This is a genomic window from Flavobacterium sp. J372, from assembly GCF_024699965.1.
Taxonomy (GTDB): Bacteria; Bacteroidota; Bacteroidia; order Flavobacteriales; family Flavobacteriaceae; genus Flavobacterium.
Map to the genome: position 1 here is coordinate 1,738,482 of NZ_JAJOMZ010000004.1, position 57,671 is coordinate 1,796,152.

Annotated in this window: 55 protein-coding genes and 5 pseudogenes (2 of these 60 cut by a window edge); 38 read left to right on the top strand and 22 right to left on the bottom strand. The window is 41.7% G+C overall.

Translation table 11 applies throughout. The features are described from left to right. Window positions 1-360, bottom strand: the start of a protein-coding gene (locus LRS05_RS08565) for a chloride channel protein (protein ID WP_257867939.1). Its footprint begins 906 nt before the window's first position; 360 of the gene's 1,266 nt are visible here — the first part of the coding sequence; it begins with the start codon at window positions 358-360; its stop codon lies off the left edge, out of view. A gap of 67 nt (window positions 361-427) precedes the next feature. Then, window positions 428-1,588: a PorT family protein gene (locus tag LRS05_RS08570; RefSeq protein ID WP_257867940.1), complete on the bottom strand. Its 1,161-nt coding sequence runs from the start codon at window positions 1,586-1,588 to the stop codon at window positions 428-430. 245 nt (window positions 1,589-1,833) lie between these two features. Between LRS05_RS08570 and LRS05_RS08575 the strand changes: the two genes are divergently transcribed. Then, window positions 1,834-3,903, top strand: a complete 2,070-nt coding sequence (locus tag LRS05_RS08575) for a carboxypeptidase-like regulatory domain-containing protein (protein WP_308224865.1) — start codon at window positions 1,834-1,836, stop codon at window positions 3,901-3,903. Window positions 3,904-4,071: 168 nt separating this feature from the next. After that, window positions 4,072-4,200 (top strand): hypothetical protein, encoded by a 129-nt coding sequence (locus LRS05_RS08580; protein ID WP_257867941.1) that lies wholly within the window; start codon window positions 4,072-4,074, stop codon window positions 4,198-4,200. Between the two features lie 138 nt (window positions 4,201-4,338). On the opposite strand, the gene LRS05_RS08585 is transcribed toward LRS05_RS08580, so the two are convergent. Beyond that, a complete protein-coding gene (locus LRS05_RS08585; RefSeq protein ID WP_257867942.1) occupies window positions 4,339-5,121 on the bottom strand; it encodes a DUF1828 domain-containing protein in 783 nt (260 codons plus the stop codon). Then, window positions 5,118-5,618, bottom strand: a complete 501-nt coding sequence (locus LRS05_RS08590; protein ID WP_257867943.1) for a hypothetical protein — start codon at window positions 5,616-5,618, stop codon at window positions 5,118-5,120. The genes LRS05_RS08585 and LRS05_RS08590 overlap by 4 nt, the downstream gene beginning before the upstream one ends. Window positions 5,619-5,751: 133 nt before the next feature. Here LRS05_RS08590 and nadC point away from each other — a divergent pair, with 133 nt between their 5' ends. The 3 genes from nadC to LRS05_RS08605 are packed head-to-tail and all read left to right on the top strand — an operon-like array spanning window position 5,752 to window position 7,984. Next, a complete protein-coding gene (gene nadC, locus LRS05_RS08595; protein ID WP_257867944.1) occupies window positions 5,752-6,609 on the top strand; it encodes a carboxylating nicotinate-nucleotide diphosphorylase in 858 nt (285 codons plus the stop codon). Further along, window positions 6,610-7,533, top strand: coding sequence for a YihY/virulence factor BrkB family protein (locus LRS05_RS08600; protein WP_257867945.1), 924 nt, complete (start codon window positions 6,610-6,612; stop codon window positions 7,531-7,533). It begins immediately after the preceding gene. 22 nt (window positions 7,534-7,555) lie between these two features. Continuing rightward, window positions 7,556-7,984 carry a DUF2147 domain-containing protein gene (locus LRS05_RS08605; RefSeq protein WP_257867946.1) on the top strand — a complete coding sequence of 143 codons (429 nt, stop codon included), beginning with the start codon at window positions 7,556-7,558 and terminating at the stop codon, window positions 7,982-7,984. A gap of 208 nt (window positions 7,985-8,192) precedes the next feature. Here the strand turns inward: LRS05_RS08605 and LRS05_RS08610 are convergent, their stop codons facing one another. Then, window positions 8,193-8,696 (bottom strand): hypothetical protein, encoded by a 504-nt coding sequence (locus LRS05_RS08610; protein WP_257867947.1) that lies wholly within the window; start codon window positions 8,694-8,696, stop codon window positions 8,193-8,195. Window positions 8,697-8,802: 106 nt separating this feature from the next. Here LRS05_RS08610 and priA point away from each other — a divergent pair. Beyond that, window positions 8,803-11,254: pseudogene (gene priA / locus LRS05_RS08615) on the top strand (primosomal protein N'). Window positions 11,255-11,279: 25 nt separating this feature from the next. On the opposite strand, the gene LRS05_RS08620 reads toward priA, so the two are convergent. Continuing rightward, complete coding sequence (locus LRS05_RS08620) at window positions 11,280-11,963, bottom strand: LytTR family DNA-binding domain-containing protein (protein WP_257867948.1); 684 nt, start codon at window positions 11,961-11,963, stop codon at window positions 11,280-11,282. Between the two features lie 164 nt (window positions 11,964-12,127). On the opposite strand from LRS05_RS08620, the gene rpsF reads away from it, so the two are divergent. The 4 genes and pseudogenes from rpsF to LRS05_RS08640 all read left to right on the top strand — a co-directional run bounded on the left by rpsF (window position 12,128) and on the right by LRS05_RS08640 (window position 13,931). Further along, window positions 12,128-12,469 carry a 30S ribosomal protein S6 gene (gene rpsF, locus LRS05_RS08625; protein ID WP_257867949.1) on the top strand — a complete coding sequence of 114 codons (342 nt, stop codon included), beginning with the start codon at window positions 12,128-12,130 and terminating at the stop codon, window positions 12,467-12,469. 2 nt (window positions 12,470-12,471) lie between these two features. Beyond that, window positions 12,472-12,768 carry a 30S ribosomal protein S18 gene (rpsR, locus tag LRS05_RS08630; protein WP_257867950.1) on the top strand — a complete coding sequence of 99 codons (297 nt, stop codon included), beginning with the start codon at window positions 12,472-12,474 and terminating at the stop codon, window positions 12,766-12,768. A gap of 16 nt (window positions 12,769-12,784) precedes the next feature. After that, window positions 12,785-13,219 (top strand): annotated as a pseudogene (rplI, locus tag LRS05_RS08635) (50S ribosomal protein L9); the annotation flags it as partial. Window positions 13,220-13,463: 244 nt separating this feature from the next. Then, window positions 13,464-13,931, top strand: a complete 468-nt coding sequence (locus LRS05_RS08640; RefSeq protein WP_257867952.1) for a DUF6495 family protein — start codon at window positions 13,464-13,466, stop codon at window positions 13,929-13,931. Window positions 13,932-13,982: 51 nt separating this feature from the next. Here the strand turns inward: LRS05_RS08640 and LRS05_RS08645 are convergent, their stop codons facing one another. Continuing rightward, window positions 13,983-14,966 carry an endo alpha-1,4 polygalactosaminidase gene (locus LRS05_RS08645; RefSeq protein ID WP_257867953.1) on the bottom strand — a complete coding sequence of 328 codons (984 nt, stop codon included), beginning with the start codon at window positions 14,964-14,966 and terminating at the stop codon, window positions 13,983-13,985. Between the two features lie 108 nt (window positions 14,967-15,074). Between LRS05_RS08645 and ligA the strand changes: the two genes are divergently transcribed. Then, window positions 15,075-17,081: an NAD-dependent DNA ligase LigA gene (gene ligA / locus LRS05_RS08650; protein ID WP_257867954.1), complete on the top strand. Its 2,007-nt coding sequence runs from the start codon at window positions 15,075-15,077 to the stop codon at window positions 17,079-17,081. Further along, complete coding sequence (locus LRS05_RS08655; protein WP_257867955.1) at window positions 17,068-17,448, top strand: hypothetical protein; 381 nt, start codon at window positions 17,068-17,070, stop codon at window positions 17,446-17,448. The genes ligA and LRS05_RS08655 overlap by 14 nt, the downstream gene beginning before the upstream one ends. A gap of 24 nt (window positions 17,449-17,472) precedes the next feature. Here the strand turns inward: LRS05_RS08655 and LRS05_RS08660 are convergent, their stop codons facing one another. Both LRS05_RS08660 and LRS05_RS08665 read right to left on the bottom strand, forming a co-directional pair. Further along, window positions 17,473-18,387, bottom strand: coding sequence for a bifunctional UDP-sugar hydrolase/5'-nucleotidase (locus LRS05_RS08660; RefSeq protein WP_257867956.1), 915 nt, complete (start codon window positions 18,385-18,387; stop codon window positions 17,473-17,475). A 2-nt stretch (window positions 18,388-18,389) separates the two neighbouring features. Next, window positions 18,390-19,172: a 5'-nucleotidase C-terminal domain-containing protein gene (locus LRS05_RS08665; RefSeq protein WP_257867957.1), complete on the bottom strand. Its 783-nt coding sequence runs from the start codon at window positions 19,170-19,172 to the stop codon at window positions 18,390-18,392. A 51-nt stretch (window positions 19,173-19,223) separates the two neighbouring features. Between LRS05_RS08665 and LRS05_RS08670 the strand changes: the two genes are divergently transcribed. The 15 genes and pseudogenes from LRS05_RS08670 (at window position 19,224) to LRS05_RS08740 (ending at window position 36,070) form a co-directional block, all read left to right on the top strand. After that, the gene (locus LRS05_RS08670) at window positions 19,224-19,742 is read left to right on the top strand and encodes a hypothetical protein (protein ID WP_257867958.1); all 519 of its coding nucleotides are present in this window, start codon (window positions 19,224-19,226) and stop codon (window positions 19,740-19,742) included. A gap of 2 nt (window positions 19,743-19,744) precedes the next feature. Beyond that, window positions 19,745-20,626, top strand: coding sequence for a 4-hydroxy-tetrahydrodipicolinate synthase (gene dapA, locus LRS05_RS08675; RefSeq protein ID WP_257867959.1), 882 nt, complete (start codon window positions 19,745-19,747; stop codon window positions 20,624-20,626). A gap of 167 nt (window positions 20,627-20,793) precedes the next feature. Then, complete coding sequence (locus LRS05_RS08680; RefSeq protein ID WP_257867960.1) at window positions 20,794-21,588, top strand: outer membrane protein assembly factor BamD; 795 nt, start codon at window positions 20,794-20,796, stop codon at window positions 21,586-21,588. 6 nt (window positions 21,589-21,594) lie between these two features. Next, window positions 21,595-21,909, top strand: coding sequence for a DNA-directed RNA polymerase subunit omega (locus LRS05_RS08685; protein WP_257867961.1), 315 nt, complete (start codon window positions 21,595-21,597; stop codon window positions 21,907-21,909). 9 nt (window positions 21,910-21,918) lie between these two features. Then, entirely contained in the window at window positions 21,919-23,130 is a 1,212-nt protein-coding gene (coaBC, locus tag LRS05_RS08690) for a bifunctional phosphopantothenoylcysteine decarboxylase/phosphopantothenate--cysteine ligase CoaBC (protein ID WP_257867962.1), read from the top strand. Continuing rightward, a complete protein-coding gene (locus LRS05_RS08695) occupies window positions 23,123-24,010 on the top strand; it encodes a DUF4835 family protein (RefSeq protein WP_257867963.1) in 888 nt (295 codons plus the stop codon). The genes coaBC and LRS05_RS08695 overlap by 8 nt, the downstream gene beginning before the upstream one ends. Window positions 24,011-24,034: 24 nt before the next feature. Next, entirely contained in the window at window positions 24,035-25,687 is a 1,653-nt protein-coding gene (gene recN / locus LRS05_RS08700) for a DNA repair protein RecN (RefSeq protein ID WP_257867964.1), read from the top strand. A gap of 55 nt (window positions 25,688-25,742) precedes the next feature. Beyond that, complete coding sequence (locus LRS05_RS08705; protein WP_257867965.1) at window positions 25,743-26,555, top strand: enoyl-ACP reductase; 813 nt, start codon at window positions 25,743-25,745, stop codon at window positions 26,553-26,555. Between the two features lie 270 nt (window positions 26,556-26,825). Beyond that, the gene (locus tag LRS05_RS08710; protein WP_257867966.1) at window positions 26,826-28,058 is read left to right on the top strand and encodes a hypothetical protein; all 1,233 of its coding nucleotides are present in this window, start codon (window positions 26,826-26,828) and stop codon (window positions 28,056-28,058) included. Beyond that, complete coding sequence (locus tag LRS05_RS08715) at window positions 27,988-29,988, top strand: hypothetical protein (protein ID WP_257867967.1); 2,001 nt, start codon at window positions 27,988-27,990, stop codon at window positions 29,986-29,988. The genes LRS05_RS08710 and LRS05_RS08715 overlap by 71 nt, the downstream gene beginning before the upstream one ends. Next, window positions 29,927-32,092 carry a T9SS type A sorting domain-containing protein gene (locus tag LRS05_RS08720; protein ID WP_257867968.1) on the top strand — a complete coding sequence of 722 codons (2,166 nt, stop codon included), beginning with the start codon at window positions 29,927-29,929 and terminating at the stop codon, window positions 32,090-32,092. The genes LRS05_RS08715 and LRS05_RS08720 overlap by 62 nt, the downstream gene beginning before the upstream one ends. 85 nt (window positions 32,093-32,177) lie before the next feature. Then, window positions 32,178-33,175: pseudogene (locus LRS05_RS08725) on the top strand (glycosyltransferase family 2 protein). Further along, entirely contained in the window at window positions 33,172-33,771 is a 600-nt protein-coding gene (gene coaE, locus LRS05_RS08730) for a dephospho-CoA kinase (RefSeq protein ID WP_257867969.1), read from the top strand. The pseudogene LRS05_RS08725 and the gene coaE overlap by 4 nt, the downstream one beginning before the upstream one ends. Window positions 33,772-33,823: 52 nt before the next feature. After that, entirely contained in the window at window positions 33,824-35,338 is a 1,515-nt protein-coding gene (locus tag LRS05_RS08735) for a sensor histidine kinase KdpD (protein WP_257867970.1), read from the top strand. 6 nt (window positions 35,339-35,344) lie between these two features. Next, window positions 35,345-36,070, top strand: coding sequence for a response regulator transcription factor (locus LRS05_RS08740; RefSeq protein WP_257867971.1), 726 nt, complete (start codon window positions 35,345-35,347; stop codon window positions 36,068-36,070). 65 nt (window positions 36,071-36,135) lie between these two features. Here the strand turns inward: LRS05_RS08740 and LRS05_RS08745 are convergent, their stop codons facing one another. From LRS05_RS08745 to LRS05_RS08785, 9 genes and pseudogenes are all read right to left on the bottom strand, one after another. Continuing rightward, a complete protein-coding gene (locus tag LRS05_RS08745) occupies window positions 36,136-36,876 on the bottom strand; it encodes an acyl-[acyl-carrier-protein] thioesterase (RefSeq protein ID WP_257867972.1) in 741 nt (246 codons plus the stop codon). After that, on the bottom strand, window positions 36,876-37,784 hold the full coding sequence (miaA, locus tag LRS05_RS08750; protein ID WP_257867973.1) for a tRNA (adenosine(37)-N6)-dimethylallyltransferase MiaA: 909 nt from the start codon (window positions 37,782-37,784) through the stop codon (window positions 36,876-36,878). The genes LRS05_RS08745 and miaA overlap by 1 nt, the downstream gene beginning before the upstream one ends. Continuing rightward, complete coding sequence (locus LRS05_RS08755) at window positions 37,784-38,614, bottom strand: ion transporter (RefSeq protein ID WP_257867974.1); 831 nt, start codon at window positions 38,612-38,614, stop codon at window positions 37,784-37,786. The genes miaA and LRS05_RS08755 overlap by 1 nt, the downstream gene beginning before the upstream one ends. 21 nt (window positions 38,615-38,635) lie before the next feature. Further along, a complete protein-coding gene (locus tag LRS05_RS08760) occupies window positions 38,636-40,000 on the bottom strand; it encodes an exonuclease domain-containing protein (RefSeq protein WP_257867975.1) in 1,365 nt (454 codons plus the stop codon). An 81-nt stretch (window positions 40,001-40,081) separates the two neighbouring features. After that, window positions 40,082-40,744, bottom strand: coding sequence for a YggS family pyridoxal phosphate-dependent enzyme (locus LRS05_RS08765; RefSeq protein WP_257867976.1), 663 nt, complete (start codon window positions 40,742-40,744; stop codon window positions 40,082-40,084). Between the two features lie 77 nt (window positions 40,745-40,821). Continuing rightward, window positions 40,822-42,008: pseudogene (locus LRS05_RS17630) on the bottom strand (DUF1015 domain-containing protein). Window positions 42,009-42,110: 102 nt separating this feature from the next. Next, a complete protein-coding gene (locus tag LRS05_RS08775) occupies window positions 42,111-43,001 on the bottom strand; it encodes a 3-hydroxyacyl-CoA dehydrogenase family protein (RefSeq protein ID WP_257867977.1) in 891 nt (296 codons plus the stop codon). A gap of 48 nt (window positions 43,002-43,049) precedes the next feature. After that, complete coding sequence (locus LRS05_RS08780; RefSeq protein WP_257867978.1) at window positions 43,050-44,213, bottom strand: carboxypeptidase-like regulatory domain-containing protein; 1,164 nt, start codon at window positions 44,211-44,213, stop codon at window positions 43,050-43,052. After that, entirely contained in the window at window positions 44,210-45,190 is a 981-nt protein-coding gene (locus LRS05_RS08785) for a Gfo/Idh/MocA family protein (protein WP_257867979.1), read from the bottom strand. The genes LRS05_RS08780 and LRS05_RS08785 overlap by 4 nt, the downstream gene beginning before the upstream one ends. A 161-nt stretch (window positions 45,191-45,351) precedes the next feature. Between LRS05_RS08785 and LRS05_RS08790 the strand changes: the two genes are divergently transcribed. After that, a complete protein-coding gene (locus LRS05_RS08790) occupies window positions 45,352-45,993 on the top strand; it encodes a protein-L-isoaspartate(D-aspartate) O-methyltransferase (RefSeq protein WP_257869255.1) in 642 nt (213 codons plus the stop codon). Window positions 45,994-46,123: 130 nt separating this feature from the next. Here the strand turns inward: LRS05_RS08790 and ytxJ are convergent, their stop codons facing one another. Next, a complete protein-coding gene (gene ytxJ, locus LRS05_RS08795; protein ID WP_257867980.1) occupies window positions 46,124-46,522 on the bottom strand; it encodes a bacillithiol system redox-active protein YtxJ in 399 nt (132 codons plus the stop codon). Between the two features lie 108 nt (window positions 46,523-46,630). On the opposite strand from ytxJ, the gene clpB reads away from it, so the two are divergent. Continuing rightward, window positions 46,631-49,237, top strand: coding sequence for an ATP-dependent chaperone ClpB (gene clpB, locus LRS05_RS08800; protein ID WP_257867981.1), 2,607 nt, complete (start codon window positions 46,631-46,633; stop codon window positions 49,235-49,237). Window positions 49,238-49,304: 67 nt separating this feature from the next. Here the strand turns inward: clpB and LRS05_RS08805 are convergent, their stop codons facing one another. Further along, window positions 49,305-49,547 (bottom strand): hypothetical protein, encoded by a 243-nt coding sequence (locus LRS05_RS08805; RefSeq protein ID WP_257867982.1) that lies wholly within the window; start codon window positions 49,545-49,547, stop codon window positions 49,305-49,307. Between the two features lie 298 nt (window positions 49,548-49,845). Between LRS05_RS08805 and LRS05_RS08810 the strand changes: the two genes are divergently transcribed. From LRS05_RS08810 to smpB, 7 genes are all read left to right on the top strand, one after another. Then, window positions 49,846-50,037, top strand: a complete 192-nt coding sequence (locus LRS05_RS08810) for a hypothetical protein (RefSeq protein WP_257867983.1) — start codon at window positions 49,846-49,848, stop codon at window positions 50,035-50,037. Then, a complete protein-coding gene (locus tag LRS05_RS08815; RefSeq protein WP_257867984.1) occupies window positions 50,027-50,983 on the top strand; it encodes an alpha/beta fold hydrolase in 957 nt (318 codons plus the stop codon). Before LRS05_RS08810 ends, LRS05_RS08815 begins: the two co-directional genes overlap by 11 nt. A gap of 9 nt (window positions 50,984-50,992) precedes the next feature. Beyond that, on the top strand, window positions 50,993-51,448 hold the full coding sequence (locus LRS05_RS08820; protein ID WP_257867985.1) for an SRPBCC domain-containing protein: 456 nt from the start codon (window positions 50,993-50,995) through the stop codon (window positions 51,446-51,448). 11 nt (window positions 51,449-51,459) lie between these two features. Next, window positions 51,460-52,311, top strand: coding sequence for an aldose 1-epimerase family protein (locus LRS05_RS08825; protein ID WP_257867986.1), 852 nt, complete (start codon window positions 51,460-51,462; stop codon window positions 52,309-52,311). Window positions 52,312-52,375: 64 nt separating this feature from the next. Continuing rightward, the gene (locus LRS05_RS08830) at window positions 52,376-52,780 is read left to right on the top strand and encodes a hypothetical protein (protein ID WP_257867987.1); all 405 of its coding nucleotides are present in this window, start codon (window positions 52,376-52,378) and stop codon (window positions 52,778-52,780) included. A 143-nt stretch (window positions 52,781-52,923) separates the two neighbouring features. Continuing rightward, window positions 52,924-53,424 carry a histidine phosphatase family protein gene (locus tag LRS05_RS08835; protein ID WP_257867988.1) on the top strand — a complete coding sequence of 167 codons (501 nt, stop codon included), beginning with the start codon at window positions 52,924-52,926 and terminating at the stop codon, window positions 53,422-53,424. 70 nt (window positions 53,425-53,494) lie between these two features. After that, window positions 53,495-53,950 carry an SsrA-binding protein SmpB gene (gene smpB / locus LRS05_RS08840; RefSeq protein WP_257867989.1) on the top strand — a complete coding sequence of 152 codons (456 nt, stop codon included), beginning with the start codon at window positions 53,495-53,497 and terminating at the stop codon, window positions 53,948-53,950. A gap of 265 nt (window positions 53,951-54,215) precedes the next feature. On the opposite strand, the pseudogene fahA reads toward smpB, so the two are convergent. Next, window positions 54,216-55,495 (bottom strand): annotated as a pseudogene (fahA, locus tag LRS05_RS08845) (fumarylacetoacetase). Between the two features lie 111 nt (window positions 55,496-55,606). On the opposite strand from fahA, the gene glyA reads away from it, so the two are divergent. Both glyA and LRS05_RS08855 read left to right on the top strand, forming a co-directional pair. Beyond that, a complete protein-coding gene (glyA, locus tag LRS05_RS08850) occupies window positions 55,607-56,881 on the top strand; it encodes a serine hydroxymethyltransferase (protein WP_257867990.1) in 1,275 nt (424 codons plus the stop codon). A 206-nt stretch (window positions 56,882-57,087) separates the two neighbouring features. Next, window positions 57,088-57,456 (top strand): hypothetical protein, encoded by a 369-nt coding sequence (locus tag LRS05_RS08855; RefSeq protein WP_257867991.1) that lies wholly within the window; start codon window positions 57,088-57,090, stop codon window positions 57,454-57,456. Here LRS05_RS08855 and LRS05_RS08860 read toward each other — a convergent pair whose 3' ends face one another. Next, window positions 57,457-57,671: the final stretch of a 2'-5' RNA ligase family protein gene (locus LRS05_RS08860; RefSeq protein ID WP_257867992.1), read on the bottom strand. Its footprint extends 331 nt past the window's final position; the window shows 215 of its 546 coding nt (coding positions 332-546); its start codon lies beyond the right edge, outside the window — the gene reads right to left on this strand; it ends in the stop codon at window positions 57,457-57,459.

Genomic DNA, 57,671 nt, shown 5'->3' on the forward strand with positions numbered 1-57,671 from the left:
ACCCGTGCTGCCGCCGAAAATAACGGTGAGTAACCCGTTCACAAAATGGGATGGTATTTTGTATGATGGCAGATTTTTGCCTGTTTCGGTGCTATCAAAAACCTCAGTAATTCCCTTATTTGCTTTATTTTTAAAAATGTATTGCCGAAGTACGTAGATCATTGACAATCCAATAATTGGAAAAATAACTAGGTATAGCTTGTTAATTTTCGAGCGGATATAAAATAGTTCTTCATATTTTTCGGTAACGTGCTTCAGCGATACAGCCAGCAAAGCAGCAAACAGGGCAACTACAATGCTTGCTATCAGTAATTTACCGGTTTTGGTAAACGTATATTTCCTGCGTGAAGTAATTTTCAATGTAGCTAATTTTCGGTGGATGTTGCAAAGCTAAGCATAACAATCGCCTGACCGAAAATCCGTGGTGTTAAAATAACCTGTAAGCGAGAATTAACTGCAGCGAGCTGAAATCTGTAAGCCAGAAACTTTCACTTGTAATGCCGTGCTTGAAAGTATATCGCGCTTCGAGATTGAATTTATTATAGCTGTATCCCGCTCCCAAAGCCCATGAACTGTTATTTCCGATTTCAACAGGAACTGAACTATTCTGCTGAATGTTTGAGTCGCCCAATGCAAGACTCATGGCGTATGAACCATTGATAAAAAGCCTCGATTTTTCTGAAATGAAAAAATAATGCCTCACTAACACAGGCAGTTCAATGCGTTGGTAATCAGTTTTAAAGGTGTTGGTGCCTTTTGTACTTTCAGCACTGTAGCTTTGATAGTTGGGGTCAAGCAAAAGTGCCCATTTGTTTCTGTTGAAAGGAAAAATATATTCAAGCTGTATCCCGGCCCGAAGTCCTGTCTTACTATTAAAATCATGCGTATAGCTTGAGTTTAATGCTGATAATGATAATGATGAAAACGTGGCGCCTGCAGCAACATTTAACTGAAAACTTCCGCTCCCTTTGCTTTTTGTATCTGCCTGAGCCGTACCATTGTAATCTTCAAAAAGCTTTATTAAAGCGCTTTTTGTGTACTTGGTGTCTTTAAACTTTTGTGGGTCAGCGTATTTGTCTTTCATCAGGCTGCAAAGCTGCTGGCGGAAACCATTGTTGGGTATAATGCGGCCATCCTGCTTATATTCCCTGAAAATCAACTGTGTAGCATTAGTATGCTCTCCCTCGCTGTAAAAATACCTGATGAGGTTATTGTCTTCATATTGGTATAGCCTCAACTTTCCGTCGGCCAGCATATTTAGGAGCAATGTCTCTGTTTTCCAATCAATTACAGGCGATTCGCTCATCCTGTCAGTGTTATTGCCTGAGCGGTCTATTTTTACTTCAAAACGTTTATAAGTATCGCTGCCAACGCTGAATTCCTTCGTGTTTGCAATAGTATTATTCTGTGAATCAGATGTTTCGGTTATTTTGTAGTCGAATGCAGTGGGATTATTCTTCCAGCCAACATTGCGGATAAGCACATCATGTCTGGTTCCTGAGTTATCTATGTAATAGCCCGGTTCAAAACGTATTTGGGCAAAAGATGAAAATGCGATAAAAAACAGCAGTGCATGTAATGATTTCATGAGGAAAGTATAAGCGGCTAAATTAACGTTTTTTTAATAGGTATTTCGCTTCATTAAAAATTTCACAATTTCAGTTCATCCATAAGAAATGACAGTTCAGTATTTATATTTTTGTTAACAGTTTTGCATAAGGCAACTTTGCGGCATAAAACCAACCGACATGAAACCAATTTTTACGTTACTGTTTTTCATTTTTACAATTTCAATTTCGGCCCAGACAAAAATTTCCGGAAAAGTGCTTGACAATGCCGGACAGCCGCTGCCTGCCGCCAATGTTTTTATTGAAGGGGACCTATGACGGCACAACAACCGATGCTGATGGCAACTTTACTTTCGAAACTTCTGAAAAAGGGGTACAGGTACTGGTAATAACATTTTTGGCTTACGATGACCTTCGCCAAAACATAGTTGTCGAAAACTACAAGCCGCAAAATTTCACGATGCGTGAAAATGTAAACACGCTCGACGCCGTGGTAATTTCTGCCGGAACCTTCAGCGCCGGCGATAATACTAAGGTCAGCGCACTGAAACCTCTCGACATCGTAACAACTGCCGGTTCAGCCGGGGATATCGTGGCGGCGCTCAATACTTTGCCGGGAACTCAAACCGTAGGGGAGAGTGGCAGGCTTTTCGTCCGTGGTGGTGAAAGTGATGAAACACAAACCTATGTCGATGGCATCCGTGTGGCGCAACCGTACGGTGCTACGGCCAACAACCTGCCAACCCGTGGGCGTTTTTCACCATTTCTTTTCAGCGGGATGACGTTTTCAACAGGTGGTTACTCGGCTGAATTTGGTGAGGCGCTTTCCAGCGTGCTGCTGCTAAATACCATTGACGAACCCGTGCAGGAGCAAACCGACATTGCATTCATGACCGTAGGCCTCGGCCTGGGTAATACCCAAAAATGGGAAAAAAGCTCCCTAAGCTTTAATTCGGCGTATATTAATTTACAGCCGTACCAATGGCTTGTCCCGCAAAATGTGGAATGGAATAAGCCCTACCAGTCATTTTCGGGCGAAACGGTATATCGCTACAAAACTGAAAACGGCCTATTCAAAGCGTATGCTGCGTTTGACCACAGCGATTTCGACCTGTACCAGGATGATATAAACAGGCCAACGCCAACGCGGGTTGACATCGCCAATGATAACCTGTACGTCAACGCATCATACAGCGGAGTTATAGGCACCGGCCTCAGCATGACCGCGGGCGCCAGCTACGGCTACAGCAAAAATGACATTAACCTTAATGCCGACACGGTTGACAACGGCGAGCACAGCTCTCACCTCAAGCTGAAGTTCAGGAAAAGCATTACAAGCCGCATAAAACTGGCCGTGGGCGGCGACTATTTCATAACCGATTTTAATGAAGATTACCGTGAGCAGGCAGGTTTTGCGTTCAGCAGCGGCTACACTAACCGTATTGCAGCGGGCTATGCCGAGGGCGATGTTTTCTTCTCGAAGAATTTTGCTGCAAAAGCAGGATTGCGCGTGTCAAATTCATCGGTAATAAGCGAAACTACGGTTGAGCCTCGCGTGTCGCTGGCCTACAAATTTAGCAACAACAGCCAGTTTTCGTTTGCTTATGGCGATTTCTACCAGACGCCGCGCCAGGATTACCTGAAGTACTACCAGAATTTTGAGCACGAAAAAACCGCGCACTACATTTTAAATTACATGTACAATGTTGAAGGTAAAATGTTCAGGGCAGAGGCATATTACAAAGATTATGACAAACTGGTGAAGTTTGATGCTAACGGCCCGTTTCCGTATAACAATTTTACCAATGGCGGAACCGGCTTTGCCAAGGGTATCGACCTTTTCTGGCGCGACAACAAAACCATCAAGAATTTAGAGTACTGGATTTCGTATTCGTTCATTGACACCCAGCGAAATTACAGGGATTACCCTACAACGGTAACGCCCTCGTTTGCTGCAAAGCACAACTTTTCGATTGTGGGCAAATATTGGGTTGAAGACTGGAAATCGCAGATAAGCCTCACGCATACCTTTAATTCGGGAAGGCCGTACAACAATCCCAACAGCAGCGAGTTTATGGCGGGGCACACGCGCAACTTCAATAACTTGAGCTTTAGCTGGGCGTATCTGCTTACGCAGCAAAAGATTCTGTTTCTGTCGGTTACAAACGTGTTAGGTACAGAAAATGTTTTTGGCTACAACTATGCCAACAACGCAGGCCCGGACGGTACATTTGCCCGCCAGCCAATCACCCAGCCCGCCGACAGGTTCTTTTTCATCGGCTTCTTCTGGACGATAAGCGATAATAAATCAACTAACCAGTTGAACAATTTATAGTAAAATAATTTTATAATTAAGAAAATAGTCGTATATTTGCAACGTGGTTTCAGCAGCGCACCTGCCCGAATGTTACAGGCGGGGATTCAACTAGAGTAAGCAGATTTAAACAGATTTCTAAAGGTTCAGTGAAGCTGTCACACTGAGCTTGTCGAAGTGCTTTTTTCCATGTCGAACGCAGCCTGCAGAGTTGAGACATCTTTTATGGAACGCGCCTGCCCGAATGGTACAGGCGGGGATAACGCGGATTTAGCTGATGAACGCGGATTTTCAGCAGGAGTGAAGCTGTCACACTGAGCTTGTCGAAGTGCCAACGATGAGTGAACAGGTTCTCTGTCATTGCGAGGCACGAAGCAATCTTAGAGGCGCTAGGAGTGTGTTATTTAAGTGCCACGCGAAGGGATTCGCGCGGGAGCGGGGGGAATGTCGGAAAAATTATGCTACTAATAGTTTTCTGTTTCTGTCACTGTCACGTTCCGACCACAAAATATAGTCAGCTTCTTTAGCATTTAACGCGTCTAAAAATTCGGTTTTTATCTCTCTTCCAATATCATTAATTACGGCAATTGCCGTTACATTTTTCTTTGTAATTTTTTCTCGGACTGGTTTAATATCTTCCCAAGAAAATAAAAACGATGAAAGATTTGATTTATTTACTGTATTGAATGACTTTAGAACTATCTCTTCATTTCTTTTAGCGATTTGGAAATCAAAATTGAATTCTAAACCCGTCACACCTTTAGAAATAAAATCAGGTGTATATATGAGGCCGATTTCATCTAGGTAGTTCCTCACATCTTCCTTAAAAATTGAAGAAACATTGCTTTTAGATAAAATATACATGTCATTAATTTCAATAATTGCAGACAAAAGATTGTGTTTTGATTGTGCAAAATTTTCAAAATTAGTCTCAACAATTAATTCGTCATTGATTTCTCTAATGCCGTAATTAAGTAAGATGGCATCAACTAAATATCGTCTTTTTTTTGAACCTTGTATATGCACACCTTGCAATTCTAAATTTGAAATTGTTTCGCCATTATCACTTAATGTGAGATGTGAACCATTTTTCTTTGCGTATATTTCTATTGTGTCATTAAATGCACCTAAAAAAGGCGTACTTATCAGGGTCCATTCTGTGGAATGGTCCTCTTGAATAACCGTTTTTTCTCTTAACCAGTTATAATAGTAATCGACATGTGTGTTTATCCAACTCAAAATATCGCGTGTTGTATATTTAATTTTGATGTGACGTTTATGTGTTTTGCAAAAGTATCTATTAATGTAAATAAATCACCTACATCTTTTATGTCTTTTATTGGAAAGGTGGTTTCTTCAAGGGGTATTGCCCATGCAAGAGGTCTGTAGTCTTCTACAAATATATGCATGTGGGGTTGATCGAAATTAATCCATTGGCCAACATAATTGCGCAGGAACTCAGGAACCGACGGTTTAATTTCTTCTGGATTTTTATGGGAGCCTTTGAAGTCTATGCGAATTAAGCCGATATGATTATTAGTTTCATGATGGTGTAGGCTTGTTTTTAATATTATTTTTTTATTTGAAGTAATTTCTATTAAAAACTCAACCTCTGTATCTTCATGACTTATCAATTCTACCTTATTTTTCTTTTGGCCTAAATCTATAATAAATTCAGGATCTTTTAATACCTTATTCAAACTTAATAGATATGATACTTCTTCGTTGGTGAGCATTTAATAAGTTTTTATACAAATGAATGAAAATATATTGTTCCGGCAAACCTTTCATATATAATATTATCTTTAGGATTTGCTCTCATATTTCTTCCTCAAATTTTTTCCCTACTTTTACCTAAACAAACATTACATGATCTCTGACATCCAGTTTCAAAAAGAACTCGACATCATCATAGCCAATGCCATTCGTGAAGACGTAGGCGACGGCGACCACTCATCCCTGGCCTGCATCCCTGACGATGCTACCGGCCGAGCCAAGCTCCTGGTAAAAGACAACGGTGTTTTAGCCGGAGTGGAGTTTGCCAAACAGGTGTTCAACTATGTAGACCCGGGCCTTCAGGTAGAGGTGTTCCTGCAGGATGGTACTCCCGTAAAATACGGCGATGTAGCCTTTCATGTTTCGGGTTCGTCACAAAGCATCCTCAAGAGCGAGCGCCTGGTGCTCAACGCCATGCAGCGTATGAGCGCCATTGCCACCAAGACCAAAAAATATGTTGATATACTGGCCGGCACCGGTACCGGCGTGCTTGATACCCGCAAGACAACCCCCGGCGTGCGTGCCCTCGAGAAGTGGGCGGTGCGCATAGGCGGCGGCGAAAACCACCGTTTTGCCCTGTATGACATGGTGATGCTGAAAGACAACCACATCGACTTTGCCGGCGGAATCACGCAGGCTATCACCAAAACACATGAATACCTCAGGGCCAACCACCTCGACCTGAAAATAATCGTTGAGGCTCGTAACCTTGACGAGGTTCGCGAGATAATCTCAAATCCCGGTGTGCACCGCATATTGCTTGATAATTTCGACTATGCCGAGACCCGGGAGGCCGTGGCTATCATCGGCGATTACTGCCAGACAGAATCTTCCGGCGGGATTAACGAAGACACCATGCGCCACTATGCCGAGTGCGGCGTGAATTACATATCAAGCGGGGCGCTCACGCACAGCATTTACAACATGGACCTGAGCCTAAAAGCCTTCTAGATGTCGGCAGAGCTGGAACATAAGCTGGAACGCATACCCGTAATAAAGCACCTGGTGCGCCTGGGCAAAAGCATACGCCTGCCGTATAGCGAGGGCCTCACGCTGTACCACCTGATTGAGCTGTATTTTACGGGCATCATCAACGGCGACCTCAGTTACCGCGCGGGTGCCATTGCATTCAGTTTCTTTATGTCGCTGTTCCCGTTCACGCTGTTTTTACTGAACCTTGTGCCGTATGTACCCGTGCCGGGCTTCCGTGAAGACTTACTGAGTTTCATACAAGACAATGTTCCGCCAAACACCTATGATGCCATCTATAAAATCATAGACGACATTACCAAAACCAGTTACAGCAGCCTCCTGTCGTTCGGTATATTCCTGGCCATATTGCTTATGAGCAACGGCATGAACGCCATACTCAGCGGTTTCCAGAGTAGCCTGCACATTACTATAAAGCGTCCGTTTTTCAGGCAATATGCGCTGGCCATTGTATTATCGCTTATGCTTACGGTGCTGCTTATAGTTACGGTTTCAGCGATTGTAACCCTTGAGGTAATTATACAAAGCCTGAACAAAAGGGGCTTTTTTGAAAACGTCGATTTGCTAAGGGTGGGCAGGTATGCATTCCTTGTAATGATGATTTTAATGACGACATCAATACTGTTTAAATTTGCTGCAAAAGAGACGAAGGGCGCGGCTTTCTTCAGCTATGGCTCGGTTTTCAGTACAATACTGTTTGGTATAACGTCATATATTTTTGGTATCTGGGTAGTGCGTTTTGCGCAGTATAATGAGCTGTACGGATCAATTGGCACGCTACTTGTATTAATGCTTTATATATGGATAAACTGCTTTATTCTGCTATTAGGTTTCGAATTAAATGCGCTTATTCATAAATTAAAAAGAAAAAATTTATATATTTAACAAAACTAAACAGGTATCTATTATGAAGAATTACTTTTTAACTATCCTTTTTGTAGCCGTTGCAGGAGTGTTTTCGGCTCAGGCCCAGGTAACGGGTAAGTGGAAAACTATTGATGATGAAACAGGTAAGGCAAAATCTATCGTAGAGATTTATGAAAGCAACGGCAAGCTTTACGGCAAGGTGGTAGAAATACTTAACCCTGCGAAAAAGAATGCTAAATGTGATAAATGTGAAGGCGCAGACAAAGGCAAACCTGTTGAGGGCCTTGTTATTATAAAAGGGCTTACTAAAGATGGTAACGAGTGGACAGACGGTGATATTCTTGACCCGACTAAAGGCAAGTTGTACAGCTGCACTCTGAAGCTTGACGGTAAAGACAAACTGAAAGTACGCGGCTACCTTGGCGTATCGCTACTTGGCCGGACCCAAACCTGGACAAGGGTTAACTAAAAGGTTTACAGTCGCAGCCACGGCTTACAGTGGCTTAAGAAGTATGGAGCATCCGTGAGGGTGCTTTTTTATTCCCCTCTTTCAGAGGGGTGCCCGCAGGGTGGGGTGTTTTAGTAGAAAATAAGACACCCCGGCTTTCAGCCACCCCTCCGTAAGAGGGGAATAGCTTCACTCTAACTTTGAACCTAAATTAAACTTCAGCAATAGTTTAATTTATGATTATACGACTGGGAGGTGGAGGAGGTGTTGGCAAGAGGATATGATTTAAATTTCCAAAATCAACTTCTTTGGTGATTGTGTTGAAATTTCGCTGCATCAATATTTGTTCAAATTGTCTCGCAATAGTATCGAGGTCTTTTGGTGGGGTAGTGGTGTAAACATATATTGACTTTGCTTTGGCATCTCTATAATTGTAAAATTTATATCCCCAGCCATCACGTAAAGTTGAATCTTCATAAACTGAATCGTGCTTATCAAAATTAATTTCCTTTATAAGATTTTTAATTCGGCTATGATCTTCTTTCTTTAAAAGTGCATAAAAGGTTGCCTTTTCAGGAAATCGTGTGCTCATATAGAGTGTGTCTTGGAAATTATATTTAACGGAGAAATCATGGTTCATGCCGGTTGAGGAGTACACGAAAAAGTCTTTATCTGTTTTTCCGGCACAAGCCGACAGAATTATTAGGATAAATGATAAAAGCATTAGTCTCATCAGGTATATTTTGTGACTAACTTACAAAATAAACTAACCCCATCAAAGCTCTAACTCGCACCAAATAACCAACTAACCAAATCCACAAATTCCCTATCTTTGCTCTATGCCGTTTTTCATTGAAGTTATCCTGCCGCTGGCGTTGCCGAAATCGTTCACCTATGCGGTGAATGAGGCGGAATATAACTTCATAAAAACAGGGATGCGGGTTGCAGTACCATTCGGGAAGAACAAGATTTACACAGGGCTGGTTACTTCATTACACCAAATGCCGCCACAACTTTACCAGGCGAAAGACATTCACCAAATACTTGACGAAACGCCCCAAGTAACAGAAATACAACTCAAGCACTGGGAATGGATAGCAGCGTACTACATGTGTACCATTGGCGAAGTCTACAAAACCGCAATGCCGAGCGGTTACCTGTTGGAAAGCGAGACAATAATTTCGGCACTGACCGACTTCAGGCAAAGTGATGACCAGCAGCTTTCAGATGAAGAGTATCTGGTGTACGAAGCCTTGCAGCAGCAATCATCACTTAAGGTTCAGGATGTGGTTTCTATTCTCAATAAGAAAACTGTGCTGCCGGTAATCAACAGGCTGATGGCAAAAAATGCCATTTCACTTCAGGAAGAGATAAAGGAAACCTATAAGCCAAAACTGGTAAAATACATACGCCTGCAGGAGGAGTTTCGCAACCAGGAACAGTTAGAAGAGTTGATGGAAATACTTTCCCGGGCGCAAAAGCAACGTGAAACCGTGTTGTTGTACTTTCAATTGCAGGCTCAGGAAAAAAAGCCTGTTACCGTTAAAAAACTTATTGAATCCGGTGCAACTGCTGCCGTAATAAAATCGCTTGCTGATAAAGGCATTTTTGAGGAATATCATATTGAAGAAGATCGTGTAAGCTTTTCTGAATCGGATGACGCAGGTTTTGCATTGAGTAAAAAACAACATGAAGCGTTCATTTCTGTAAAAGGAAATCTTGAGAAACATCCTGTTACGCTATTGCACGGCATTACATCAAGCGGCAAGACAGAGATTTACATCAAACTTATTGAAGAATACCTGGCGTCAGACAAACAGGTTTTATATCTCCTTCCTGAAATTGCCCTGACTACCCAGCTCGTGGTACGCCTTACTGCCTACTTCGGAAATAAAGTTGCGGTATTTCATTCTAAGTATTCCAATAATGAACGTATTGAGGTCTGGCAACAGGTGTTGTCGGGTTCAGGTAAAGCCCAGGTGGTGATAGGGGCGAGGTCGGCTTTATTCTTACCTTTCCAAAATCTCGGACTGATTGTGATAGACGAAGAACACGAGCAAACTTTTAAGCAGCAGGACCCTGCACCGCGTTATCATGCCCGTGATGCAGCTATTGTGCTGGCAAATTTCCATCAGGCAAAAGTACTGCTCGGTTCGGCCACGCCATCAATAGAAACATACTTTAATGTTAATAGCGGAAAGTATGGCTATACGGAACTTAAGCAGCGCTTTGGTAATGTTGTCCCGCCCGAGATCGTGCTTATCGACCTGAAAGAGAAGTACAAGCGCAGGCAGATGAACGGCCACTTTAGTGATACCATGATTGAGGCTATCGGCGAAACACTGTCTGCAGGCAAGCAGGTAATCTTATTCCAGAACCGGCGGGGCTATTCGCCGTGGGTAGAGTGCATGACGTGCGGACACGTGCCGCAATGCCCGCAGTGCGATGTGAGCCTTACGTATTATAAATATAAAAACCAGCTGCGGTGCCATTACTGCGGCTATAACATTGCCAACCCAACCCATTGTCATAAATGCCATTCGGCCGACCTGAGCACCAAAGGTTTCGGCACCGAGCAGATTGAAATGGAACTGAAAGCGCTGTTCCCGGAGAAGAACTCATGGCGGATGGACCCAGGATACTACCCGCGGGAAGTTCGGGTATGAAAAGATAATTGATTCTTTCAAAAACCATGAGATAGACATACTGGTAGGCACACAGATGCTCGCCAAAGGACTGCATTTTGACAATGTGAACTTAGTAGGGATTCTCAATGCCGATAATATGCTATACCAGCCCGATTTCCGTGCGTTTGAGCGCGCTTACCAAATGATGGTACAGGTAGCGGGCAGGGCGGGGCGGAAAGATGTTCGTGGGCGTGTGCTCATCCAGACATACAATCCGCTGCATAATATTATCCGTCAGGTTACTGAAAATGACTATGATGGTATGTTCCGCGAGCAATTATACGAAAGGCATAATTTTAAATATCCGCCTTACTACCGTTTGGTGCGCATAACATTAAAACATAAAGATTATGAGAAGCTGCGCGATGGCGCCATGTGGCTTTACAACGTGCTCTCACAAAATCTGGGTGTGCCGGTTTTGGGTCCTGAAGAGCCTGCCATAAGCCGCATTCGCAATGAATTCATTCGTACCATAATGGTGAAGATTCCGCAGGGCGGCCAGTTAGGTCAGGTAAAAAATTCAATTGTAAAAATACTAAGCAGTTTTGATGCTGTTCCTCAGTATAAATCAGTAAAAGTTTCTGTAAATGCCGACCCTTATTAGTCTTCAACCTCCATACCGGGTTTGTTCAGCATTTTAGCCAGTTCTTCTTTTTAGTGCGGCTCAGCGGTATTTTAGTCGTGCCAATTTCGGCAACTTTACTGTTGTAGCGCTGCACTTTATCAAGGTTTACTATGTAAGATTTGTGTACTCGAAGGAATTTTTCTTTAGGAAGCTGTGTCTCAAAATCTTTCATGGTTGAAAGTACAAGATGGCTGCTGCTGTCGGTAATAATCTTTATATAATCGCCAAATGCTTCTACCCATCGTATCTTATTAATGTAAACTTTCAGGTTTTTCAGGTTGCTTTTCACAAAGATGAAATCACCTTCTTCTTCAGTGCCGTCTTTTTTAAGCGTATAAAAGTCTATTGCTTTTTGTACGGCTTTATTAAAGCGGTCGCGAGTTAGCGGTTTCTGCAGATAATCGATTGCATCATAGTCAAATGCTCTTAAGGCATAGTTAGCCTTAGCCGATACAAAAACGATCTGTGGGCGGGTCTTAAGCCCGTCAAGAAGGTCAAAACCTGTCTGTACCGGCATTTCTATATCAAGAAAAAGCAGGTGTACGGTTTTGTTGAGTATGCAGTTGCGTGTTTCAGATGCATTCGAAAAATCACCTATAAGGTTCAGTTCCGGATGATCATTCACAAGTTTAGACAAAGTTATTCTTTGTATAGTGCTATCGTCAACAACAACACAGTTCAGTTTCATTATAGTAAAGGTTTGTAATATTTGGCTCGGTTTGATACGGACGTTTACAAATATAAAAAAATGTTTCACTTTTGCGGTGAGTAAAAATGTAATTATTAGGGGTTGCATAATAAATATAAATCACTATTTTTGCACCCACTTTTATAACAATAAATTTTTTTATTATGAATCACTATGAAACTGTTTTCATCTTGAATCCCGTTTTATCTGAAGCCCAGGTAAAGGAAACAGTAAGTAAGTTTGAAGATTATCTTACTTCAAAGGGTGCAAAGATGGTAGCTAAAGAAGACTGGGGCCTTAAGAAAATGGCTTACGAAATCCAGAACAAGAAGAGCGGCTTTTACACGCTTTTCCAGTTTGAAGCACCGGGCGATGTACTTATCGGTTTTGAAACTGAATTCCGCCGCGATGAGCGCGTAATGCGTTTCCTTACTGTAGCCCTTGACAAGCACGCTGTGGCTTGGGCAGAAAGAAGAAGAGAAAAACTAAAAACTAAAGCAAACTAATTATGTCAACTATAGAGCAGTCAGCTAAAGGAAAAAAAGACGGGGATATCAGGTATCTTACGCCTTTGAACATAGAGACAAACAAGCAGAAGAAATATTGCCGTTTCAAGAAGTCAGGCATCAAGTATGTAGATTACAAAGACCCTGATTTCCTTTTGAAATTTGTTAACGAGCAAGGTAAGATCCTTCCTCGTCGCCTTACCGGTACATCTTTGAAATACCAAAGGAAAGTATCTGTAGCAGTTAAAAGGGCTCGTCACTTAGCGTTAATGCCATATGTGGCGGATTTACTAAAATAATAAGGAGGCAATAATTATGGAACTTATACTAAAACAAGACGTACAGGATTTAGGGTTTAAAGACGATATCGTAACGGTGAAAGCCGGATATGGCCGTAACTACCTAATACCACAAGGTTTTGCAATGATTGCAACTCCTTCAGCTAAAAAAGTTTTGGCTGAAAACCTTAAGCAAAGGGCTTTTAAAGAGCAGAAGATTGTTGACGATGCTAAGAAAATTGCTGAAGCGCTTAAGGCACTAGACATTAAAATCACTTCAAAAGCAGGTGGCGACAAACTTTTCGGTTCTGTTACCAATGCTGATATTGCTGAAGCTCTTGAAAAAGCAGGCCAGCCGATTGAGAAGAAGTTCATCAACAGCGGTATCGTTAAGCGTACAGGTAAATATACTGCAAACGTAAGGCTACACCGCGATGTTATTGTTGAGCTTCCTTACGAGATTGTAGCTGAAGCACAGCCACAGGCAGCTAAGCCGCAGGCAGAAAAGCCACAAGCTGAAGCAGCACCTGCACAGGAAGAGACGACTCAGGAAAACTAATTTTTGAGAGATATTATATAGAAGCCCTTCAGTAATGGAGGGCTTTTTTTTATGTCTCGCTAAGCCGTAAAACAGATCGAATCGAAGAGATTTACTTAGCAACTTATATATTGCTTAGCTATCTTTGCGTCTCTGCGCCTTTGCGAGAATATTTACTATGAAATACACAAGACTTACCAAAGAACAGCTTGAAGAACTGCACCCGGAATTCATACGCTTCCTGGCATCACAGCAGATAGATAAAGCAGAATGGGATACTATTAAAGCTGAAAAGCCTGAAGTAGCAGAGCAGGAGCTGGATATATTCAGTGACCTGATATGGGAAGGCGTTTTAGATAAAGCTGAATACATGGAGCATTATTCTACCAACCATATCTTCCTGTTTAAGCTTGGCAAAGAAACTATGGAGAGCATCATTATTCATGCCCATGGCCCGCACATTGACCTGCTTACCGAAAGCGGCCTTCAATGGCTTAATGAGAATATTTTTGAAGATGCCGTACAGGTGAAACGCGGTAAGAAAGATTTCGGCACCAACCGTAATGCAGAGGCTTTCAGCCTGCTTCAACAGGGGGCAATATTGAGTGATGGCACACTTTATAACCAGCTTGAAGATATGTTTTAGGAAGCTGCTCAGCTACTGGTCAATCAGCCATTGAGCTTCGTAGCTCAGCAGCTAAGAAGCCCCTTCAAAGAACTCAAACGCATCAATGATATCAAGGTATACCCCATCAAACCCCGTGGTTATAATCCTGTCAAGGTAACTGTCATTGTTTTTGTAGATGATGCCCTGCCAATCTGCATTCCAGTAACGAACTTTGTAATTGCCGGGCCAATCCGGGTTTTCTGCAGCCAACCATGACGGGGGTGAAGTTGTCCATGAACTTTCCCAGTAATAACGATAGTTTTCAGCCTCGCCAATACTCATGTAACAGATAACCATTCGAGTGCCACCGTTAGCCTTTTGTTTCAGTTGCTGTATTTCGTCTGGAGTAAATTGCTGACCTTCGAAAAATAAATCCATTATCAAAGCATCATAGTTTGTAGCTGCCACCGCAGAAATGAACGCCTGCTTTGATGCAAAATTCTCAGGATTGATAAGGTAGAGAAAATTCTTTGCCTGGCTAAGTGATGTGATGTTACTGGTATTTACATTGTGCGGCTGCCCTGCCGGGATTGTATTCAGTGCCCGCTCCGTAGCCGCAAAAGACACATAGCCTGCTGATTGGTTCTGTTGGTATGATGACGTAATTTTATATGGTGTGCTTACATAGTCCGTTACCAGTATTGTCTTGCCTGCATTTTTGCTAATATTAAGCAATCCGCGCAGGTAGGCATTGTCTTCAGCAGGAGTAGGCTCGTCGTCGCTGACATATCCAAAAAATAGGTCTTCCTGCCCGTTACCGTCTACCGCGTTAAGATAGGTCGTAACCGGCATTCCATCTTCATCACCATTACTGCTTACCAGCTCAATCCCATTCTGAGGAATAACAGCAAACCCCGACCTCACACTTTTAGCTTTTTGGCTTATGCCAATGACAAATTCGCGCATGTCATCTCTGTAATTGCCAACAATGCCGTTGTTGCTGTTATCATCTTCATCATTATTGTTGCAGGCAGTAAGCATTACTATGCAAGCCATTGCCAAAAACTTTTTCATGGTGATCGTTTTTATTAGTAACTCTAAGTTTTACCTAAAATTATCTTTGGTCAAAAATATAGTAGTTTTAGCAACTTTGGCTAAATTAGCACGGCTAACAAATTACCAATGGATACCCTTCAAAAGATAACTTCCCTTCGCGAAGAACTCAATCAACATAACTATAATTATTACGTACTTGACAATCCCACTATAAGTGATCTTGAGTTTGATATGAAGCTGCGCGAATTGCAGGAACTCGAGGCAAAGCACCCCGAATATTTTGACGCTGACTCACCAACACAGCGTGTGGGCGGGGCCATTACCAAGAATTTCAATACCATACAACATGAGTTCAGGATGTATTCGCTTGATAATGCCTATTCAAAAGAAGAGGTGTTGGAGTGGGAAAAGCGCGTGCACCGTGGCCTTGGGACAGATAAGGTTTCATACACCTGTGAACTTAAGTATGATGGCGCGTCAATAAGCATTACATACGAAAACGGTAGGTTGGCTAAAGCCGTAACCCGCGGAGACGGTTTCCAGGGAGATGAAGTAACAACCAATATAAAGACGATACGCTCGGTACCGTTAAAGCTTAAAGGTGACTATCCTGAAAAATTTGAGATACGAGGTGAAATCATCCTCCCGCTGGAAGGTTTTGCCAAAATGAATCAGGAAATTATAGAAGCGGGTGGTACAGCTTACGCCAATCCGCGCAATACGGCATCGGGCAGCCTGAAACTTCAGGATAGTGGTGAGGTAGCTAAGCGTCCGCTGGACTGCTTGCTGTACTCTCTCGTAGGCAATAACCTCCCGGTGAAAGACCAGTTTGAGGGCCTTGAAAAAGCACGCCAATGGGGCTTTAAAGTACCGAAAGAGGCGAAGCTTGCAAATTCTATTGAAGAAGTTTTCGCATTCATTGACCATTGGGATACCCATCGCCACGACCTGCCATATGAGACAGATGGTGTAGTTATCAAGGTAAACGACCTTCACCAACAGGAAGAACTGGGCTACACTGCCAAATCACCACGATGGGCTGTAGCGTATAAATTTAAAGCCGAGCGTGTTTCTACCCGACTGCATAAGATAACCTACCAGGTGGGCCGTACTGGAGCCATAACACCTGTTGCCAACCTTGAGCCGGTGCAGCTTGGTGGTACTATCGTGAAGCGTGCATCACTACACAACGCCGACCAGATAGAGAAACTTGACGTGCGTGAAGGTGATGAGGTTTTTGTAGAAAAGGGAGGGGAGATCATCCCGAAAATCATTGCAGTTGACTTTACCAAACGTGATCCTGAGAGCATGCCAACAGTTTATATTGAGAAATGTCCGGAATGTTTCCATGACCTAGAACGCAAAGAGGGCGAGGCACAACATTATTGCCCTAATTATTATGAGTGTCCGCCACAGGTTATAGGCCGTATACAGCACTTTATCTCACGCAAGGCAATGGATATTGAAGGCTTGGGCGGTGAGACGGTTACACTATTGTATAATGCAGGATTGATTCAAAATTATGCTGATTTGTACGAACTCAAAAAAGAGCAGGTAACACCGCTGGAACGCATGGCAGATAAATCAGCCGAAAATCTGATAAACGGTATTGAGGCATCAAAGAACATTCCGTTTGAGCGGGTATTGTATGCGCTGGGAATACGTTATGTAGGGGAGACTGTTGCCAAGAAACTCGCCAAGCATTACAAGACGATTGATAACCTTGCGAATGCTACGTTAATGGAATTGATAATGGTTGACGAGATAGGGGAGCGTATCGCGCAAAGCGTAGTTGATTTCTTTGCCAATGACGACAACCGTAAACTCGTTGACAGGCTGAAAGGCTATGGTGTGCAGTTGGAAACATCTGCGGAGGCAAATACCAGCGTAAGCGATAAGCTTGCCGGGAAGACATTTGTTGTATCGGGTGTGTTTGAGAAATTCTCGCGTGATGATCTTAAGAAAGCTATTGAAGACAACGGCGGCAAGGTTGGGAGTTCCATTTCATCAAAGACAGATTATGTTGTAGCCGGAGACAATATGGGCCCTGCTAAATTGGAAAAGGCCAAACAGCTGGGTGTAAAGATAATTAGTGAGGATGAGTTTATACAGTTGTTAGATGGGAATCTTTAGTGTCTTAAAAAGAAAGCCTAATGCTAAGCTTATTCTTTCTAAAAATGAGAAGATTCAGGAATGTTTGATTGCTGTCAAGGAAATTTTAGTTACAAATGACCATCCTGCACAAGCAGAAGTTGTTCAGGGTCTAATTGAAGCCTTGTCGGAAAAAGATGTAAAGAAGTTTTTGGCAAATTTTCACACGGTAGATATGTGGGGTGGCTCTGGCTCGGTCTGGGAAGTTGGATTTAATGATAATGAGACAGATTATAAATATATGAAGGCAATGATTTGGCTCATTTATGCTTTGGAAGAAGCGAAGATTACAAACTGTAAAATGCGTAGTGTAAAAAAATATTTTCTTAAGCAGCTACCATTAAAGTAATCTTCAAATCTAAGTGTTTTAGCGCTAAACCACTATTGTCCGTCCTTTACCAAACCAACCACCATTTTCAAAATAAAAATCAATCTGGCCGAGGTTCAGGCCATAGCAGCCCACCTGGTTTACCAGTACTTCTTTATCGTCAAGGTTTTTGGCGATATATGGCTTGGTTAAGAAAGTGTGCGTGTGTCCGCCGATAATTAAATCGATATTCTTGGTAGTGCGCGCGAGGGTGAGGTCGCTTATCTTTTGCTTATCATTATCATAGATGAAGCCAAGGTGAGAGAGGCATATCACAAGGTCGCACTTTTCGTTCTGCTTTAAGATGCGGCTCATGTCTTGTGCAATCTCTATCGGGTTGAGGTAAACAGTTTCCTTATATAGTTTTTTATCGACCAAGCCCTGTAGTTCAATTCCCAAGCCGAACACGCCGATCTTAATCCCGTCTTTCACAAAAATCTTATAGGGCTTTACAACACCGTTCAGCACCGTGTTTTTAAAATCATAATTGGCAGAAACAAAATCAAACTTAGCGTTTGGCAGCTGTGCATAAAAACCGTCAATGCCATTGTCAAAATCATGGTTACCCATAGTTGCCAGGTCATACTGCATCATACTCATGAGCTTAAACTCCAGCTCCCCACCATAGTAATTAAAGTACGGCGTCCCCTGGAAAACATCACCTGCATCAAACAATAGTACATTTGGGTTTTCTTTACGGATGCTGTCAATTAGCGCCGCTCTTCTTGCTGCGCCGCCCAGGTTGGCATACTTCGGGTCATTGGCAGGAAAAGGGTCAATATGGCTGTGCACATCATTGGTGTGCAGTATAGTGATTTTCTTTTTTACTTCAGGCTCAAGGTCAAAGCTGCTTAGCGACAATCCCCCTAAAACCAATGCCGAACCCGCTGCACTTTTCTGTATAAACTCTCTTCTTTTCATGGCTATTCGGTAATTATGCGTAAGGTTTTAGAGGCGTTTATGGTGTCAACCGCTTTAAAATAATCAATGATGATGTTGCGCAGCTTATAGTCCATATCATAGCTTGCCACACCTTTTTTAAAGAACTCCATATTGTCGCCACCGTTTGAAAGATAATCTGACGTCGCAACATTGTAAATATTATCATCACCCACTTTCCGGCCTTGTACTTTTATGTCTTTCACCGTACCGTTTGCATTCATTACTATGCTCATGCCTGCCAGCGGATGAGGTTTCTTTTCTTTTGCAAAATATTCAGCAATTTCCTTTATCTGATGGCCCTTCAGCGAAATAATAATCAGGCTGTTTTCAAATGGCATAACTTCAAAGGCTGTCCTCGTTGTCACATCACCCTGTGGAATAGTGGCACGGATACCGCCATGGTTCAGCAGGCATACATCTACGTGTTTCTGGTGGCGCTGCATAAACAATTTATCTGCAGCCTCAAAAGTAATATCGGCCATAAGGTTGCCAATAGCGGTTTGCCATTTCTGGATTGGCTTACTTTTGTCGAGCGCTTCTGGGCTGTAAGCCAGCACCGCCGAAAGGTCTTTATCTACATGTTCACGATAGGGCTTAATAACGTTTTCAATTTCCTGCTTTGCTGGTAATTCCTGCGTTATGGGAAGCTTCTTACCCTCAATCCTGCTGTTTTTAAGGCCGGTGCTGCATGACATAGCAGAAAATAGCATGGCAGATAAAACTAAAGTGCGCAATGCGGCGTTACAGTTTTTTAAGATTATCATTTGTGAAGCCACTTATTTAAAGTAAATTTGTAATTCCACAGTAAAGGTACTATGTTTTTAAAGTTTATTAAAGATTTCAGCCTTAAAAAGATTATCCGTAAGAACCTGGCTTCTTATAAACCCGTTGCTAACCAGGACGTTATTTCTACTATCGGAATCTTGATCGACGAAACTTATTTTTCTGATAAAGATGCCTTAATAAACGACCTCATTGCAAACGGCTTCCGCGCAGAAAACATTCAGACGCTTAGTTTTAAAGACAGGATAAAGAAAAAGGAAGTGATGGATTGCTGCCATTTTACCCGTAAGGATATAGCTCCTGACGGTTCTTTCGCTAAAGAAGATGTTGCAGCCTTCATAAATTCACCTTTTGACATGCTAATAAGCTATTATGATGTAGAGAAGGCGCCGCTGGTTTGGGCTACATTGCAAAGCAAGGCAAAATTTAAGGCAGGGTTTGCTACAGTAGGCAAAAGGCTGAACCACTTTACGATAAACACTGTGGCTGAGAAGCACGAAGAATTCATTTCAGAACTTATTAAATATTTAGGAATACTAAACAAGATATAACCATGCAGTCACTTATTGGTACAGGCGTTGCGCTGATAACCCCATTTAAAAAAGATTTTTCGGTAGATGTTGATGCCCTTAAAAAAATTGTCGACTTCCAAGTTCAGGGAGGTATAGACTATCTTGTTGTATTGGGTACAACAGCTGAATCTGCTACGCTTACCAAACAAGAAAAGCAACTGGTTATTGATACTGTGATTGAAGCCAATGCAGGCCGCCTGCCGCTCGTCTTAGGTGTGGGTGGTAACAACACTGCTGAGGTGGCAGCTGAGCTTAAAGAACGGGACCTAAGCGCTTTTACAGCCATACTTTCGGTTTCACCATATTACAACAAGCCAACACAAGAGGGTATTTACCAACATTTTAAAATGGTTGCTGAAGCATCTCCGCTGCCAATAATACTTTATAATGTACCGGGACGTACTGCCAGCAACATGCTTCCTGCAACAGTTATTAGACTTGCAAAAGATTTTAAAAATATCATTGGTATAAAAGAAGCTGCGGGTGACATTGTCCAGGCCATGAAGCTCATTCAGCATAAGCCGGAAGGTTTCCTTGTGATTTCGGGGGATGATATGATCACACTGCCGATGGTGCTTGCCGGCGGGGCAGGGGTTATTTCGGTGATTGCCGAAGGTTTTCCTCGCCAGTTTAGTGACATGGTACGCCTTGGCCTTCAGCGTAAGGTTGATGAAGCTTACAAATTACATTACCAGATTGCCGATGCCATTGACATGATTTTTGAGCAGGGTAACCCGGGCGGTATCAAAGTGGTTTTCCGTGAGCTTGGCCTTTGTGAAGATACATTGAGGCTGCCACTGGTAAATGTAAATGAAGATCTTGATAACCGGCTTACATCTTTTACCAGGCAAATTGGTAAGTAATTGCAATATTTTTACGGATACGAAGTTTATAGAAAGATGCTTTCGGGCATCTTTTTTTGTGAAGTGTGCATCACGAAAAAAAGATTTTGTATTCTCTTATTAATAACTAAATTTGCAGTTGCTTTTAAAACAGCGCTGCTGTAACGGCATAACTTCTTAAAATGAGCATGGCTAAATATTTTTATATCCTTTTTATTGCAGTACTATTCGCTTCTTGCAGCCCTTACCAGAAGGCGCTTAAATCTGAAGAAGTGAAGTTCAAATATGAAGTTGCTGAGCAAATGTATAACAAAGGCAAATATGAAAAGGCCATTCGCCTGTTTGAGCAGATACAAAGTTCGTATCGTGGCAAGCCTCAGGCAGAGAAACTGTTTTATATGTTTGCAATGTCTTACTATAAAACAAAGCAATATTATCTGGCAGGATATGAGATGGAAAAATTTTCATCGCAGTATCCGCGGAGTGAGAAGAGTGAAGAGGCTGCTTTTCTTGGGGCTAAGTCATTTTACTACCTGTCTCCTGTATACTCACTTGACCAGGCAGATACTTACAAAGCTATAGACAAGCTGCAGAATTTCATAAACGAATACCCAAATTCACAATATATGGGTGAGGCTAACCTGGTGATGAAAGAACTGCGTGAAAAGCTTGAGAAAAAGGCCTATGAAATTGCTAAGCAGTATAACACTATTATGGATTACAAGGCAGCCATAAAGTCGCTTGATAATTTTATAATAGACTTCCCGGGAACCAAGTACAAGGAAGATGCCTTGTACTATAAATATGATTCATCATATCATTTGGCTATAAACAGTGTGCAGGCAAGAATGGAAGAGAGGCTTCAGCAGGCAAAAAGCAATTACGCTGCACTGATGAAGTTTAACAGCGAAACAAAATATAAAAAAGACGCCGACGAAAAGCTGGCAAGGATTGAAACTGAATTAAAAAATTTTTCTAAATAATACGTCATGGATTTAAAAAAGACTACTGCTCCGGTAAATACTATAACTTATAACAAGAGCAAAATTGAAGAGCCTACAGGTAACATTTATGAGGCTATCACTATCATGGCAAAAAGGGCTAACCAGATAAATGGTGAAATAAAAAAAGAGCTTATAGAAAAGCTTGAAGAATTCGCTACTTACAATGACAGCCTTGAAGAAATCTTTGAAAACAAAGAACAGATAGAGGTTTCTAAATTCTACGAAAAACTGCCTAAGCCACACGCCCTTGCAGTGCAGGAGTGGCTTGAGGAAAAGATTTCTTACAGAGACTCTAAATAATTCGCCGCTATGTCTGTTTTGCGCGGTAAAAATATTTTGCTCGGTGTGTCTGGCGGTATTGCCGCATACAAAACAGCGTCGCTTGTGCGGCTATTCATAAAGGCGGGCGCTCATGTACAGGTAGTCATGACGCCCGCCTCTAAAGATTTTATTACACCCCTTACGCTTTCCACCCTTTCTAAAAATCCTGTGCATTCATCATTTTATAATGAAGATGATGAAAATGCCGTTTGGAACAACCATGTGGAGCTTGGCCTTTGGGCCGATTTTATGGTTATTGCCCCTGCCACAGCCAACACTATGGCAAAGATGGTTTCGGGCAATGCCGATAACCTGCTTGTAGCTACCTATCTTTCCGCCAAATGCCCTGTTTACTTTGCTCCTGCGATGGATTTGGATATGTACAAACATCCATCAACTTTAGAGAGCTTTAATAAGCTTACATCTTTCGGAAACATAATGATACCTGCTGAAAGTGGTGAGCTGGCCAGTGGCTTGTCAGGTGAAGGCCGCATGGCAGAACCTGAGAATATAGTTGCTTTTATTGAGCATGATATTGCAGGCAAACTCCCCCTTCGCGGAAAAAAAGTGCTTATTACTGCAGGCCCAACATACGAAGCTATAGATCCCGTACGTTTTATAGGCAACCACTCCAGTGGTAAAATGGGGTATGACATTGCTCTTAATGCAGCAAATGCCGGCGCTGAGGTGGTCTTAGTGAGCGGGCCGACACACTTACAGTTGTCACACCCGCAAATAGAAGTTGTGCGTGTAGTCAGCTCGGCTGAAATGTATGATGCATGCCATCGGTATTTTAATAATGTTGATGTTGCAATTGCCGCTGCTGCCGTAGCAGATTATAAGCCGAAGAATGTAGCACCGCAGAAAATAAAAAAGGCGGAGGCAACACTGACGATTGAACTGGAAAAGACAAAAGATATACTTGCATCGCTTGGCGAAGTAAAGAAAAGCCAATATCTAATAGGCTTTGCACTGGAAACGGAGAATGAAATTGAGAATGCCAAAGCCAAGATAACCAAAAAGAACCTTGACCTTATCGTGCTTAATTCGCTTAATGATGAAGGTGGTGGTTTTGGAAAAGACACAAATAAGGTTACCTTTATAGACAGGAATTTTACCATTGAGCCGCATGAATTGAAGAGTAAAGAGCAGGTGGCGGCCGATATTATTAATAAAATAAAGAAGGTTTACAATGTATAAGTGGATTGTTGCAATATTATTGTTTACAGGTTTTGCTGTAAATGCCCAGGAGCTTAACTGCAATGTGAAAATAAATTATGAACGTATTACCGATGCCAACACACAGGTGTTTAAAGCATTGGAGCGCTCATTAACAGATTTTGTAAACAACACCCGCTGGACAAACCGTAACTTCGCGAGAAGTGAAAAAATAGATTGTTCAATGTTTTTCAATGTATCGGCTTTTGATGGGCAGGCGATTACAGCTGCATTGCAAATACAGTCGTCAAGGCCTGTGTATAATAGTACTTATTCAACACCTATCTTTAATTACAATGATAAGGAAGTTGTTTTTACATATACAGAAGGGCAGATATTAAATTACAATCCTAACTCTTTCGATTCAAACCTTGTATCGCTCATTGCATATTATGCTAACATGATCATTGGTTTTGATGCTGATACATTTGCCAGCAACGGAGGTACAGAGTATTATGTTGCTGCACAGAATATTGTAAACCTTGCACAAAGCAGTGGCTATAAAGGGTGGGGCCAGAACGAAGGTGGCCTGCAAAACAGGTATTTTATGGTATATGACGTGCTTTCAAATGCTTATTCTCCATTCAGGGAAACATTATATGCTTATCATATAAATGGACTTGATAGGATGAATGAAAATACAAAGGCAGGTAAAGAAGGCCTTATATCGGCAGTAAAAACGCTTACCGGTGTGCATAAGGTAAGGCCCAATGCTTTTCTTACCCGTATATTTTTTGATGCAAAATCAGATGAATTAGTAGCGGCCTTTTCAGGTGGACCTATGATGGCGGTAACAGAACTTGTTGATAACCTGAACCGTATTTCGCCGCTTAATTCTACTAAGTGGAGCAATATTAAATAGTATATTTGTGTTTTAAAACACCGTATGCTCCAAACGCTGCACATCAAAAATTTTGCACTGATAGAGCACCTGCACATAGACTTTTCGGCAGGCCTTTCAACTATAACCGGCGAAACTGGTGCCGGAAAATCAATATTACTTGGCGCGCTTGGGCTTGTACTTGGCCGCCGTGCCGACCTTACCTCACTTAAAGACAAAGGGCAGAAGTGTATTGTGGAGGCCCATTTTAATATTACCCAATACAATCTTAAGGATTTCTTTATTGAAAATGACCTGGATTATGAAGATGCTACCATCATCAGAAGGGAAATACTACCATCAGGTAAATCACGCGCTTTTGTAAATGACAGTCCGGTAAACCTTCAGGAACTGCAGCAACTAGGTGATTTCTTAATTGACATCCATTCGCAGCAGCAAACCCGTGAACTTACTGAAGAGCAATATCAGATAGAGTTGCTTGATGCTATAGCAGCGAATAACGCTTTGCTCGCAGAATATAAAAGTCAACTTTCAGCTTATAAAAAACTACAATCAGAATATAAAGCGCTTCAGTTACAGAAAGAGTCTTTAGTAAAAGAGCAGGACTATAATAATTATATTCTTCAGGAATTGCTTACAGCTAATCTTAAAGCCGGTGAGCAGGAAGAAATGGAGCAGCAACTTGAGGTGCTAAATAATACAGGAGCCATTAAAGAGGCTTTGGCTAGGGCTGCTGCATTGGCATCTGACGAAAATGTAGGTGTGCTTAATAACCTGAAAGAGATAAGGCAATCGATACATAAAATTAGTGGCATGTCGGTTGAGTATAACGAACTTTATGAACGCCTCTCAAGCCTTATTATTGAGTTTGATGATATAAAAGATGGTATAGAAGAAAGCCTGGAAACTTTGAGTGAAGACCCTGAAAAGCTTGAACTGATTAATAATAAGTTACAGGTAATTTACCAGCTGCAAAAAAAACATTCAGTACAGACGATTGAAGAGTTGCTTGAAATACAGGAATCGCTAGATAGTAAAGTAATGCTTGCCGATGAGATTGATTCGCAACTCTCAAAACTCGAAAAAGCATTTGCGGAGGCGGAATTGGCCGCAACAAAAACCGCACTTGCATTGCACAATAAACGGCAAAAAGCAATACCTATACTTACAGATAGTATTACAGCAATACTCTCGCAGCTTGGTATGCCTGATGCGAGATTTGATTTTAAGCTGGCCGGGGCAGACACATTCTACGGGAACGGGAAAGACATTCTTGAGCTACTCTTTGCTGCCAACAAAGGAACCGGATTTGGCCTACTGAAGAAAGTAGCATCGGGTGGTGAAATGTCGCGCATAATGCTGGCTGTAAAAGCAGTACTTGCCCAATACAGTAACCTGCCAACCATAATATTTGATGAGATTGACACAGGTGTATCTGGCGAAATTGCAAATAAGATGGCCGGTATAATGAAAGAAATGTCAGCCAAAATGCAGGTATTTGCCATTACACACCTACCCCAGATTGCGGCCAAAGGCGACCAGCATTATAAAGTTGAAAAAACATCAAATGCTGAAACGACAGTGTCTGAACTTAAATTGCTGACACCCAATGAACGTGTGCACGAAATAGCCCAAATGCTGTCAGGCAAAGATTTTGGTGATTCTGCGCTTAATCATGCAAGGGCGTTGCTCAACTGAAAAAATGATATATATTTGTTTCACTAACGTATTGACAAACTAACACTAGCCGGATATGTATAATTTATTGAAAGGAAAGCGCGGAATAATTACAGGCGCTCTTGACCAGAATTCAATTGCCTGGAAAGTAGCTGAAAAGGCTCACGAGGAAGGCGCAACATTTGTGCTTACCAATGCCCCGATAGCCATGAGGATGGGTGAGATAAAAGCGCTTGCTGAAAAAACCAATTCACAGATTATTCCTGCTGATGCCACTAATACTGAAGACCTTGAAAAACTTTTCACAGAAGCTCAGGAAGTGCTTGGCGGTAAGATAGATTTTTTACTTCATTCGATAGGAATGAGTGTAAACATCAGGAAAAATATACCTTATGCAGAGAGCAACTATGACTATTTTATGAAAGGTATAGATGTATCTGCTATGTCGCTGCATAAAATGCTTAGTGTAGCAAAAAGGCTGGATGCTATTGCCGAAGGCGGCAGTGTTGTAGCGCTTACCTATATGGCAGCTCAAAGAACATATCCATTTTATACCGATATGGCAGATATCAAAGCAATGCTTGAATCAATTGCGCGTAGTTTTGGTTATCACTATGGGGTAGAGAAGAAGGTGCGCATAAATACAGTATCACAGTCACCTACAAAAACAACTGCCGGTACAGGCATAAAAGGCTTTGGCGATTTTTATGATTATGCCGATGCTATAGCGCCTCTTGGCAATGCCGATGCAGAATCATGTGCTGACTATTGCATTACATTATTTAGCGACCTTACCAGGATGGTGACCATGCAAAATCTTTTCCATGATGGCGGATACTCTTCAACAGGTGTAAGCTCTGTTGTGATGGAAAAGCTTGCATTGGAATAGATTAATAATAGCATTTATATGATTCAAACTCCCATTAATGGGAGTTTTTTATTTTCTATCAGTCTCATATTTATGCAAAAAGCAATAAAACATAACAAATTGATAATAATATATATTTAAAATTAACTTTTAGTATCCAAAATATAATTAATACCACAAAAAATTTTCATAAAAACTGAATTTTATGAAAAAATTAATATACTTCTCATAAAAAACTTGCCATAAAATCTAAAGTGCGTAATTTTAGCGGATTGTTAAAAAACTATTTTTATGAGAAAAATTACATTTTTGATTGCTTTAATGCTATCAGCTATGTTGTCGGCTTATGCTCAGCCAGTTTCGGGTTACACCCGCACTGTGCTTACTGGCCAGACATATACGCCGATAGCAGATGGTACAGTCATTAATACTGTTGCAGGGCTTACTGCCGGTTATATGTCTGTATCACAGGATGACGGAGCAGTACTAGTTACATTGCCTTTCACGTTTAATTACGGTGGCAATAGCTTTACACAGGTAACATTTTGTACCAATGGCTGGATTGGCATGGGTGCACAATCTGCTGTTACGGCTGCTCAGAGTCGTGCCCCAGGAAATTTGTGGACTACTACCGCACCAAACAACGTTATCGCGCCATGGTTTGGTGATTTAGGTGCGAACTTCCCAACGGGAGGTGGCAGCATGGTGCACGGCACAGTAGGTACAGATGTTTATGCCTTTGAATGGCAAAACGCTGTAGCAAATGGTTTTACTGAAACTACTGCAAACCGTCTTAACTTTATGGTTAAAATTTATGGACCGGCATCTTCTAACCCGGGAAGGATTGAGTTTTTATATGGCTCAACCATCGGTACTGTAAACACTGGAAGAGCTATAGGTTTAGAAGATGCAACCGGAGGTGCAGGCAATTTTATCAATGCACTTAATGGTTCAAGTGTTTCAACTATAACTTCATCCGCCTGGCCGGGCAATGGTAATGGTTACAGGTTTGACCCGGGTTCTACTACATGTACAACTTTATCAGGGGGTACTATCCCTGCTGTACTTTCCGCTTGTAGTGGAAGCGCACCTGCCTTGATAGATCCTATTGGCGTTACAGCCCCTGTTACGGGTATTACCTATGCATGGGAGCAGTCAACAGACGGAGGTAATGTATGGGTTGCTGCAGTTGGTGGTACAGGTGCCGCAACGCGTTATTACACGCCACCGGCATATGCAGGAACACCTATTAAGTATAGGCTTAAGGTTTCATGCGGTAGCGAAGTAGCATACTCAAGTATAGCTGATTTCTCAGGTCCTGCAGCACCTTTCACACAAGCTTCTAATGTTAGCTTTACACCGGGCCTTGGACAATTTGTTGTTAATTTTACTGCCGGCAGCGGTACACGCCGTATAGTGGTTGTAAGCGATTCTCCAATTAACGATCCTGTTAATGTTGAAAGTGGGGGGTGCTGCTATTACAGCGGCAGCAGCCTATGCAGGTGGCGAACAGATTGTGTATGATGGTACAGGATCAAGTGTGACTGTTACAGCAATACCATGTTCTGGAGGTACTTATTATGTAAAAGTATTTGAATACACAAGGTGTGGTACAGCCGGTAACTATACAATGTTGTTTAATACAACTACTGGTACTAACGCATCAACAATAGTTATAAATCCACTGGCTGCGCCAACAACTCAGGCATCAAACGCTGTGATTGTGCCAGGTACAGGCCAATTTACTGTAAACTGGACAAGCGGTAACGGAAATTACAGGTTTGTATATATAGATACTAATCCTATACCCGAACCTTTTGATGAGGTAGGTATTCCTGCGCCAACAGCAAATACTGTTTTCCAAAATAATGGCCTTCAGCTTGTATATAACGGTACAGGTTCATCAGTAACTGTAACATCACTTCCGTGTTCACCAGGTGATACTTTTTACGTTAAAGTATTTGAAGTAAACCGATGCGGTGTTACAGGAGCATTTGATTATGTGTTTAATACAACCACAACTACAAACGGAGCTAGTTATACACTTGGCGCCCCTACTACACAGGTGTCTGGGCTTACAGTAACACCAGATCTTAATAGTGCCACCGTTACATGGGTGAATGGTAATGGTGTACGCAGAAGGGTTATTGTTAGTGATGTACCAATTGCAGATCCGGTAGATGAAATCGGTGCAGCTGAAATTACAGGCGCTACATTCTACCAGGGAGGCCAGCAAAATGTTTATGATGGCACAGGTACAACATTTAATTTAACAGGACTGTCATGCAACACAACATATTATATAAGAGTATATGAATATTTCAGATGTGGTACTACCGGTGACTATTCATATTTGTATAATACAACAGTTACTGCTGCAAACGGCACCACATTTACTACTACAGGGCCAATGACTGCTGTTGCTTTGCCACAGGCTACAACCTTTACAGGATTTACAGGAGCTAACCTTAGCACAGTTTCGCCAAGTTGGAAAGAATCTGCAATACCTACGCCTGCATTAACTAACCCATTAGATGTAAACCCTTCAGGTACAACATCGGCATGGACAAACAGTAGTGTATTAAGTTCGCCTACAGCCAGGGTTAACCTGTATGGTAGTATAAGAAATGAATGGATTATAAGCCCAAGAGTGAATATCACCGCAGCGGCAAGGCTTAAATTTAAGGCTGCGATGACAAACTGGAATTCAGCCGCTGTAGATAATGATGGTGGGATGGCTAATGCTACAGATGACAAAGTAACTGTATTGATTTCTAATGACCCTTGTGGTGTAAACTGGCAGGCTATTTATGAGTTTAACAACTCTAATGCTTTAACAAACCAGCTTACTCAGTTTGAATTTGCTATTGACCCATCTTACATTGGCCAGCAGGTTTACATTGCATTCCATGCGACAGATGGCCCTACTGATGATACTCCGGATTACGATTTCCATATTGGTGATGTAGTAATTGAGCTTGTGCCACAATGTGACGTGCCTACTCTATTAACAGATGCTGTTAGTTTAATCACTGAAAACGGCGCAACTGTTGCTTGGAGCGGACCATCAACAGGCAATCCAACAGGTTACCAGTATGTTTTCTCGACATCTAATACTGCTCCTGCAGGTGCGGGCACAGAAATTTCAACTACAGGTATAACTGTAAACAACCTTTCTTCTTCAACAGAATACTTTACGTGGGTGCGCACGGTGTGCGGATCACTATATAGTAACTGGGTAATGGTAGGAAAGTTTACAACCTTATGTGATGCTCCTGAAATACTTACTACTACACCTGCAACAAGATGTGGTATAGGTACAGCTACCCTTGCGGCAACATCTGATGCGGGTACTATTTCTTGGTATGCTGCACAAACCGGTGGTGTAGCTATTGGTACGGGACCCAAGCTTTACAACTCCTACTATCAATACAACTACAACATATTATGTTGAAGCAAGTTCAGGTGCGCCTGCTGCTACATTAGGGCCTGTAAACTATCTTTATGGTGGTACTGTGAGTACTGTAGCAAGCCCTTCTACTTCTTATTATGCAATTTTCGACTCAACAGTGCAAACAAAAATTCAGTCTGTTACAGTATATGCTACTGCAGCCGGACAATTGAATTTACAGTTGGCAAATTCTGCAGGTACAGTGCTGCAAACATTTAACTATACAATTACCGCAGCACAGGCCAATTCTACAACTACAGTTGCAGGAACACCAATTGTGGTTCCGGTAAATTTTGATGTACCAGTTGGTACAGGCCTAAGGCTTGGTATGGCAACCGGAACTACTGCAACTTTACTAAGGAATACAAGCGGAGCAACACCATATTATAATGTTGTAGGGGGTGGTGTTTCATTTACAGGAAACTGGTTTGCTGACAATACATACTGGTATTTCTTCTATGATATCAAAATTAATGCAGGATGCAGTTCAGCACGCGTACCGGTAACAGCAACTGTTACTACAGCGCCTGAAATTACAGCTACTGCAAATAATGCAGCTATTTGTGCAGGCCAGTCGGCTACTCTTTCAGTAACAAGTTCTAATAGTAACTATACTTATGTGTGGATGCCAGGCAATCTTACAGGAGCACAACAAACTGTAACCCCTGCAGCTACAACTACATATACTGTTACAGCTACAGATAATGGTACAGGGTGTGTAAATACAGCAACTGTTACAGTAACTGTTAATTCATTACCAAATGCTATTAGTGTAACGCCTTCTGCATCGCAAGTGTGTGGCTCAACTCCAGTTGCACTTACAGTTACAGGTTCATCTGTATCTGGTAATGCAGTATTGGGTTCAGGCACTATTACACCAGCAGCTACTGGTGTTCCAAATCCTCTTACAGGATATTACGGAGGGCAGTGGACTCAAATGTTATACAAAAAGTCTGAACTTGTAGCCCAAGGTATGGTTGCAGGCTCTGTAATTAGCACTCTTGCGTTTGACCTTTCTGCGGCAGAAGCTGATTTGGTTGAGAACTTCACCATAAGAATTGGTCATTCAAATGTTGAAGATATGTCTGCAGGTTTTGTTCCTGTGGAACCTCTTACAACAGTTTATTATGAAGCTGCAATGACGCCTGTAGCAGGAGTAACAGGACTTAAGGTATTCACACTTGCAACACCGTTTACTTGGGATGGTAACAGCAATTTGATAGTTGAGGTTGTTCATAACCAAGGAACAAGCGGAACATCTTCAGGTACTGTAACAAGAGCAACTACAACTCCTTTCGTAAGCGTTTATTACTTAAGGGTAGACAACGTAGCTGGTGGTGTAGCAGGGTTCCAATCTCAAAATTACGCTGCCATTACAACAAAAGGGGCGCTTAGCAACAGGCCGAACATTGTTCTTAACTATAACTATAGCACTAATGTAACATGGTCTCCTGTTACTGGACTTTATACAGATTCAGCAGCAACTACACCATACACAGGGCAAGCAGCTACGACAGTTTATGCGCTTCCAACAGTTAATACTACCTATGTAGCTACTGTGACAAATGTATCTAACTGTTCTGCTACTGATGATGCCATTGTAACAATAGGTGCTGCAAACACACCAACAGGTGAAACATCGCAGGTTATATCTGTAAACTCTCCTGCAGAAGCTACAATTGAAGATATCGTTGTTGCTGAAACAGGTGTACTATGGTACTATAGCCTTGCTGATGCGGTTGCAGGTGTAAATGCAATACCAGCAGGTACACAGCTTCAGGCAGGTACAGTATATTATGGTACTCTTCCCGGAGGTTCATGTGCGCCTCTTGCTGTAACAATTACTGAAATATTAGGTTCTAAAGGATTTAATAAAGCACAATTCAGCTATTATCCTAACCCTGTTAAAGATATGCTTAACCTTAAATACTCTAATGAAATATCAGGAGTAGAGGTTTACAATCTTCTTGGGCAAAGAGTTTTAGCTAAGCAGGTTAATGCAACTGAAGCAACTGTAGATATGTCGGGTATTGCCGAAGGAAACTACATTGTAAGAGTTACATCTGGCAATAGTGTAGAAACTATTAAAATTGTGAAGAAGCAGTAATAAATTATATGCTCATATTTAAAAGCCGCCAATTATGGCGGCTTTTTTTATGAATAAGGTTAACTTTGCATGAAACCCGCTACAAATGTATTTTTCGCTGATAATACCTATATACAATCGCCCTGAAGAGATAGACGAGCTTCTTGTAAGCCTTTCAAAACAAGATTACACAAAGGCATTTGAAGTTGTAATAATTGAAGATGGCTCGTCAATAACATGTAAGCATATATGTAGTAAATATGCTGAGCATCTCACAATATCATATTATTATAAGCCAAATTCGGGCCCGGGCGATTCACGCAATTACGGCATGAAAAAAGCACAGGGAGACTATTTTATAATCTTAGATTCAGATTGTATAATTCCGCCAGGATATCTTTCCTCTGTATCCCGAAGGCTCAGCACACAGTATACTGATTGTTTTGGCGGGCCTGATGCCGCGCTAGATTCTTTCAGCGATGTTCAAAAAGCTATCAATTTTACCATGACGTCTTTTTGACTACCGGTGGCGTTAGGGGTAAATCAGAAAATATCGGTAAGTTTCAGCCGCGGAGTTTTAATATGGGCTTATCTAAAAAGGCGTTTGAAGCAACAGGCGGTTTTGGTGATATACATCCCGGAGAAGACCCTGATCTTACCTTACGGCTTTGGGATATGGGCTATACTACAAAGTTGTTCCCTGAATGCTATGTATACCATAAACGCCGTATAGACTGGCAAAAATTTTATAAGCAGGTAAATAAATTTGGCAAAGCAAGGCCAATATTAGATTACTGGCATCCTAAATATAAGAAGGCAACCTTTCTGTTCCCATCATTGTTTATCTTAGGCTTTGTGTTTTCTCTTCTACTGTTTCTGTTTGGTGTAAGCATATTTTTGTGTCTTTACATAGTGTATTTGCTTGCTATCTTTATGGTAGCTGCCGTAACAAACAAAAGCATTAAAATAGGGTTATTATCTGTAATTGCTATAACTATACAGTTTTACGGCTATGGTACAGGTTATATAGAGTCTTTTATTAAGGTGCATTTAATGCGAAGCAAACCTGAATTAGCTTTCCCTGAATTATTTTTTAAGCAATGACAAATATAATAGGCCTTACAGGCGGCATAGGAAGCGGAAAAAGCACAATTGCTGAATACTTTGCATCATTGGGTGTACCTGTTTACATTGCTGATGATGAAGCAAAAAAAATACTCTATACACCTGAAGTTTCGTCAGAAATAAAAAAGGCATTTGGGGATGCTGCTTTAACTAATGGAATACCTGACAGAAAGAAGATTGCGCAAATTGTATTTAATGATCCTGAAAAATTAAAAATATTAAATAGCATTATTCACCCAAAAGTTAGTATGCACTTTAAGGATTGGGTACACAATAATTCATCGGCAAAGTTTGTTATAAAAGAAGCGGCCATACTTTTTGAAAGCGGCAGCTATAAGGATTGTGATGAAATTATCCTTGTGACAGCGCCGGTGGAAGAGAGGATATTACGTGTAATGAAGCGGGATAACATCACCCGTCACCAGGTTTTTGAAAGGATGAAAAACCAATGGAGTGATGACCAGAAAGCTGTTTTAAGCAATTATATAATTGATAATACGGAACTAGACTCTGCTAAGGCTCAGGCATACAGTATATTCAAACATTTAACGAGTAAAGATTTACAAGGCTGTTAATATTTGGTTAATACGTGAAGTCGTTAAATGTTAAAATGTTAAATTTGGAACGATGAATAAAACAAAGTTCCGATTGCTGGTGTTTTTTATGAGTTTGTCCCTGATTGGGATAATCCTTGTACAATTATACTGGGTAAATTCATCTTTAAAAAATAGTGATGAGCAGCTTAGATTTCACATCAGCCATATACTAAGTAATGTGAATGAAAGGCTGAATAATGAAGAAGCACAGGAATTCATCAGCCGGTACAACACTTTTAAAGATAGTGTAGGTGAGGGGCCTATAAGTGATTTTCTGGACTATTATAAAAAGCAAAACCGACAGCCTACACATATAATTTATTCTGATAATGTGCTTCAGGAGGATTATAGTGAACCGTTCTTTGAAAATGACATTGAAGGTGTCAGAAAAAAGGGTAGTGCCTATAAAAGCAAAAGTATTCCGAATGAAACAGCGATTAACAGGTATAAAGACCGTTTACAGCGTTTTGAATTTGAAACATATCTTGAAGAATACAGGTTGCTACTGCCAATAGAAAAACGTATAAGTGAAGAGAAGCTCAAGGCAATATTGAAGGACGAGCTGGAACAAAACGACGTGTTCACACCTTTTGAATTTGCGGTGTACAATAACGAGCTGCCTACCAAGATTAAGTCTGATAAATTTAAGCTTGACAAGGCGACAACTTATGATCAGGCTATTTTCAGCAATGGAGAAAAGGATTACCGATACCATTTAATGGTGAGTTTTCCTGAAAAGCAAACATTTCTGTTTTCGTCAATTGTACCAATAACATCGCTGTCACTGGTATTTACGCTGATAATAATAATAGCCTATCTCAGCGCTATAAGCCAGTTGGTGAAACAAAAGCAGATATCTGAGATTAAGACAGACTTTATCAATAATATGACGCACGAGTTCAAAACGCCTATTGCAACAATTAACCTGGCGCTTGACTCAATAAGAAACCCGAAAATATTTGAAGATAAAGAAAAAGTGCAGCGCTACCTGCAGATGATAAGGGATGAAAATAAGCGGATGCATGCTCAGGTAGAAAATGTATTGCAAATATCAAAACTAGATAAGAAGGAACTTGATATACCTAAAGAGCAGGCAGATATACATAAGATAATTGAAGATGCCGTTGAACATGTAAGACTAATAATTGAGGCAAGAGGTGGGACGCTTACAAGGCATTTTGAAGCCAGGCGGACAACAACGCTGCTTAATGATATGCACTTTACCAATGTGTTTGTAAACATACTGGACAATGCTATAAAATACTCACCTGATGAGCCGGTGATAGATATATATACTGAAAATGTGAAGGATTTTATCCTGATAAAAATAAAAGACCACGGAATGGGTATGAGTAAAGTTACCCTGAAGCGAATTTTTGAGAAATTTTACAGGGAGCATACAGGCGACCTGCATAACGTGAAAGGGCACGGCCTTGGCCTTGCATATGTAAAGAGGATTATTGATGACCACAATTGCAACATTTATGTTGAAAGCGAAAAAGGAAAAGGAAGTACATTCATAATTAAAATGCCACTAATAAATTAACTCAATATGGAAGAAACACACAAAAAGATTCTTTTGGTGGAAGACGACCCAAATTTTGGTGCCGTACTGAAAGATTACCTGCTAATTAATGATTTTGATGTAACGCTGGCCAAAAACGGGATGGAAGGTTTCGAAAAATTCAAGAAAGACAATTTTGATTTGTGCATTCTTGATGTAATGATGCCTTACAAAGACGGTTATACGCTTGCAAGGGAAATAAGGGAGAAAAATAAAGAAGTGCCTATTATCTTCCTTACTGCAAAATCTATGAAAGAAGATGTTTTGAAAGGTTATAAAGTTGGTGCAGACGACTATCTTAACAAGCCTTTTGACAGTGAGGTGCTATTGATGAAAATCAAGGCTATCATTCAGCGTAAGGCATCTGAGACAAAAACAGATAACTCTAAATTTGAATTTGAGATCGGGAAATTCCATCTTAATTCTAAGCTTAGGTTCCTGACATTTGAAAATGAAGAGCCTATAAAGCTTTCTCCGAAAGAGAATGAGCTTTTAAAAATGCTTGCGCTTCATGAAAACGACCTGATGCCAAGGGAGCTTGCCCTTACCAAAATATGGAGGGACGACAACTACTTCACATCACGAAGCATGGACGTTTATATTGCGAAACTAAGAAAATACCTAAAGCAGGATGAAGATGTAGAGATACTGAACATCCATGGTGAAGGCTTCAGGCTTGTTATCAAAAACAAGGTAACTGAAGAAAAGCAATAACAGGGGTGTTATTATAGATTTCTTTATCCGGGATTCTCCTTTACAGCCGTAAGGGAGAATCTTTTTTATTGCCATTCCAGTTGCAGGGCAAAGCAGGGCTTTTCACCCTGGCTTATTGTGTAGTATGAAGTATTGCTATTATTCCCACCTGTAATTACAACTTCATCACCAAGCTTAAGCTCTTTCATAAAATTCATATCAAAAGCTTTCAGCCCGCCTTTAAGCAATTTTTTTACATCTGTATGGTCAAGGCACCATTCAAGGTATTTTACATTGTTTGCATGGTTTACAATATCAAGATCGCTTAGCCTCACTATGCGTTCTTCAATAACCCTTGCATCACGGCCCAGCTGTACTTTTGCAAAAGGCTGCACGGTTGAGTGCATATCAGGATACTTTTCAAAATGCTCATGCGGCAACGCTAATCCTTCAGGCCGGCGGGTTTTTGTATTAAATACCGCCCAATAGGTAGATGATCCTGCAACTTTCCTGTCGCCAACATACATTTCAAGCGCACGGACAGAGCGCGAACCTTCAAGATCGTGAATCCAGGTTTTTACAGTTACAATATCACGCCATTTAGGTAAATCAATAACTTCTACGCGCATACGGCTTAGTACCCAAGCCTGGTCATAAAGCTGCATATCAGTAAAGCTAAGGCCGCCTAGTTCTGCATGGTAGCCAGCTGTTAACTGCAGTAGGTTACAAAGCTCAGTATGCTTCAGTAAACCATTCGGGGTGCATTGCAAAAAATTGATTTCCCAATCGCGGGTATAAATAGAGGTAAAATCTTTAGATATTGGCATTACAGCTTGCTTTCAATATAATTGATAATTTGAGATGGATGCATGGTGTAATCAAACCACATAGCACCTTCTGTTCGCTTAAACCAGGTCATCTGCCTTTTGGCAAAACGCCGTGTGTTCATTTTTATCGTTTCAATGGCTTCCGGTAACGAGATTTTTCCATCAAAATGATCAAATAGTTCCCTGTAGCCAACCGTTTGCAGTGCGTTAAGGTTTTTATGCGGATATAATGTTTTTGCTTCTTCAACCAGTCCTTCTTCTATCATTAGATCAACACGACGGTTGATGCGTTCATACATCATTTCCCTTCCAGCATCAAGGCCAATAATGATAGGAGTGAATTCCCGGCTTTGCTGCTTCTTCCCAAGAAATGAGGAGTAGGGCAGGCCGGTACCGATAGATACCTCAAGTGCTCGCATCAGGCGCTGCGGGTTCTCTTTTGCAACCTTTGCGTAATGTACAGGGTCAAGCCGCTCAAGTTCTTTCTGAAGATAGGTTATTCCTTCTGACTCATATCTTTCAATGATTTGTTCACGAATTTTAAGGTCAATATCAGGAAAATCATCAAAACCTTTCAGCACAGCATCTATATAAAGTCCTGATCCGCCTACCATAACCGCAAAATCATTTGCCTGAAAAAGCTTGGCGAGTTTAGCTAACGCTTCGCGTTCAAAATCACCAACGGTGTAGTTTTCAAATATACTCTTGTTTTGTATGAAATGATGGGGTGCTGCGGCCAGTTCTTCGTCGGAAGGTACCGCGGTTCCAATTTTCATCTCCTTAAAAAACTGCCTGCTGTCAGCCGATATGATTTCACATCCAAAATGTTTGGCAAGGGCAATTGCCATGGCAGTTTTGCCAATTGCAGTAGGGCCTATAACAGTTATAAGATATTTATTTTTACTCATTACTTCTTAAGCCGTGCTCCGCAATTATAGCAAAATTCGGCATCATCCCTATGATGTGCTGCTCCGCAGTTGCGGCACGCCTGTGTGTTGAGATGTACCTGTTTATCTTTCATAAATTCAGCTGTTACAAGTCCTGTCGGTACAGCAATGATGCCATAACCCAAAACCATAATTACAACTGAAACAAACTGACCTAACGGGGTTGCAGGGGTAATATCACCAAAGCCCACTGTTGTAAGCGTAACTATTGTCCAGTAAACACTTGTGGGGATGCTTGTAAAACCGTTTGACGGCCCTTCAATTATGTACATTATCGTTCCTAAAATGATGCACAATACTATAACGCTGAATAAAAAAACAGCAATTTTCACGCGGCTTCGGCGTAATGCAATCATCAGTTGGTTTGATGCCCCGACAAAATTTACAAGCTTCAATATCCTGAATATCCGGAGGAGGCGTATAGCCCGGACTGCAAGGAAAACACCTGAACCGGGGAAAAGCAGGCCAACATATTTTGGTATTGTGGCAAGAAAATCAATAATACCATAAAAGCTGAATATGTATGCCCAGGGTTTACGTACAGCAATAATACGGCCTATGTATTCCAGCGTAAAAAATATGGTTATAACCCACTCTACAACTTGTAGTTCATAGCCGTAAACTCTCCTCACCGACTCCACGCTTTCAAGCATCACGGCTAAAACGCTGATGAGAATAATTACCAGTAATGCCACATCAAACAGTTTACCGGCAGGTGTATCAGCCTCATAAATAATAGTATGGAGCCTTGCCCTGAAGGATTGCGGATTTTCAGGCTTAATTCTGGTCATACCTCAAAGTTACAAAATCTCTCAGAAGCGCAGTATCTTCAGGCCTTTCTTTTTAGCCATGTAAGCTTGTATTATCTTTCTGGCATCTTTGCTGTCATCCATCGGGGTGATGATGTTCTTCAGGATATCAAGTTTATGTACCTGGTAATTAAGGTTAAAAAAGGCGTAACCCTTGTAAATTCCGTTTTCAATTAGTACCGCACTGCGTTCATCAATTGTCCTGCCCCGGTCAATTATTACAATGCTGTTGCCGTAAAAGCTATTATTGGCAATGAAATCATTTACGCGGTTGTTGTATTCCTCAATTTCTTCACTACCGCCGCAGGCGCCATTGCAATTTCCCAGGCTGTAGCCAAAACAAAGGCCTTCGCCTGAAGCTTCCAGCCCGTTCAGTTTATTGCAGAGATTATACTTTTCAGTAATTTTTAAAAGTGAATTACGCGCCTCTGCAGGGCCTGCAAATACAGTGATTTCCTTTTTTCGGGCATCAGTTTTTTGTATTGACAGGCATAAATATCCGTCAGCATTTTTTGTGCAGTACAAAGCGTAAGGATAAATTGTTTTCTTTTGCGCGCGGTTATAAACAGGTTTGTTAGCTTTTATTTCCTGGCATTCTTTTAGTAAAGCAATGAGTTCGCTGCCGGTTTCTTCATATTGCACAGAAAATGCCTGTCGCTGAATCTTCTTTGATTTTGAGGATGCACCTGTAAAATGCTGGTTGAGCCGTTTTTTGATGTTCCTGCTTTTGCCCAGGTAGATAAGGCTGCCATCTTCTTTATAGATATAATAAAGCCCGGTAACCGATGGTACGCTGTTAAGCATATCGGTAAGTTTTAAGGCCAGGCCTTTTTTACCTTCGGTTTTTATAAGTTGTTTCAGAATTTCCTTCTCAACATCTTTGGCAAGCAGCAATTTAAATAACTGCACTGTTGCCAGTGCATCGCCTGTAGCACGGTGCCTGTCGCTCATGGGTATCCCTAACGCACGCACGAGTTTGCCAAGGCTATGCGAAGGCTGTTCCGGTAAAAGTTTCTGTGAAAGTTCTACAGTGCAAAGAGATTGTCGTTCAAATGTGTAGCCAAGCCGTTCAAACTCTGTACGCAGCACACGGTAATCAAATCCGGCGTTATGAGCTACAAGCACGCAACCTTCGGTAATCTCGACAATACGCTTTGCAACTTCGTAAAACTTAGGCGCGCTGCGCAGCATGGCATTATTAATGCCTGTAAGTTTCACTACAAAAGGCTGTATGGGCTTTTCAGGATTTATCAGGCTAATGAACTGGTCAACCACCTCATGCCCGTCATATTTATAGATTGCAATCTCGGTAATCCCCTCTTCATTATACTGCCCTCCCGTAGTCTCTATATCAAGTATTGCGTACAAAAAACAATTTTAAAGTTTAAAGTTGTAAAGTTAAGCGTTTAGCATGCAGCTTACAAATTGAAGAATGAACAAATCAACAAATTAACGTGTCCCGAAAATACTGCTGCCGATGCGTACCATAGTACTGCCGCATTCAATAGCCAGCCGGTAATCGCCGCTCATGCCCATACTTAACGTTTTAGGTTTTAGGTTTAAAGTTTGAGGTTGCTGCCTGACTTCTTCAAATATAGATTTTAAGTGCATAAACTCCCGCTTAACCTGCTGCATATCTTCAGTAAATGTTGCCATTCCCATAAGCCCGGTAACATTTATGTTTTCCATAGCATTAAATTCTTCCGAGGCCAACAGTGCATACAGCTCATTTTCATCAAGTCCAAATTTAGTGTCTTCTTCCGCTATGTGCACCTGCAGTAAACAATTGATTATCTTACGATAACGCTGCCCCTGCCGGTTTATTTCAGTAAGGAGCTTCAGGCTGTCAACACTATGTATAAGAGAAACATAAGGGGCGATGTACTTTACTTTGTTAGTCTGCAAATGCCCGATCATGTGCCATTCAGTATCTTTTGGCATCTGTTCCCATTTTTGGGTCATTTCCTGTACTTTGTTCTCACCGAAAAAACGTTGGCCGGCATTGTAGGCTTCCATCAGGTCATCTACAGGCCAGGTTTTGCTCACCGCCACAAGTGTTACATTTGATGGGAGTGAGGCTTTTATTTCGAGTAGGTTATTTTGTATTGACATAATTTGAGTCTATAAAGTCATAAAGTCGAAAGTTCTATAACCGATGCTCGAGCAGTCGAAAAGTCGAGTGGTCGGAATCAAATCTCATACACTACCAATCCGCTCCTGAATTTCGGTTCTATGTATGTACTTTTTGGAGGCATAATGAGTTTATTTTCTGCCAGTTCTATAATTTCATTTATAGCGACAGGGTAAAGCATAAAACCTACTTTAAATTCGCCGTTATCTATAGCTTCCTTAATTTCGGTAACGGGTTTTGTACCAGGTATGTATTCAATGCGCTCATCGGTGCGGAGGTCTCCAATGCCAAGCAACGGGTGCAACACCTTCTCATAAAGTATCTGTGCATCAAGCCTGTCAAGCACCGAACCTTCAGGCTTTTGCTTGAGTTGTAGCGAGTAGAAATCGTCATCAAGGTACATCCCGAACGATCCTTTCTTTTCAGGCTTCCATAAATGGAGGCCTTTGTTTTCAACGATAAAATCTTTATCGAGAACTTTCAGGAACACTTGTTTAGACAAACCATTGAGGTCATGCACCACACGATTATACTCGTAAATATGAAGGTCGTTTTCTGAAATCAGAAAGCTCATAAAGTAGCTAAGATGCTCATTTCCCGTGGCTTTATCTTCTTCATACAGCATATCTGCTGAAGCCGACCTGTGATGACCATCTGCAATGTAAAGGCTGGGCATTGCCGCAAATTCCTGCTGAAGCCACTCAATATCTTCATCGCTACTAATACGCCAAAATGAGTGCCTGTCTTTATTTGTTGTCGCAAAAAGAACAGGGGAGGGTTTGCTTTATAGGCGGACTTCCAGTCTTCAAGGGCTTTGTTTTCAGGGTATGTAATCAACACAGGCTCAGTGTTAAAGCCAGTCTGGTGCAGGTAATCCTTAAAAAGCTCTACGCGGTATTGCAGCGTGTCTTCGTGTTTTTTGATGACGTCGTTGCGGTAATCTTCAATAGATGTTGCCGCAATTAATCCGGTAAAAGTCTGATTACCACGTTTTATTTCATAAAGGTAGAAGGCGGGTTTCTCATCCTGCTCCAATATTTGCTGTTCCCTGAATTCGAGGTATTTTGATTTTACAAGCCTGAACCTTTTTTCGTTCGTCGATTTCTGTAAATTCATGTACAGCGGATTCAGCACGTGCAGAAACGCATATGGGTTATAATCAAGCTGTGCCGCCAGTTCGGCAGCGCTGTATTCTTCATACGGGCGCGAAGTAACAAGGCTAACCTTATCGGCACCCGGCAGCACAGCTTTAAATGGAATTATGTTAGCCAAAGAAAATTTGTTTTAAGGTTTAAAGTTTAAAGTTATGCTGCACGCAGTAAAAGAGCAGCGTGCAGTGTTTAACATTTACTTAACAAACATCTTTGCTACTTTCTCAGCTTTCTTACTTTCGGTATAATCATAAAAACCTTCACCAGATTTCACACCCAATTTTCCGGCCTGAACCATATTTACCAAAAGCGGGCAAGGAGCATATTTCGGGTTTTTGAATCCGTCATACATCACATGCAAAATCGAAAGGCAAACATCAAGCCCGATGAAGTCGGCAAGCTGTAGTGGACCCATTGGGTGTGCCATGCCCAGTTTCATTACAGTGTCAATTTCATAAACGCCGGCAACACCGTTATAAAGTGTTTCAATGGCTTCGTTTATCATCGGCATCAATATGCGGTTGGCCACAAAACCGGGATAATCATTCACCTCAACCGGTACTTTGCCCAGTTGTTCGCTCAGCTTCATAATGGTTTCGGTAACGGCATCAGTTGTATTATACCCGCGAATGATCTCAACCAATTTCATAATCGGCACCGGGTTCATAAAATGCATCCCGATAACGTTGTCCTGGCGTTTAGTAACCGCAGCAATCTGAGTGATTGAAATTGATGAAGTATTTGTTGCCAAAATCGTCTTCTCATCGCAAACTTCATCCAGTTGGCGGAATATCTTCAATTTCAGGTCAACGTTTTCAGTCGCGGCTTCTACTACCAGGTCAACATTTACCACGCCATCGGCAATGTCTGTATAAGTAATGATGTTGCCAATTGTTTTGGCCTTGTCATCTTCGGTGATAGTACCCTTCGCTACCATCCTGTCAAGGTTTCCGGCAATGGTAGCCATTCCTTTGTCCAATGATTTTTCTGAAATGTCAATCATCCTTACGCTGAAACCGCTTTGCGCAAAGGTGTGGGCAATTCCGTTACCCATTGTGCCTGCCCCAATTACTGCAATGTTCTTCATTTTATGTCTGTTAGTTTGTTTTTATTTCGCTTTGAGTTTCAATCTCTTTCACAATCGTCTCTTCTTCAGGCGTAAGCTGTATAGAATTATTGGTAAGCCAGAATTTATCTTTGTAGTTAGTCCCTGCCTCATAAAGCGATTTGTAGCCGAACTTTTTTTCATGGTAAAATTTGAAGGATCGGGTGTAAAATTTGTCACAATCATATCGCTTTTTACCCTGTAAACATTATTAACGCTGCCATTATCGGTCCAGATATGCATATTGCCGAATAAGGCAGAATGTGAGAGCATATAATGCCCGTCAACCACTTTAAAGGCCTGCTGGTAAGTGTAGCTCTCAAGGCGACCTCTCGCAAAAATGAAATTTCTTATCCGCGCAAATTTCCGCAACGGAGCAGCCATGGTAGCTTCAATGTTCAGGATACGTTTTTTGGCAGGGTCATAAACAATTATGCCTTCATAAAGGGCCTTTTCTACATTTGGTTTGGGGCTGAAAAAAATGGTTTCGGTAACTTCGCCGCTTTTTGTTTTTTGCGATTTTACAAGAAATTCATAATGCTTGTAGTTTTTATTACCGTCGAAAATACGATCGATTACATCAAAATTACAAGCCATGTTTACCGCCTCCCGAACATCTGCCGGTACAATGCGTACAGCAGCCTCTTCTTCAGATTCAGGGAAACTCACGGCACGGCTTTGTGTTACTACCATGTCTGATGTAATTGAAGATTTACCCTTTGAAAGATGAAAATCAATCAACGCATCAGAGAACTTTATATACTTTTTGTTCATGTTTATGAACTCCCGGTAATAGGCCGTCAGCAGAAGGGGTGATTTCATCTGTGCTATAGAGCTCTTCATCAAAGCTTCAATATGGTTTTTCATTGGCGTATTCATCACAATCACCTCATCAAGAATGAAGTCTTCCTGCTCCATGTAAAAAACTCCATCTTTTGGCAATTGTGTTACCGAGATGAACAGCGGTGAATAACCTATATGTTCCAATACAATCTGCCTGGTATCTGAAGGATAAGTCAGCGTAAAAGCACCTGCGTCATTAGTGAGCGTTACGTGCCTGCCGTCTTCGGTGCTGACAGTAACATGCGATACAGGCTTATCCGACTTATCTTTAATTATGCCTTTCAGTAAAGATTGCGCGGTTGCAAAATTTATACTGAAAATCACAAATAAGCAGGCAAAGAGTTGTTTCATGCTTTTGTACTAGTTTGGTTATAGCTTGCAATAATATCATAAGCAATACGCAATGCTTCCGTACCGTCTTCAAGGGTCACAATCGGGGTGGTGTTGTTATTGATGGCATCGGCAAAGGTTTCTAACTCGTCAAGTATAGCGTTATTAAGATGCACATCAGGATTGTCAAAGTATATCTGCTTTTTCACGCCCTCGGCATTTTGCAGGATCATATCAAAGTCCCCGGGTACTTCCGGCGCATCCTTCATCTTTACCACTTCACATATTTTGTCAAGGAAGTCGACGGAGATATAGGCATCCTTCTGGAAGAATCGCGACTTGCGCATGTTCTTCATCGATATCCGGCTCGAAGTAAGGTTGGCAACGCAGCCGTTTTCAAACTCAATGCGGGCATTGGCAATATCCGGTGTTTCGCTTATTACCGATACCCCGCTTGCATTGATGCTCTTCACGGGCGACTTCACCACGCTGCATATCACGTCAATATCGTGTATCATCAGGTCAAGCACCACAGGCACATCAGTCCCGCGCGGATTGAATTCCGCCAGCCTGTGCGTCTCTATGAACATTGGGTTCACAATCATGTCTTTGGTGGCAATGAAAGCGGGGTTAAAGCGCTCTACGTGGCCTACCTGTCCTTTTACATTATATTCTTTGGCAAGGCGTATAATCTCTTCAGCTTCTTCAACGGTATTGGCAATCGGCTTCTCCAGGAAAACATGCTTACCGGCCTGTATAGCTTCTTTAGCGCAGTCAAAATGGCTTAGGGTAGGTGTTACTATATCTACAACATCAACGGCTGCTATAAGCTCACTAATGGTGTCAAATTTTCTGTAGCCGAACTCTGCAGCAACCTTATCGGCATTATCGCTGTTAGGGTCATAAAATCCGGTAAGTTCGTATTTGTCAGACTGGTTTAGTAACCTTAAATGTATCTTGCCAAGGTGGCCTGCACCCAAAACTCCTACTTTGAGCATAAAGTTTATATTTTGATAACAAAAATAGCATTATTTGTACTTAATCCGCAAAATGCTGAAAGTAAAATGCTAACAATGAATACGAATTTTTTCTTAGGATTTATATAGGAAAACACCTGCCGTTTTATAAATTTGCGTTGATACAACAAGCAGAATTTGTTTTGAAAGATACCGCCAAACACCAGGGATTACGCAACCAGCTCGCATCTGTACTGGAACAGAAGGGCATAACCGATAAAAATGTGCTTGAAGCCATTAAGAAGGTGCCTCGCCATTTGTTTCTGAACTCATCTTTTGAAGATTATGCCTATCAGGATAAAGCTTTCCCTATAGGTGCTGGGCAAACCATCTCACAGCCCTACACAGTAGCCTTTCAGAGCCAATTGCTCGAAGTGCAAAAAGACCATAAAGTCTTGGAAATTGGTACAGGCTCGGGTTACCAGACTGCGGTTTTATGCGCGATGGGTGCGAAAGTATATAGCATTGAAAGGCAGAATGAACTTTTTAAAACAACATCATTGTTACTGCCAAAACTTGGCATCAGGCCGAAGCATCTCTCTTTTGGTGATGGTTATAAGGGCTTACCGAATTATGGCCCGTTTGACAGCATTATTGTAACTGCAGGTGCGCCGCTCATTCCCAAACCATTGATGTCGCAATTGAAAGTAGGAGGCAGGCTTGTGATTCCCGTGGGCGAAGACCCGCAAATCATGACGCTGCTTATTCGTAAGAACGAAACCCAGTTTGAAAAGCATGAGTTTGGCGAATTCCGCTTTGTGCCGTTGCTGGAGGATAAAAACTAGTACTTAATATAACACGCGCCAATTCAGAGCGGATTGAAGCTCTCACACTGGGCTTTTCGAGGTGCAATATTGAGTTTGCATTTTGATTATAAAGGGCTTTGATAAGCTCAGCCTGACTGGACGTTATAAACTATACTGAAATTTTGTTTTTCGCCACCTCCGCATCAATATCACTATGCGATGCGCTGTAAACGGGCTGTCCGTCTACTAATATAATTAGCTGAGGCGACTGGTGCATTACACCAAAGCGTGAAGCAATTTCATTGGAGATATCCCTGTGTTCCAATAAGTCTAAGTAATAAGGTTTTGCTTCAGCTATATCAATTGAGTAATCTTTTTCAAAATTTTTCAACGCCATACGGCTTATTGCGCAGCGCGTGCTGTGCTTAAAGATAAGCACCGGCTGCACTGCCGACTCTTCTTTTATCTCGTCAAGCTGCTTCATATGGGTTAAGTCATTCCACTTAATCATACTTTCTGCAGCATTATCACTGTCATTATTTCCGAAAATATCTTTAAAAAAGCCCATATTTTATATGATTTAAGACATTTTGTCCGTAACTTAGGTCAAAACGTCTGATTAATTTTATTGGAATATAAATTGAACGTTGGTCTTCAAATTTAAAAAATTACTACTATGAACTTTGCCAATTTTACCATAAAATCACAGGAAGCCATACAGAGGGCGCAGCAGATTGCGCAGAACTTCCAGAACCAGCAGATAGAGAACGAGCACATCATGAAAGCCATCCTTGAGGTGGATGAGAATGTGACGCCTTTTATCCTGAAGAAACTGAATGTAAACATAGGCCTGTACCAACAGGTTCTTGACAGTACCATTCAAAGCTTCCCGAAAGTTTCGGGTGGCGAAATGGGTATATCCCGCGATGCCTCAACAGCGCTCAATGAAGCCGGCAACATTGCCCGTAAGATGAACGATGAGTTCGTTTCGATTGAACATTTATTGCTGGCCATCTTCGGCACAAAGAGCAAGGCCGCCCAGATACTCAAAGACCAGGGCGTGACCGAAAAGGCCCTTAAGGCAGCAATTGACGAACTGCGCAAAGGCGAAAGGGTAACCTCTGCCAGCGCCGAAGAAACGTATAACTCTCTAAACAAATATGCCAAAAACCTAAACCAGCTGGCCAATGATGGCAAGCTTGACCCGGTTATAGGCCGAGATGAAGAAATACGCCGCGTGCTGCAGATACTATCGCGCCGCACCAAAAACAACCCTATGCTTATTGGTGAGCCGGGTGTGGGTAAAACCGCTATTGCGGAAGGGCTGGCACACAGGATAATCCAGGGAGACGTGCCGGAGAATCTTAAAGACAAAGTCGTGTACTCGCTAGATATGGGCGCGCTTATTGCCGGTGCAAAATACAAAGGTGAGTTTGAGGAAAGGCTGAAATCGGTTGTGAAGGAAGTGACTTCTGCCGAGGGTGATATCGTACTTTTCATTGATGAGATACATACACTTGTAGGCGCTGGCGGCGGAGATGGAGCTATGGATGCTGCCAACATCCTGAAACCTGCACTGGCAAGAGGCGAACTGCGTGCCATAGGCGCGACAACGCTTGATGAGTATCAAAAATATTTTGAGAAGGATAAAGCGCTGGAACGCCGTTTCCAAAAAGTGAATGTAGACGAGCCTGATACGGAGAGTGCGATTTCCATTCTTCGTGGTATTAAGGAAAAATATGAGACCCACCACCAGGTACGTATAAAAGACGATGCCATCATTGCGGCAGTAGAGCTTTCACAGCGCTACATTACCAACCGTTTCCTTCCGGATAAGGCAATAGACTTAATGGACGAGGCGGCTTCTAAACTGCGTATGGAAATCAACTCCAAACCGGAAGAGCTTGACGTTCTTGACCGTAAAATCATGCAGCTGGAGATTGAAATCGAAGCTATTAAGCGCGAAAATGATGAGGTAAAGCTTAAGTCGCTCGGGCTGGAGCTGGCCAACCTGAAAGAAGAGCGCAACGAAATATTCGCCCGCTGGAAAAGCGAAAAAGATGTGGTAGATAACATTCAGGCTACAAAAACGGAAATTGAGAATTATAAGCTTGAAGCTGAACGTGCCGAGCGCGACGGCGACTATGGCAAGGTAGCCGAACTCCGTTACGGGAAAATAAAAGAAGCCCAGGAAAAGCTTGATAATATGCAAAAACAATTGCATGAGAATCAGCAGGGGCACAGTCTAATAAAAGAAGAGGTGACCCATGAAGATATTGCGGAAGTTGTTGCCAAATGGACAGGCATACCGGTAACCAAAATGCTGCAGGGTGAGCGTGAAAAGCTGCTCCGCCTTGAAGATGAACTTCATAAGCGAGTTGTAGGCCAGGAAGAAGCTATACAAGCCGTTAGCGACGCCGTTCGCCGCAGCCGTGCCGGCCTTCAGGACAGGAAGAAGCCTATTGGGTCGTTCCTGTTCCTCGGTACAACCGGTGTGGGTAAGACAGAGCTTGCAAAAGCTTTGGCGTCCTACCTGTTTGATGATGAAAATGCCATGACCCGTATAGATATGAGTGAATACCAGGAGCGCCATAGCGTTAGCCGTCTCGTAGGTGCGCCTCCGGGATATGTAGGTTATGATGAAGGCGGCCAGCTTACCGAGGCCGTTCGTAGGAAACCTTATAGTGTAGTGCTGCTTGATGAGATTGAAAAAGCCCATCCGGACACCTTCAATATTTTGCTACAGGTGCTTGATGAAGGCCGATTAACTGATAATAAGGGCCGCCTGGCTGACTTCAAGAATACCATTATCATCATGACATCAAACATGGGCAGCAGTGTAATACAGGAGAAATTTGTGACCTATAAAGGCGATATGGAAAGGGCGATTGAATCTGCCAAGAATGATGTGCTTGGATTACTGAAGCAAACTGTGAGGCCGGAGTTCATCAACAGGATTGATGATATTGTGATGTTTACGCCGTTGAGCAATGAAAATATCAGGGAGATTGTTGGCCTGCAGCTTAAATCGGTTACAAAATTACTTGCACAGCAAAATATAACGCTTGACGCCACACCTGAGGCGCTGGATTACCTTTCTAAAAAAGGTTACGATGCAGACTTTGGTGCGCGTCCGGTAAAGCGTGTTATACAGAAAGAAGTGATGAACGAGCTTTCTAAAAAGATACTTTCAGGTGAAGTAACAACTGACAGCATCATTCTGCTCGACAGCTTTGACGGCCACCTGGTTTTCCGCAACCAGACAGATCTGGTGCAGAATTAAGAATTCAGATTACTATAAACAGAAAGAGTCCGCACATCGCGGACTCTTTCATTACAAGCGCTTGTACTTAACGGGCGCTTTTGTATTGGTAGTATTGCCTTATCGTCATTACATCTTTATAAACGCTTTTACGTTTCAGGTTAATAAAATAAACTATACCTGCAACCGCAAGGCACGATAATACGAAGATAAACAATGTGTTGATGAGGTAAGCGCTGAATGATATATTGTCAAAAATAAAATCATTAAACAATAGGTAGCCGCCCAGCATCAGCGCAAATGCGAACAAGAAGAGGTATATAAGTTTCATACGCATAATTTTTTGGTTGGACTTTAGCCTGAGATTCATGTTGCTAATTTCAGCAGAAAAAAGTTTTTGTAAATGCACTTTGTGAAAGAATAACTTTTGATTAGCATTTCATTTGTAGGGAATTTTTTGCAGGCTGTTTTGACTCGCCTGCAAATACTGATAGTTGCAAAACAGGTCATTTTTAAATCACAGGTAATTATACTATTTAATCTGTCCCTCTGTTAAATATTTTTAAAACATGCAGGCTTTTCCTTCAATTAGGCAGAAATTTGTGGTAATCTTACTAAAATCATAACCTATGAACTTAAAACGTACCTTCGGAGCCATCCTTACAATTTTAGGAATAATCGGCCTTATCTATGCCGCCTTCATCTTTGCAGGCTCAACAGCAAACCAGTCTATGAGGACAGCGATAATTTATGGGGTGCTCGGCATCATTTTCTTTATCTCGGGGATAGGCCTTGTTAAACGTACAAAGGATGAAGCGTAACGCATTACATTCAGCAGGGATATTTTTTGCGTTGTTTACTTTTATCCTGTTTGCTTCATGCTCTTCAGGCAAGCCTGCCCATGCCATATTTAACAGTAAAAAAGGTGAACAGCGTTACCTTGCGGCTTATAATAATACGCTTAAAAAATGGCCTGTTCCCTTTGAAGAACGAGATATACAAGCCAAATATGGTACAGCCCATGTAATCATCTCGGGGCCAAAAGACGGACAGCCGTTAGTGCTTATGCACGGCATGGATGCCAGCAGCACCATGTGGTATCCCAACATAAAATCATATACCGGGCAGTACAGGGTATATGCCATTGATTACCTGCTTGAACCGGGCAAATCTGTATTGAAAGACAAACGCCCTAACACTGATGAGATAGTAGAATGGTATGCGGAGGTGATGGATAAATTAGGCCTTGGAGATATCTATCTTTTAGGGACATCCCGTGGCGGATGGACAGCCACAAATTTTGCCACACACAAGCCCGAGCGCGTAAAAAAACTGGCATTGCTGAGTCCGGTACAGGTTTTTGGGTTGATGGAGATGAATACGAAAATGCGTAAAGCGGTAAGCTTTAAATTCTTCCCGAACAGGAGGCGGATGCGCAAAGCAGTAGATGCTATGTCGCACAGGCCTGAAAGGGTTGATGAGGTATTTAAAGAACAGCTTTATCTGGCAACAGAATATTCAAAAACCACGTTTGACATGCTCGAAATGGCGCCATTTAAAGATGATGTAAAACTTCTGACTATGCCAACACTGGTTTTAGTTGGTGACCATGATGTATTGTGCAGCCCTGATATACTGAAAGAGGCTACCGAAAAAGTACCGAATATTACTGCGGGTACGGTAGAGGAAGCAGGGCACTTTCTGACTATTGACCAGCAGGAGGAAGTAGACAAAAGAGTAATGGAATTCTTCGCCGGAAACAAATAATTGAATATCATGAGCAAATCACTTATTGTAAAACACAGTACCAGGATTGATGCACCACTTAACCGTGTGTGGGAAGTGCTTACCAAACCACAATACATTAGGCAATGGGACGAACTGCCTGAAGATTTCGGCGATTATGAAATAAGTCCGGCCACGATTATAGAATGGCCAGGATATTCAAAACTTTCGGTGGTGGAATTTGAGCTGAATAAAAAGCTGCGGTATTCACTATATGTACCTGCATGGAATGATGAAAGCATCACAAATATAGGCTATACGTATACATTATCTGTTGATGATAACGGCTATACCTGGCTTACGGTTGAAATTGGCGACTTTGCCATACTAAATGAAGGTGATAAATATTATGATGAAAGTTTTACCTTTGGGCAAACGGCGTCTCAAAAAATAAAAGAGCTGGCAGAAAGCCACGGCTTACCAGACCACACAGGGGCAGTACTTTAATCAATAAGACATTGGAAATCACAATTGCAAACGGCCAATTATCGGCGACTATCCGCGATATGGGCGCAGAGCTGGTCTCTCTTAAAAAAGACGGAAAAGAATATATGTGGAATGGCGATCCTGCCTTTTGGGGCAAGCATTCACCGGTGTTGTTCCCGGTAGTGGGGACACTTAAAAATAACACTTATATTCACAACGATAAAGAATATTCGCTTAGCAGGCATGGCTTTGCACGTGAGCGAAATTTTGAAATTATAAGTCAGGAAGATAATAAAGCTGTTTTTTCGCTCAAATCAGATAGTGACAGCCACAAAGTTTATCCGTTTGACTTTGAGCTTACGCTAACCTACATTATTAACGACAACTCATTATCAATTGAATATTTAGTTAGGAATTTGTCGGGAGATGTTATGCCGTTTTCATTAGGGGCACATCCTGCATTTGCGCTAAACGGTAATTTTGAAGATTACAGCCTGTATTTCAATGCTGATGAAAGCCTTACAAGGTACAAGCTTCAAAATGACCTGGTTTCTGATACTACCGAAGTTATACAACTCAAGAACGATAATCTGCAATTACATTATAGCTTATTTAAAGATGATGCGCTGGTGATAAAGCAATTATCATCAAGGGAAATAACCATACAAAAAAATGACCGTGCATACCTTACAGTAAGATACCACAATTTTCCGCATATGGGATTATGGACAAAGGCCGAAGCACCATTCATTTGCATAGAACCATGGCAGGGTTATGCTGATACACCTTCAAATAATGGCAACCTTTCTGATAAAGAAGGGGTTATAAACTTGTCGGCAGAGAGCATAGCAAATTTTAGAATTGAAATAGAAATTCCGGAGTAATAAAATATACCTTTACACGCAACCATAAATGATTTTGTGCATCTATAGCATAAAACTATTTGTCATGAAATCATTAATCAAAATTTTCGGAATCGCACTTTTAGGTGCAGCAACATTTACGTCATGTTTAGGTGATGATGTAACTTCAGAGTCGTGCAACTATTCCATTCAAAATCCCGTGATCGAAGTAACAGGGCCTGAGACCGCTACAGTTGGGCAGCAGGTTACGTTTAATATAAAGTTCAATTCAGGTAACGGGTGTTATACCAGTTCAGAGTTTTCTGAAACCGGTACAAACCCAAAAACAATAACTGTTAATTCAACATATATTGGCTGTGTATGTACGGAAGCGACACAGGTGATAACCAAAGAATACAAATTTACACCTACTGCTTCAGGTGAGTATCAGTTCAAGTTCCTGAGTAATAATAACACCTTCATAACTAAGACTATTACAGTAACGCAATAGATTGTTTTGGATTTTAAATTTGGTAATGGCCTTTCAATTTTGAAAGGCTTTTATTTTGGCTGGAATAAGACATATTTCTTATTGCTGATTGTAACAATGCTGTTTTTACGCTACATATAGTTTCAGCCAAAATGATTAACTTTATGAAAACAGCAGTTACCGTATTTATGATTTTACTTACGAGCATTATCTATAGCCAAACTAAGCCAACAACAATCTATCTTATCCGCCACGCAGAAAAGGCTGATGCAACCGCAAATACAGAATTGAGTAATGCCGGAAAGCTTCGCGCCGAAAACTGGGCAAAACACTATGAAGGTAAAAAGATTGCAGCAGTTTATTCAACAGATTATAACCGTACTTTACAGACCGCTGCATCTTTAGCTAAACAAGCCGGAGTAGAAGTGCAAAAATACAGCCATCGCGAATTTGACCTGAAGAAGCTGGCAGAACAGCATCCAGGCCAAATAATTGTTGTAGTGGGCCACAGTAACACAATTCCGGGTTATGTAAATGCGGCAATTGGTGCAAAAACCTATGAGGATATTGCCGAAACAGAATTTGGGACAATCTTTGAAGTGATTTTTGAAAATAATACTGCAAAAGCAAAAAAAACCATAGTACCTTTTCAGGTTACCGAGTAGTGCGGTCTTCTGCAAATAACAAAATCAACACATTAACAAATAAACAAAAAGCTGTACCTTCGCATTCCTTATGCAAAAAACGGTTAACATACTAAACAGAAAAGCGAAATTCGAATATGAGATTATCGACAGGTATACCGCAGGCATTGTTTTGGCCGGGAGTGAGATAAAATCTATCCGCCTGGGCAAAGCATCTATCGCCGAAAGCTTTTGCGAGTTCCAGAATGGTGAGCTTTTCGTTATTAATTCTAACATTGAAGAATATGCTTTTAGCAGAAGTTTCAGTCACTTCCCTAAAAGTGAACGCAAATTGCTTTTGAACAAAAAAGAACTGAAAGCGCTCGAGAAAAACGTACAGGCAAAAGGACTTTCAATTATTCCGTTACGACTTTTTACTAATGAAAAAGGCATTGCCAAGCTTGACATTGCCCTGTGCCGCGGTAAGAAAAACTACGATAAGCGTGAAACCATGAAAGAGCGCGACACAAAACGCGACCTCGACAGGATCAAGAAAGAGTTTAAGTAGTTTATGGACAAGCAACACTGATTTAACCTATTAAACTAATTATCACAATTTTCCGACTGAGTGAAGCTTAAGCCGCCCTACCGAATTTTACGTAAAAATCAAGGAAAGGCCTTGCGTTGGGAGGAGGAAAGCGATCCGCGGAGTGAGCGGCGCAGCAAGCGAACGGCTCGGGTCGCGACGGAAAAGAGCCTGACGTAGATTTTAAGTGAAATCCGGTCAGGCTTGAATTTTTGTTTCTTTTGTTTCAAGACAAAAGAAAATAACCTTATTTCTTATACGGCGGTAAAAGTTTACTGCTCACTTCGCCAAAACCGATACGCACTTCATCGTTCTGGCAGTAACCTCGCATTATCACCGTATCGCCGTCATTTATGAACTTGCGCTCAGTTCCATCGTTAAGTTTCAGAGGATTTTTGCCACCCCATGTAAGCTCAAGCATAGAGCCAAAGCTGTCAGGTGTCGGTCCGCTTATAGTTCCGCTACCCATAAGGTCACCACTGTTTACACGGCATCCATTAACGGTATGGTGCGCCAGCTGTTGTGCCATGCTCCAGTACATATATTTAAAGTTACTGTTTGATATAACTGTTTCATCGCCATCTTCGGGGCAAAGCGCCACTTGCAAATTGATGTCAAACGCATGCTCGCCAGTTTGCTGAAGGTATTCCAGCGGTGTAGGATCTTGTGCAGGTCGGCTGTACGGAATGGCTCTAGCGCATCAAGTGTTACAATCCATGGTGACATTGATGATGCAAAGTTCTTCGCGAGGAATGGCCCAAGCGGCACATATTCCCATTTCTGTATATCGCGGGCACTCCAGTCATTAAACAGCACCATCCCGAAGATATGCTCTTCAGCCTCTTCAACCGGGATAGACTCGCCCATAACATTAGCATCAGTAGTGATGAATGCCATCTCAAGCTCAAAGTCTACGAGGCGCGATGGCCCGAAAACAGGCTGAGTCTCGCCATTTGGCAGTGTTTGCCCCATTGGCCTGTGTACCGGTATGCCTGACGGTACTATAGTTGAAGATCTACCATGGTAACCTACAGGCAGGTGCAACCAGTTGGGCAGCAGCGCATTGTCAGGGTCGCGGAACATCATGCCAACATTGGTAGCATGCTCGCGGCTGCTGTAAAAATCGGTATAGTCGCCAATAAGTACCGGCAGCTGCATCTCTACATCGTCAATGTTAAAGATTACAACATCCTTGTGTTCGCTGTTGTCACGCAGTTCGCCGTTATTCTCGTCAAATAATTCTGCAATACGGTTACGAACCAGTCGCCATGTCTTACGCCCGTCAGATATAAAATCATTAAGCGTATCCTGCATGAACATATCATCGGTAAGCTCAATGCCTTCAAAATAATTCAGTTGCTGCAGCGCGCCAAGGTCTATGGCATAATCGCCTATACGTGTACCTATTGTTACAACGTCATCTTTTGTAATGAACACGCCAAAAGGTATGTTTTGTATAGGGAAATCACTGTTGGCAGGCACGCTGAGCCATGATTTTCTTGAAGGGTCGTTTGCTGTAAGTGGCATATTATGTGGTGTATGTTTTGTTGAATTTATGGGTTGTCAAATATACTTTTACCCGTCGTTTTACCAAACGTTTTTCGTACTTTTGACAGCAAATTAACGAAAAAATATACAATGCAGCGCGATACACAAATATTCGACCTTATACTTGAAGAGCAGGAGAGGCAGATACAGGGCCTTGAGCTGATTGCATCAGAAAACTTTGTAAGCGACCAGGTGATGGAAGCCGCAGGAAGCGTACTTACTAATAAATATGCCGAAGGCTACCCGGGCAAACGCTATTATGGCGGCTGCGAAGTGGTAGATGTAATTGAGCAGATAGCCATAGACAGGGCTAAAGAACTTTTTGGCGCAGCCTATGTAAACGTGCAGCCGCATTCGGGTTCACAGGCAAACAGCAGCGTATACCATGCCTGCCTTAAGCCTGGTGATAAGATACTAGGCTTTGACCTTTCACATGGCGGGCATCTTACGCATGGCTCACCGGTAAATTTTTCAGGCAGGCTGTATAATCCTGTTTTTTATGGAGTAGAGAAGGAGACAGGGCTTTTAAATTATGATAAGATACAGGAAGTAGCTGAGCGTGAAAAGCCGCAGATGATTATTGCAGGTGCTTCAGCCTATTCGCGTGATATGGATTTTAAACGTTTCCGCGAAATTGCCGACAGCGTTGGCGCATTGCTTCTTGCTGATATATCACACCCTGCCGGGCTTATCGCAAAAGGCCTCATGAACGACCCTATACCACATTGCCATATTGTTACAACCACTACCCATAAAACCCTTCGTGGGCCACGTGGTGGTATGATCATGATGGGTAAAGACTTTGAAAACCCATGGGGACACAAAACGCCTAAGGGTGAAATAAAGATGATGTCGGCTTTGCTTGATGGCGCTGTATTCCCGGGGAACCAGGGCGGGCCGCTTGAGCATATCATTGCTGCAAAAGCTGTGGCATTTGGAGAAGCGCTGAAAGATGAATTCTTCCGCTATGCTATGCAGGTGCAAAAGAATGCCAAAGCCATGGCAGAAGCGTTTGTAAAGCGGGGTTATGATATTATCTCCGGCGGAACAGATAACCACATGATGCTTATTGACCTGCGTAATAAAGGAATATCAGGTAAAGAAGCTGAAAATGCATTGGTAAAAGCTGAAATTACGGTAAACAAAAACATGGTGCCGTTTGATGATAAATCACCATTTGTAACATCAGGCATACGTGTGGGTACAGCCGCAATCACTACCCGCGGACTTGTTGAGGCTGATATGGAAACTATCGTCGCCTTAATTGACCGTGTGATTAATGATCATACAAATGAAGACCTTCTTGAAGAAATAGCTGATGAAGTAAACGACATGATGGGCGAAAGGCCGATATTTGTTTTCTAAAAATTTTATATCAATTTTAAAATCCCTCCGTCAGGAGGGATTTTTTGTTTTTCTTAAGTTAATTTAAACAGATGTAAAATTCTTGTTATTTTGGCGTTAAGCATTTCATAAGCCATAATTTGCATGCCTAACAGTTTTGTAATTTTATAATATAAATCTGTAAAAATTATATGAAAGAAAAATTACATACTTTACACACCTTTCTTATGAAAACTTACTTTATTGTTCTGAGGTTGCCAGGCGACGAAGAACTAAAATTCAGTGAAGGCCATATGCGTCCTGTAAATTTTTGGGAGAAAGCCAGAATAGATGTTAATGCAGGCAAAAGCGAGATTGTTTCTATCCGTCATGATACAGGGATATCCGAAGAATTAAGGGCACATCTTGCCGGGCTAAGCGGATTTACAACATATATCATATTTAATGCATGCTTAACGGAAGCTCAGGTTCAGGATGAATCTATCCTGATGTCACTTGCCAAACAAGTAATTGATAAGGCCGAGAACGAGATTATGGTTGATTTTGATGAGCATTTTCAACTTGTGTCTGTTAACCAGGAAGATAAAGCAGCATAATTATTCCAGTTTAATCTTAAATGACTCTTTAAATCCAAGATGTTTTTCACTCATTAATTTGCGCAAGACATTTATTTCATTGCATTTCCATTGGGCTGAGTAAGTCATATTTTCAAGGTAAGGCTTAAGCTTTTCAAAGGTTTCATATGAAATTTTTTTTGCAAGGCTTATGTGTGGCGATTTGTTTTTGCTTTTCAAAACTTCCATAAGTTGAA

Excerpts from the sequence above, each read along its gene's own strand:
- LRS05_RS08570 (WP_257867940.1), bottom strand. The coding sequence starts at position 1,588 with ATGAAATCATTACATGCACTGCTGTTTTTTATCGCATTTTCATCTTTT.
- LRS05_RS08835 (WP_257867988.1), top strand. The coding sequence starts at position 52,924 with ATGAAAACAGCAGTTACCGTATTTATGATTTTACTTACGAGCATTATC.
- LRS05_RS08680 (WP_257867960.1), top strand. The coding sequence starts at position 20,794 with ATGGCTAAATATTTTTATATCCTTTTTATTGCAGTACTATTCGCTTCT.
- LRS05_RS08830 (WP_257867987.1), top strand. The coding sequence starts at position 52,376 with ATGAAATCATTAATCAAAATTTTCGGAATCGCACTTTTAGGTGCAGCA.
- LRS05_RS08655 (WP_257867955.1), top strand. The coding sequence starts at position 17,068 with ATGGGAATCTTTAGTGTCTTAAAAAGAAAGCCTAATGCTAAGCTTATT.
- miaA (WP_257867973.1), bottom strand. The coding sequence starts at position 37,784 with ATGAGTAAAAATAAATATCTTATAACTGTTATAGGCCCTACTGCAATT.
- LRS05_RS08660 (WP_257867956.1), bottom strand. The coding sequence starts at position 18,387 with ATGAAAAGAAGAGAGTTTATACAGAAAAGTGCAGCGGGTTCGGCATTG.
- LRS05_RS08605 (WP_257867946.1), top strand. The coding sequence starts at position 7,556 with ATGAAGAATTACTTTTTAACTATCCTTTTTGTAGCCGTTGCAGGAGTG.
- LRS05_RS08740 (WP_257867971.1), top strand. The coding sequence starts at position 35,345 with ATGGAAGAAACACACAAAAAGATTCTTTTGGTGGAAGACGACCCAAAT.
- LRS05_RS08810 (WP_257867983.1), top strand. The coding sequence starts at position 49,846 with ATGAACTTAAAACGTACCTTCGGAGCCATCCTTACAATTTTAGGAATA.
- LRS05_RS08775 (WP_257867977.1), bottom strand. The coding sequence starts at position 43,001 with ATGAAGAACATTGCAGTAATTGGGGCAGGCACAATGGGTAACGGAATT.
- LRS05_RS08805 (WP_257867982.1), bottom strand. The coding sequence starts at position 49,547 with ATGAAACTTATATACCTCTTCTTGTTCGCATTTGCGCTGATGCTGGGC.
- LRS05_RS08815 (WP_257867984.1), top strand. The coding sequence starts at position 50,027 with ATGAAGCGTAACGCATTACATTCAGCAGGGATATTTTTTGCGTTGTTT.
- recN (WP_257867964.1), top strand. The coding sequence starts at position 24,035 with ATGCTCCAAACGCTGCACATCAAAAATTTTGCACTGATAGAGCACCTG.
- glyA (WP_257867990.1), top strand. The coding sequence starts at position 55,607 with ATGCAGCGCGATACACAAATATTCGACCTTATACTTGAAGAGCAGGAG.
- LRS05_RS08820 (WP_257867985.1), top strand. The coding sequence starts at position 50,993 with ATGAGCAAATCACTTATTGTAAAACACAGTACCAGGATTGATGCACCA.
- LRS05_RS08580 (WP_257867941.1), top strand. The coding sequence starts at position 4,072 with ATGTCGAACGCAGCCTGCAGAGTTGAGACATCTTTTATGGAACGCGCC.
- smpB (WP_257867989.1), top strand. The coding sequence starts at position 53,495 with ATGCAAAAAACGGTTAACATACTAAACAGAAAAGCGAAATTCGAATAT.
- LRS05_RS08640 (WP_257867952.1), top strand. The coding sequence starts at position 13,464 with ATGAAATACACAAGACTTACCAAAGAACAGCTTGAAGAACTGCACCCG.
- LRS05_RS08765 (WP_257867976.1), bottom strand. The coding sequence starts at position 40,744 with ATGTCAATACAAAATAACCTACTCGAAATAAAAGCCTCACTCCCATCA.
- LRS05_RS08695 (WP_257867963.1), top strand. The coding sequence starts at position 23,123 with ATGTATAAGTGGATTGTTGCAATATTATTGTTTACAGGTTTTGCTGTA.
- coaBC (WP_257867962.1), top strand. The coding sequence starts at position 21,919 with ATGTCTGTTTTGCGCGGTAAAAATATTTTGCTCGGTGTGTCTGGCGGT.
- ligA (WP_257867954.1), top strand. The coding sequence starts at position 15,075 with ATGGATACCCTTCAAAAGATAACTTCCCTTCGCGAAGAACTCAATCAA.
- LRS05_RS08745 (WP_257867972.1), bottom strand. The coding sequence starts at position 36,876 with ATGCCAATATCTAAAGATTTTACCTCTATTTATACCCGCGATTGGGAA.
- LRS05_RS08600 (WP_257867945.1), top strand. The coding sequence starts at position 6,610 with ATGTCGGCAGAGCTGGAACATAAGCTGGAACGCATACCCGTAATAAAG.
- LRS05_RS08780 (WP_257867978.1), bottom strand. The coding sequence starts at position 44,213 with ATGAAACAACTCTTTGCCTGCTTATTTGTGATTTTCAGTATAAATTTT.
- LRS05_RS08685 (WP_257867961.1), top strand. The coding sequence starts at position 21,595 with ATGGATTTAAAAAAGACTACTGCTCCGGTAAATACTATAACTTATAAC.
- ytxJ (WP_257867980.1), bottom strand. The coding sequence starts at position 46,522 with ATGGGCTTTTTTAAAGATATTTTCGGAAATAATGACAGTGATAATGCT.
- LRS05_RS08715 (WP_257867967.1), top strand. The coding sequence starts at position 27,988 with ATGTTGAAAGTGGGGGGTGCTGCTATTACAGCGGCAGCAGCCTATGCA.
- clpB (WP_257867981.1), top strand. The coding sequence starts at position 46,631 with ATGAACTTTGCCAATTTTACCATAAAATCACAGGAAGCCATACAGAGG.
- dapA (WP_257867959.1), top strand. The coding sequence starts at position 19,745 with ATGCAGTCACTTATTGGTACAGGCGTTGCGCTGATAACCCCATTTAAA.
- LRS05_RS08670 (WP_257867958.1), top strand. The coding sequence starts at position 19,224 with ATGTTTTTAAAGTTTATTAAAGATTTCAGCCTTAAAAAGATTATCCGT.
- LRS05_RS08710 (WP_257867966.1), top strand. The coding sequence starts at position 26,826 with ATGAGAAAAATTACATTTTTGATTGCTTTAATGCTATCAGCTATGTTG.
- LRS05_RS08785 (WP_257867979.1), bottom strand. The coding sequence starts at position 45,190 with ATGCTCAAAGTAGGAGTTTTGGGTGCAGGCCACCTTGGCAAGATACAT.
- LRS05_RS08645 (WP_257867953.1), bottom strand. The coding sequence starts at position 14,966 with ATGAAAAAGTTTTTGGCAATGGCTTGCATAGTAATGCTTACTGCCTGC.
- LRS05_RS08575 (WP_308224865.1), top strand. The coding sequence starts at position 1,834 with ATGCCGGACAGCCGCTGCCTGCCGCCAATGTTTTTATTGAAGGGGACC.
- LRS05_RS08610 (WP_257867947.1), bottom strand. The coding sequence starts at position 8,696 with ATGAGACTAATGCTTTTATCATTTATCCTAATAATTCTGTCGGCTTGT.
- LRS05_RS08755 (WP_257867974.1), bottom strand. The coding sequence starts at position 38,614 with ATGACCAGAATTAAGCCTGAAAATCCGCAATCCTTCAGGGCAAGGCTC.
- LRS05_RS08735 (WP_257867970.1), top strand. The coding sequence starts at position 33,824 with ATGAATAAAACAAAGTTCCGATTGCTGGTGTTTTTTATGAGTTTGTCC.
- nadC (WP_257867944.1), top strand. The coding sequence starts at position 5,752 with ATGATCTCTGACATCCAGTTTCAAAAAGAACTCGACATCATCATAGCC.
- LRS05_RS08855 (WP_257867991.1), top strand. The coding sequence starts at position 57,088 with ATGAAAACTTACTTTATTGTTCTGAGGTTGCCAGGCGACGAAGAACTA.
- coaE (WP_257867969.1), top strand. The coding sequence starts at position 33,172 with ATGACAAATATAATAGGCCTTACAGGCGGCATAGGAAGCGGAAAAAGC.
- LRS05_RS08665 (WP_257867957.1), bottom strand. The coding sequence starts at position 19,172 with ATGATAATCTTAAAAAACTGTAACGCCGCATTGCGCACTTTAGTTTTA.
- LRS05_RS08705 (WP_257867965.1), top strand. The coding sequence starts at position 25,743 with ATGTATAATTTATTGAAAGGAAAGCGCGGAATAATTACAGGCGCTCTT.
- LRS05_RS08590 (WP_257867943.1), bottom strand. The coding sequence starts at position 5,618 with ATGCTCACCAACGAAGAAGTATCATATCTATTAAGTTTGAATAAGGTA.
- rpsF (WP_257867949.1), top strand. The coding sequence starts at position 12,128 with ATGAATCACTATGAAACTGTTTTCATCTTGAATCCCGTTTTATCTGAA.
- rpsR (WP_257867950.1), top strand. The coding sequence starts at position 12,472 with ATGTCAACTATAGAGCAGTCAGCTAAAGGAAAAAAAGACGGGGATATC.
- LRS05_RS08620 (WP_257867948.1), bottom strand. The coding sequence starts at position 11,963 with ATGAAACTGAACTGTGTTGTTGTTGACGATAGCACTATACAAAGAATA.